The following is a 57,521-nucleotide window of genomic DNA, read 5'->3' on the forward strand; positions in this document are numbered from 1 at the left end:
GTCCTTTTTCTCATTGGGCTGGTGCTGTTATTGACAGGTATTTTTATGAAAGATGGGACAGCAAAAAGTTAGTCTATACACAAGAGGAGTGAAGAAAAATGTCATTAACTTTTGCCCATCCAGCAGCAGTTCTCCCTTTTTCGCGCGAAAGTAAATATGTTAATTTTCTGGCAATGGTGTTAGGAAGTATGTCACCAGATTTTGAATATTTTCTGCGTGGGATGCCTTATGGAACAATTGGCCATACATTCACTGGCTTTCTTGTTTTAAATTTGCCAGTAGTTGTGATTGTTTATTTTATTTATAAAATATGGATTCATCAGTCATTATATGATCATCTGCCAACAATTTTACGGGAAAAACCTCCCGAGAAAGCAAGGAGCAGCTCGCTTTTAAACGTGATCATATTCCTGTATTCTGCTCTATTTGGCATGCTGACACATGTAGCCTGGGATTCTTTCACCCATTTAGACGGCTTGATGGTGAGAAATCTATCTTTCCTTACCTATACTGTTGACCTGTTTGATCGTACGATTCCTGTTTTTAAGTTGCTCCAGCATGGCGGAACGATCGCTGGTATTCTGGCGATTCTGGCATATATCTATTTTCGAGCAGCAACAAACACAGCAGAAGGTGGTGCAAAACCAAGACAAAAGTGGATCTACTGGTGTCTTATCGCGATGCTTTCCACACTCTTCTTTTCTCTATGGTACCTGATTGATAGTCTGACTTTTGCTTCTTTCGGCATTATTGTTGTGAGAATAATAGATTCCGCTTTAATTAGTTTATTGGTTGTTTCTATTTATTTTAGAAGATTCGTGAAGGAGGAGCATAATGCAGGAGAAAATTAATGTTTGGTCATTTATTTTTTCATTCTTTTGTATATTTTTGTTCGCCATCTATTCATTCACTGGCTGGTTTAGTCATGCTCCATACGGCGTTCATCCTTTAGTGATCATTCTGGTTATGACAATAATTACCTTTCTGTTTGGTGTATTTGGTTTTTCAGGCGTCAGGGGCTGGAAGGGAATGACGAGAAGTGTTGTTACCATCGTTTAAACATTAGGTTTATCGATTATATTGGGAAGTGTTTTACTGATTGGCAGATTATTAAGTTAAAGGGGAGTTAAGAGATGAATTTAATACTAGAAACAAATAATAAACAGGCATATCTCCAGGAACTAGAGGTTATAGACTATTCTCACCCACTCATCGAGGCCAAACGACAGGAATTATTCACAGCGGAACAGACGGATCTAGAAAAAGTGAAGCTAGCTTTTGAGTTTGTCAGGGATCATATTTCTCATTCCTGGGATATTCAGGGGACAAAAGTGACTTGCAAAGCGTCCGATGTGCTTGAGCATAAAGAGGGTATTTGCTATGCCAAATCCAACTTATTGGCAGCACTGTTGAGAGCGGAAGGAATACCAACTGGTTTCTGTTATCAAAGGCTGATGATATTTGATACACCAGAAAAAGGTTATTGTCTCCATACACTAAATGGAGTTTTTCTACCTTCCTTAGAGCGATGGATAAGAGTTGATGCCCGTGGTAATAAACCTGGTGTGCAGGCAGAGTTTTCCATCAATGAAGAAAAATTAGCATTCACAGTTCAAGAAGAATATGAAGAGATCGATTACCCCACCATTTACACCAAACCGAATGACAAAACAATTGCTGTTCTAAAGGCGAATACAGATGCAATGGAAATGTATAAGAAACGACTGCCTGATTGGTTATAATTTTTTGATATGAGCTTTTAGGCAAAAGATTTATTTGGAGGAGTATCTATGAATACATTGTTTCAATACGAGATCGTGTCTAAAATATAGGGATCATTGCTGTTATCTTAAGCTTCTTGGAATCCTTATACAGCGACATACCAATAAAATCCTAAGTATATGAATAGTAAGAAGTTCAAAATTACTAAACTTAATCGCGTAGTTCCTTTTTTACAGAAAAAACCACAAATAACACCTAAAGCACTTACAAAAATAGACGTGAACACATTTATCCCATATGAGTGCTCAATAAAGTCAAAATTCCAAGTCTGAAAAAGATGCATAGCTATGTAGGCCGAAAACAAGAAACATAGAACGGAAACCCCAGTTAAAAATTTTCTCAATCTATCAACACCACCAGAAAGATATTATAAATGTAATTAAGATACAATATTAACTTAATTATACAGTAAAACCGCTTGCTGCACCATATGATAAGGAAGAAAGCAATTGAATGAACTTTTAAAACATCTTGTTAAAAAATGAATGATGGAAAAGATATTGAGTATAAAATAGGTTATGAAATTGTCAGAGGAAATTTTACAGCTGGTTTGGTGGGTGCGACCTTGAGTACAGAAAATGAATTTGATGTGATTATTACCTGTAGCGATAAAATAGTACTCCATAAGGTCATACCTGAAGCTATAAATCATTATTAAATAGCAGGCTTAAAATAACAGCGGAATGAGGGATGATCATGACATTTGAGGATTTGATAAAATTAAAAGATTATGAAATTTCATTTGAACAGATTTCTGAATCGAAAACGAAGGAAGTACAGTTAAGAATTATAGTAAACATAAGCAGTAATGCAACAGATTTGCTTATTTTCCCACATGCCGACAGCAAAGCAGAAACCCTGCAAATTGACTTTAAAAATTATATTACTTATTCCGTTATATACGATGATTATACTAACTGGAATGATGATGAAGTATTTCGGGGAGATTCATTTCGGATCTATGAGAAGTCTAAGTTTTTTGATTTTGTACAGAAAGAGTATAGGCTTCCAGACTATGAATTGACACATTACTCTTTAGCTTGTATTGAACATCATGTACATATCATTTCCAAATCCCCGCCAGTCATCAAAGTAATTGATCCAGATGAATAAAATTGTGAGACACAGTCCGTTTTCCTATCAAAACTCCTTGTAGGGATAGCAGATTTGATAGGTAGAGCCAGTTTTCCTATCAAAACTCCTTATAGGTATAGCAGATTTGATAGGTAGAGCCAGTTTTCCTATCAAAATTCCTTATAGGAATAGCAGATTTGATAGGTAGATGCGATTTTCCTATCAAAACTCCTTATGGGTATAGCAGATTTGATAGGTAGAGGCAGTTCTCCTATCAAATCTCCTTCTGGATAAGGCTGATTTGATAGGAAGAGCAAGATGTTTAGAGGTGAAAAAATTGGAGCATAAAAATATGGCAGCTTATTTAAATATAATAATTGGTACTGTGGGTACGGTGCTTATCCTCTGACAGTAATCAAAACCAATATGATTCAAACAGATTTAGCAGGCTTTACATTGATATTCATCGGTTTCATCCTGACAAATTTATATATATATCATTTGGAAAGAAAAGCTGGATACAGTACCAAGGTAATTTGGATAAGAGTGTTATTATCAATCATGTTATTTCTGGCAATTGCCATGTTCTTTGCTAATGGCAGTATGTAATTTTGCCATCCAGCTATTTAAATCCTTACTGAAAAAATCAAATATTCACAGGAGCAACAGGCGACATAACCAAAATCGTGCATCCAGTTGGACTGGTAGGCGCATGATCGCTATTCGGCGGATAGTAAATGTAAGAGCCAGCTTCATAGGCTGTTCCCATGTCTTCATATACCCCTTCCACAACGAAAACTTCCTCGCCTTCAGGATGGCGGTGCCGAGCATAGCCTTTCCCAGGTGCAAAACGGAGTAATGCTCGTACCTCGCCAGGTTCAGATCGCAGAATCGAGATTTCAACACCTTCATCTACAAGCTTCCACTCAATCGATTTTGCCTCAATACTACTCACATGATCCATCAAAATTATCTCCCTTCCAATTAGTATCTGGTACTAATTCAATTCGAGAAGAACCAGTAAATTCCTGCTCAAGTTTGTATATAAAGTGAAGAAACAGAGAATAGAATATAAAAAACATATTTCCTAAGTCTCAAGTCTTAAAAAAAATTGGACCATAGCTTTATAGAAAGATGGTGTTTTTAGAGATATGATTTTCTTGTAATACCAAAATATAGTATGTAGATGCCAAGGAGGAAAATCATGAAAAGAGAAATCCGCACTTCGGAAAAACTATTATTATCAGGCCTTATTCTAATTTTATTATTTATGATTGTGCAAGACTGGCTTCCATTAGGTACGTTAAATGATGTTCAAGCGATTCGGGAGGAACATTCATTGAATCGTTTACTTACGGTTACAGCAATTAATGCAGGCCAAATCCTACTCTTAATCGTACTGATCCTTCCTTTTCTGGGTAAAAAATATCCGGTCTGGATCAAATTATGGTTGTTAATCCATCAAGTATGTATTTTTGCAGGAGTCTTAATATCATGGTGGATTCCCTACTTTTTTGGTTATGGTGCGGAACAAATGGCAGAAAGTTATCAGCAGATGTTTGGAGATACGCACACTTTCCTGCCAGTGATGAATGGTTTTGCTCCAAATACATTGCATATCCTTTTTCACCTGACGCTATTATTCTGTATTATTACAACAATCTATCTTTCCTTTACATCTTCAAGAAAAACACATACAGGAGAGTTGCCTGCAATACAATAACTGCCCAAAAGCGGGAATTTTCAGAATTTATCGACAAAACACTTTACCACACTAGCGTAATAAACTACTTTATCCTATAATAGAGAAATGTTTGAAAAAATCTATCATAGGGGTTACTGACATGAAGAAAATTGCAATTATTGGAAGCAGTGGCGGGAATCTTTTTAATTTAGGCGGTAAAGATCCTGCCAAACTATTAAAGGAAATCGAAAAACAGGCAGCAAGTGCAGGAATTCAAATGGAAAGTGTCCAATTTATCGGTGCAGAGGAATCGATGGATTATGCCAAAGATGCGACAAAGGCGTCACTGTGGCGTTTGAATGCCGGCACATTTGTTGACGGGAAGAAAGCTAGTTTAGTAGAAATCAATCAGGAAGCACAGCAAATAGATGAAGAACTTGCGGAAAAAATTGAGCAAGGACAGATTGATGGTTTAATTGTGATGAGTGGGGATCCAGAGAATACCAACCGAAAAACTATTGAAGCTGCTGCAAGAAAAAAGGTACCGATTGTCGGAACAGGCGGCACATCCATGGCTATGATTGCTTCAAAGGGAGCCAACGTCATCTCGACTTCTGGTACTACTGGTACAACCAATCGTACTCGTGCGGTTTCCTTCATTACTGCATTAAGCAAGGAGTTTGGTCTGACTTACCGCCCGATTCTTGGGAGCGGCAATAATAAGGTAACCAAAGGAAATGGACTGAAAAACATTAATATTCGCGGTATAATGATGTCTGCTTTACCTGGCTTTATCGCAATGGCGCTGATTCTCGCATTAAGTAAAATACCGGGACTTGATGCCTTGAGCAGTGTTTTTGATGTGCTTATCGGTGCAGTGCCTGTCGTGATTGCGGTAATTGCAGCAAAACAGATCTCCGAATTGGACGAGGTTTCCATTGTTGCTGGTGTGATCGCTGGTGTCCTATCAGTTGATGGCGGCATTATCGGCGGCCTGATTGGCGGTATTTTGGCAGGATTGCTTGTACGCTTTTTATTTCAAAAATTTGTTGAATGGCGTTTTCCAATGACAACCGTTAACATCGCTGCAGGGGGTTTTGCAGGACTTATTGCTGGTTTATTAGTATTTTATCTGATTGCACCTGTTGCTTTGTTTATTGGAGATGGAATAAAAGAATTGATTGAGACAGCAGTCGCATTTAATCCAATTCTGGCTGGTGTGATCGCTGGTGTGCTGATCTGGCCGGCGATTATCGGCGGTGTCTATCATGCCGCTATTTTGCCGATTGTTTTATTGGAGATGGAGAAAACGGGCAATAGTTTTCTTGGTGCGATTGATATGGTTGGGCTCGTCATGGTTGCCGCTGGTATTAACCTTGCAAATATCGTGCGTCCTCGTGATAAAGGGGAAGCAGCAGTAGCTGGGCCAGGCTTTCTTATAAATATGGGATTTGGTACCTTTGTTGAATCAGCCTATCCGTTTATGTTCTCCAATAAATGGATCTTTGCAGGTGCGTTGCTGTCTGGCGGGGTAGGCGGTGCATTAGTCGGCATGTTCGATATCAGAGGAACCGCTTATGTGCCAACATTTACCGCTCCACTTTTAGCGAACAATGCCTTTGGTTTTGTTATCGCAATGCTCGTTCCTTGTATCTTAGCATTTATGATTACATTTGTCGTGAATTCCATGAACAGAGTAAAGAAATAAAGCAGAGAAGCGGATATTTATGTCCGCTTCTTTTTAATATTCAGCGAAAGAGCACTTTACGTTGTTCCAAGCAGGAATCGTCACTTTTTTGTTGAATTAATATTCTAATGAGTCTATCCATTCATTAAGATTAAAGAAGGGTATTTTTTTAAGGGGGAGAAAAATGGATACGGGTATAGTGAAAAGAGAATATAATAACCAAAGAACGGTAGGAGTTTGGCTTGTTTATATTGGGATCATTATTATTTTGGCGGCGGTTGTTGCTGGTGACTTATTTATTCAACCATATATAATGGGATTTGGCTATTTTATTGGATTTTTCCTGATCCTTGGGTTGCCTTTTGTTAATAACAGACTGGCATATGGCAAGAATTCCAAGTTTCAGGACAGAATGGATAATATTATGATTGCAGTCACCATCCTTCTTTGCACACTTTGCGGGTGGATTATCGGTATTGATAACTTACGATTATTGTGGCTATGTATCTTTTTGATCATCGGTCTTCACTTCCTTGGTTTTTATTTTTCTCAAGGAAAACTGATGATCATACTAGGAGCTATTTTAGTAGTAAACGCCCTGATTGGAATATTTTCAGCAAGTGTTCCATTTTTATTAATTGCAGTGATTGATGGTATGGTAAAAATCGGTTTTGGGATCAAGATGCTGGGAATGAAACCACAGCCTGTGAGTAATTACACTTGACGCGATTTTCGCTCAACAGACAGAACTAACTAGAGAAAGGACGGTTTAAGATGTTTGCCCAACTATTTTTAGGAATAGCCATGATTGTTCATGGGACTTGTCACTTATTAGATAAAAGGATTTTTCTCAGGAAAAATATTGAAAGCTATGTTAGTGATGTTCGCTCCTATCAAAAAGGAGCAGCATTATCTGCATTTTTATTAGGTTTCCTTTTCATAGTGATGGGTCTGGTTGAAAAACTAGCAAACATCCCAACAACTACTTTTATTATTATTTATATTATTTTAGCTGCCATTCCTTTGACAATCGCTATCGTGAATAATAAAAAGCATTCTGGTTATTATTGGCTTTAATAATCGAGAAAAAGAATTGGGGAGAGTCAACGTGATATTCTTTGATATTGATTCTACATTACTCGATCATGAAAGAGCAGAGAAAATGGCAGCGATAGAGTTTTTAAAGGTGAATAAGGAAGAATTAAAATTTAATGAAAGTGACTTTGTAAAATTATGGCTGGAATTATCTCTTCAATACTTTAATAAGTTTTTGGCAAGGGAACTATCCTTTCAGGAACAACGGAGAATGAGGATGAAAGAATTATTTGGTAATAACTTAAGTGATCGATTAGCTGATAGCAAATTCAATGATTATCTTAGTTTCTACAAGGAAAATTGGGTAGTGTATGAAGACGTTATCCCTTGTTTGGAAAAATTAAAAAAACAGGGTACTAGCCTTGGTATTATTAGTAATGGAGAGTATAAACAGCAAATGGAAAAATTAGAAACTGTAAATATTCATAAATATTTTGACCATGTTATAACCTCAAGCCAATTAGGGGTATCTAAGCCTGATATAACTATCTTTCAACAAGCATGTCATCAAGCAAATGTGAACATAAACGAATGTTATTACATAGGGGATAGAATGGAGACTGATGCCATTCCTAGTAAAAATGCCGGCATGAAAGGGATATGGATAAATAGGAATGACAGAACATCACATTTGGATGTCCATGTCATACACAGTCTTAATGAATTGGATGCAATAATAAATTGAGTCTTCTTCATTCACGAACTAGGTAATGAGGAAGATCTTATGTTTAACGAAGAGGCTTGGTAGTCATAATATTTCTGTTTAAAAAGAGTTAGTTATAATTATATTACGTAATCGCACTTATGATAGCTCTCGAATACAAAACTTACAACATGAGATGGATGTTCGGTTCGTTTAAAGAAAATAATGTAGTAGGATGCAGGAAAAGTGGATCTTCACTTTAATAACTGAGGTGTTTAATTATGAAAAGAAGCAGCCTTATAACAATGGCACTTATCCTATCTGTATTGCTGAACTTGGTAATGTTACAACAAGTAATCGGTGAAAAAGACGAAGCAAAACTGGCGCATTTTGAAGAAATTCATAATGGGTTAACGTATTCTCTAAGCTTTGGCGAGACACTTAAAGAGAACTATGATGAGTTAGCGCTCGATGAAAAAGTTGAATATTTAACAGCGATGCATTGGAGTTTGACATTATCAGCATGGACCCTGGAAGATGTGGAGCCTGGCGACAGGGGAAATGATAATATTGCAAAATTGCTAACTATTTATCGTGGTATATCTTCAGATTTAAAGGAAATGATTAGAAAGGATAATGCAAATAACGCTGTAATGAATCCGCTTACTATATGGTTAAAAGATATGAATTACCTCAAGGAAAACTTCGATCTTGTTCAACTGTCTAAAGCGAACGATAAAGGAGTAAATAGCTATTTGAGGGCCTTACTCCAGGAACTGGAATATGAGAATGAATCATTGGAGGAGTTCAGACATGCAATTGAAAATACTGAATCATAGCATAATCCTCCAACATTCTTGCTATCATGCCTCAAAGACTCCCCACGTAAATTATCTTTTTCATTTTTTAAATAAAAATGTAAAGCCTGCTTGACATATCATGAAATGTTAAGTAAACTTTACTTATCAACAAATGTAAAGTTTACTTAACATTAATCAAGGAGGCTTTATGAAAAACAGAATACGTGAATTGCGAAAACTGAAGAAGATTACGCAGGAGGAATTATCTAAACAAGTTGGGGTCTCACGTCAATCGATCATTGCAATTGAATCAGGAAAATTTAATCCATCCTTAGAGCTGGCGTACAATATTTCAAAAGCATTCCATTGCACGATTGAAGAAGTGTTTCTATTCGAAGAAGGGAGAATGTAATGATGGAGGTTTCTATCGGAGGGATCATAGGACTGTATGGGGGCATGCTTTTCGGGGTTTTGGGCTGGTGGTTTGGTCGGAAGAAAGCGAAAGAAAACAGAGGGCTGGATGAGCTTTACTACCATATCTGGCAAAAGGCAAGATCTTATGCATGGTATGTCACATTAGGAGCGATCTATGTTTTCTTTTCGTTAATCATGTTTGGGGTGGAATTAAGCACAGCAATGGTTTTAGGTATACTTCTTTTGGCTCACGTAGGGAGTTGGGGTATGATTGGGATCATTATGTCGGTCAACATGACCAGTACAGCTCCATTGCAGCCTTCTCGTGTGAAAATTGGCATATCTGTCATTGTCTTTACAATTGTCTCGATTTTGACGAATAACTGGTTGTTTTTGTTAGTAAGCATTCCACCTAATTTAATTGGACTTATTACTGCGCTTATACCTAATAGAAAATATTCCGAAGAGTGATTCTACAATAAAAGTTAATAAAATGACTCCCAGCTCATATTGGGAGTCATTTTACTAATTGAAAGAGAATAGCACTATTCATCTTCAAGATCCTCTATCAAATTCTTCATTTCATCGATCTCTTTTCGCTGTGCCTGAATAATTTCATCGGCAAGTTCCCGCACTCTCGGATCAGATATTTCCGCATGTTCACTTGTTAATATGGCAATCGAATGGTGAGGGATCATTGCTTCCATATAATCCGTATCATCTACCAGTGTCTGGCTGCGTAACAGGAACAGTGACAGAGCAAATACAACGACACTGCCTGTAACAATTCCAATATTGGCCTTGCGGTTTTTCAGCATATGACGCATAAAAATTAACATTATAATAGCCATGGTTGCACCCATCAGAATTGCCATATATACCCTTGTCTCACTGAAAAATACATGGTTCAGCTGAAAGGTACTCAAATACTTGAAGATGAACATGACGATGGTAGAGGTTACAACCATCCCTGCAAATTTGAGATAAGGCTTCATTACATTCACTCCTTCATCATATTGCCTTATGGTTTTTGATTCCCGGTAGATATGAAAATAAACTTCTCAGCAAATGAAGAACCATTATTACTAAGTAACAAGGAGGAGGTAAAAGTAAGATGAGTAATATCAACGGTTATGTTATTATATCCTTAAAAGTTGAAAGTAAGGACTTCCATGCCCATTCCAAACCAACAAGTCCTGAAAGAATAAGCTGCCGCTTTCTGTATTTCTGCGTGATAAGGGATGTAAAGTTTTATTTACTGGTTTGAATGTCGATTTAAGACAAATTTTCAGTTGGATTTTTAAAAGGGGGAGGAAATTGAAGTACCAGAAATTATTTCTTATCAGTTTTATAATTAATATTATAGCAGTAGTGCTTGTAACATTTTTTCTAGGGGATCATTTTCAAGTTAAAGAGACAATAAAACAAAATGAACAGCGCTTATTTAGAGAATTTGTGAATAATCAGGAAGCTCTCAAAATCAACTTAAGAAATGCACTGCAAGATACTGATGAAATCGATAAAATGGAACTGACAGAAGCATTAAATGTTAATTACGCTAATCTAATGCTGAGTGAGCAGATTTCTCTTCCAGATAAATTGGAATGGTTTTCATCCAGTTTATATGGCTATAATTATCAATTATTAGAGGATTTCAAGGATGAAGCACAGGAAAACTCCACTAGGGAAGAACTACAGACGATCATCGACACAATTAATACTTATCAAAAAGCACTCCAGTTTGATTATTACGATACTCCGGAAGAAATGAGACGCAAATTTGAATCAGCTACAGAGGATGTGATCATACCATTTTTCAATAATTCAAATCCATTCTAGTAAAACAATAGAAGACTTTGAAGGAACAACAAATGCTGGACCAATATAAAACAACTTTCTGACAACAAATAACTCAAAAAGCAGATTTACTCACATCCCCGCTTTCTTATTAGATTAATAGAATTCTAGAACGTAAAATTCTCTGCTTATTATTCTGATTTATCATTTGAGGAAACCGTAAAAACATATCTGGAGAAGAAGCTCTAACTCGGTTTTGCAAATGATATTAAACCATTTAATCGACTAGCATAGTCAGTCAGGGCTGCAAACTGTAAACACTCATTCACTTTTACCATATAAAACAATAAATGGAATAGTGTGTTAGAATATATGAGAAAATTAATAAAGTAATATAAAAAAGGTGGAATTGAAAATCCAAATGAAGAATTTATTAAAGATACAGTTGCTGTTCTTTCTGTTATCTTGTTTCCTGCTTGGCTGCTCTGCTGATGAAGCGGGATTAGAGGAAGTGGACGGGACCGACATAACTTACAGCGAGTTTTTCAAAAGCTATGATCGGCTTGATCAAAGAGAAAATATTACATACTATAAGCCTGTTCCCATAATGGAGTTGCAATCTTCCTTCCCGAATCATGTTGTAAATACCATAGATACCAATCGATTGCCGTTTGAAGTGGAAAAGGAAATCGCCTATCTGGTAACCTCTGAAAATGAGGAGGGAGATCTCCAAAGACAGGTGCAGTTAACTTATCATAGTAAGTCAGACCCAGGAGATTTTTTTATCATGACCATCACAGAAGTTGAACAAAATCCATTAACAGAAGTCGATATGACGGATAAATTGGATTATGCTGGAAACGAATTGAAGAAATACACGCTAACGGAAGGTTTACCTGTTTTCCAGCAAATCATCACAATGAATAGTTCCCTTGTTTATCGCTATTATGATTTTGATGAAGCCAATGAGAGGCTGAGTGTTGTGGCAGATTCTGCAAATGAGATTTATGCCTATCATGATGGGTTTGTTTATCATGCTGGTTATATGGTTGACAGTGAGGAAACTACTCATGAGCAAATGCTTGAGTTAACAAGGGATTATATCTTAGGGCATGATGATACATAGAGTTGTCCAGAAGCTACTTCAAGAAAGGAGTTAGGAGGGGAAAATGTATACTAGTGAATATTTTACTGAATTAGAAAAAAGTTACAAATTGCAAAAAGCAGTCCTGTACTGGTTATTGGGTTTTATATACGTAGCATTTATAGGGTTTCAGCTTGGCAGGATACAAGCAATTGCCGATTTTAATTATAATCTTCATGAAATCATGTATTTACCTTTTAGTATAGCGATATTTGCAGTTCCTGCTTTGTTTCTTATCTATATTCTCTCTTTAAGTAAATACTTAAGATTGAGAGGGAGGCAAAAGCCGAATTTAAGAACAATAGCAAAAACCTTCGTGATTATTGCTTCTATTGTGATCATCTTTTTTATTACTGAGCATCAATTCCAGGAAGTAACTACTGGTGGGAAATTCGAAGTGACGCAAAAACAAGAACTTGACGGAGAATATTATTTAATCATTCAGGACAAGAGAGTGAAGACTTCTTTTAATGTATTTCAATTAATTGAAGAAAATCAAGAGTATTTAATTAGCTTTTCATGGAATAAACGCTCACCATCCAAAGGGAAATTGGAGAGGATTGAGCACTTAGATAAAGTACCAGATGTTATCAAAATTAATCGTTGATAAAGGAATAAAGGAGCGGAAGTATATGAATCGAAAGATAGCGGTATTATTGGGGTCTTTATTCTTATTGTTAGCAGCTTGCGGTGTAGAAGACTCCAAAACATTTACTTTTTCTGAAGAGACAGAAGATTGGTCGGCAAATTTAAAAGTTACACAAACTAATGATGATTATGAAACGCAGGATTTGGTACTGGAGTATAAGGGGGTTGATGTTAATTCTGTTGGAAAGTTTACTTATCATGTCGATAGTGTTGGAAGCTTTGGAGAAAGTGGCGCTACTTTAAACGATCAGGGAGTACTCAAAGAAAGCAGTGAAGCAAATCCAACGAATGCAAAAGTTGATGAAAATACGCAGGTGGAAGTGAGAGTAAACTGGAATGGAAAAACGGAGACTTTTAATTTGGATCGGGTTACGATGGTAGAGGTTAAAACAAAAGGGTAGGTATGTAGGATAAATCTAGGAGCAATGGATTACGGTCTAAAGTTAGATGGTATTATCGGCTATGATATCATGAAGGCAGTAGGACTTATTATTGACTTTCAACAATTCAACATATCCGTAAAGTAAATAAGTCCTCTTACGAAGAAAATCGCCCTCGTGTTAGGTAAAAAAACGTAAATTCGTAAAAGGTGCCTGTTATAACTTTGAAAGAATGCATCTCTACCTTAGGTTTCCAATTATCTTTCAATCAACATTCTCATCAGAGTCCCAAGTGTATGAGAATAATAATTATAACTTCCAAGAGCATTTCTTCAATAACGATGAATGCTTTTTAATTTTTATAAAATAAAAAGGAAAATCATGCTAGAATTGTAAGGAGTAAAATTAAATATAGAGCATAATGCAAAAAGGATGTGAGAAAGTGAAACCCTCCTATTCAACTTATCATGCAAGCAATGCCAACATTGGCATTGATGCAGAGATTAATCGGCTAAAAGCACAAGCACTAATGGGGTGGGAGAAGGAATACAGATACTTAAAATGGCATGGTCTGGAAGATGGGAAGAAAGTTTTAGAAGTTGGGTATGGACCAGGTTTCGTTACCGAACAACTTGCTGATAACCTGCCAAATAGTGAGATAACCGCATTAGATGTAGACGAAAAGTTGCTGGAAAGTGCCAAACAACAAAACAAGCATAATAAAAAAGTCGAATTTATCAATGCTTCTGTATATGATACTGGCCTTCCTGATAATAGTTATGACTTTGTTATAGCGCGATTAATTTTCCTGCATTTACATGAACCAATAAAAGCGGCAGCAGAGATATTCAGGGTATTAAAACCTGGGGGGAAGTTAGTGATCATCGATATAGATGATGGTATCTTTGGTGCAATACAGCCGGGTATGGAAAACCTTCGCACTGTTATTGATAAGCTCATTCAGATGCAGAAAAAAGCCGGCGGAAATCGTGAAATTGGCCGAAGCTTACCGAGATTATTTCAAAGTGCCGGATTTACTGACATCGATCTAGAGGCAGTCTCTGTTCACAGTGATTTAGTTGGCAAGGAGGGATTTAACGAGCAATTTAATCCTAAAAGATTTGAGCACTTTTATAAAAATGGAACCTTATCTGAAGCCGACTTCCAAACTGTTAAAAATGCTTATGATCAATTACACAATCCGGATTCCTATGCAATGATGATTTTTCTTTTAGCATGTGGAACGAAACCTCATCGTTTTTGAAATAAGTTAATAAAAATAGGCTTTATGATAATTGGAGGTAGTTATGGAAAAAAGATTGCCGATTGTGATCGCAATTGCTGCGGTATCGGGTGGAGGAAAAACAACCATTACTTCTAAGCTAAAAGATAAGTTGCAAAACAGCCAAGCACTTTACTTTGATGACTACGATTTTGCTGGTCCTGAAGACATCATGGAATGGATTGATAATGGTGGGAATCCAGATGAATGGGATCTATCCCCCCTCATTCGAGACATAAAGAATATACGCAACGAACCGTTAGAGTATTTGATCTTGGATTTCCCATTTGCTTATTTACATACGAAAACCAGTGATTTTATTGACTATGCTGTTTTTATTGATACCCCACTGGACATAGCATTGGCACGGCGAATAAGACGAGACTTTAAAAGTAGCTCCACCGAAATCATTTTAAAAGATTTAGAAACCTATATTGTGAGAGGAAGACAGGGTTATCTGAATATGTTAGAAACGACCAAACCAAACTCTGACCTCGTTGTAGATGGAACATTACCGATTAATGAGATTGTAAATGTTATTACAAAGAACATTGCAAGAAAAGATAATTAGCTGATGAAGCAAATTTAATAAGTAAGCATAAGGGTAACTGTATGGACAAACGTTGAGTTGTAGTAATAGTTTTGCTTTCTTTTACTATAATATTTGGAATTTCTATCAGCATCTCTCAAACGGCGGAAAGCTTATTATTGATATTTTTTTGCAAACAGATTTAACAAAGGACAAAGTATCAACAAGAACGTGTGAAACTAGTAAAAGTGATATGATCATATTAGAATCTAAGTTGGTCAAAGTTGACTATATTAACCAGTATACTATTTCTCACCACCGCTATGTAAAGCGGCGAAATGGTAACTTAATTCAGACAGAATTAGAACAATTTCCACTTCGTTGGTATGGAATTGAAGAGTTTAAAATGCTCCTAGAACAAATTGGGTTTGAAGATATAGTAATATCAGCAGATTATCAATATGGGAAATATCCAACAGAACCAAATCAAACTATTACATTCGAAGCTGTAGCTAATAAGAAGTAACATTATTCTCTAGTACACTATATTAAGTGCTAGTGTTGGCAGAGTATATCTTTTACAGTATTACTGATGATGATTTTTGGGGTAAGACAAGGGTGAGACCGCACAGAAAAATTAAATTTAGCTACGGACTTTAATAGTTATTAAGTTGTAACTGGAAAGGTGGTACATATATTGTTTCGTATTAGAGATATGGAGAGAAAGGAAGTTAGCTTTTTAACAGATATGTTGTATGAATCCATTCATATTCCTGAAAATAAACCGTCAAAAAACGAATTATTGAGCTCGCACCATATCAAAAAATATTATCAAAACTGGGGAAGACATGGAGATAAGGCTCTGATTGCAGAAAATTCGGAAGGTCAACGAGCAGGAGCTGTTTGGTACAGGTTATTTGACAGTGGTAACAAAGGCTATGGTTATGTGGATTCACAAACTCCAGAATTGGGCATTGCTGTTACTAGAGAAGTTAGAGGCAGGGGATTAGGTACTTTGTTAATGGAAAGTATGATTGAACATGCCAGAAAAGAGGGTTTTAAGTCGATATCATTGAGTGTAGACCAGGAAAACAACTGTGCCATTCACGTTTATAAGAAATTAGGTTTTGAGGATTATGGCTTTGACGGAACATCTAAGACGATGATTTTGAAGTTGTAACAGTAGACTGAATTAAAAATGTGTAAGATTTAAGATAGATTTCAGAGCGGCAACGCATTGTTTAATTCGAATTATCTGTCTTTAGTAGAATGATAGCAATGAGAATTGTAAATGGGAGTTTTTATCACAGCGCTAACCGTCTGTAATTCCCTAAACGAAAAGTATCGAGTAACACGAGGATGGTAAGTGGGAGATAACAGACGCTAAGCATCCTGATAAGTTTTGCTATTGACCAGTGGGGGATATAAACCCCCACTGATCAAAGTCTCACTTTATGGAGTTAGTTTTTATAGGACACGGACATGGAGAACATTCCCTGGATCCACCAAAAAGTATACTTTTTTCTGACCCGGCTTTAACTGAAAAAGGGATAATTCAAGCCAACTCCCTTATAAAATAATTACCAAAACTCAGTTAATCTGTAGCATAAGCAATACACCCTTCCACAAACTTCAGTACCTCATCAGGAATCGGATATAACCCCGTTTCCTCGGCCGGAAGTTTTCTTACTTCCCAGAATTTATCGATCAACTCTGCATCTCCTTGAAAAGTAATATTGGATAATTCAGTTAACTTGGTGGCGATTTGAATGACTTCTTCTGATTGGGGCTTAATATTGTGTTCGATACACCATTCTATTTGCCGCAGTATTGAAATGTATTGTTGTGTAGTGTCATCATTGTCACTGAGATTGGGAATCGACTCTTGTAAGATCGCCAATTCACTTTTTTGAAAATAGTCAGTCCATTTTTTAGCGCTTTTTTGTGAATTTTGAACAAGTTCGGAAACGCGCTCCCATGATAGGGAACCTTCCAAATCAATCAAATTAATTAAGGAACTAGTGTTAGAGATACTAGTTTGAAGTGTCGAGATTTGCTCTTGCAGGTAATTATAATGGGAAATGAGAATTTGTTTATAAGATAATTTAGCCAAAACACTGCGAATATCTTCTAATGGAAGAGAAAGTGATTTTAGAATTATTATTTTTTCTAATGTAAATAAATCCTCCTCTGAATAATAGCGCTTTCCACTCGCATCTTTAAAGCTTGGTGGAAGGAGATCAATCTGATCATAATATCGCAGTGTGCGAATAGATATGTTTCGCTGTTTGGCAACTTCCCCAGTAGTCCATCGTTTCATTTTTATTCCCTCCTGAAAAAATGTTTGCAGGTGACGTAACGTAATCTAATATGATTGGATTATATCATATAATGGAAGAGGGATAACGTATGGAAATCAATCATATGAACTGGAAAGAGCAGGATCGTTGGGGGATAAAGGAACTTATTTTATTGCTATTACTTGAATTTGTGTTTGTCATTGGTGTTATTAAACTGGTTGTTCAACCTATCTATGCTGACTGGTTTGATGACGATCTGTATGCAGGAACATTAATGGGCTTAACGATCGCCATAACGTTACTATTAGGCGTTTATTTTATTGCGATCAGACCAAAAGGACTTTCATGGAGTGAAGTAGGGCTAAGACCATTCAGGGCAAACGATTGGAAATTGATTTTTATATCCTCAGTTGCCGTAATGGTTGGTGGCGTCATTCTTATTGTGCTTACTAGTTTTATAGGGAATACCTGGGAGAACAGCAAAACAGATGCCATTCAACAGAACGTGAGTGTCATCACGGTTCTTATCGCCTTTATCTCAGCTGCTGTTATTTCACCAATATATGAGGAAATCTTTTATCGAGGCTTCCTGTACCGCTGGTTCCGTACACGGTTAGGATTCACAGGCGCTATTTTACTCAGCTCGTTAATTTTTACCATCGTTCACATTCCAACTTACAATGTCATGCCAGTCAATTTCTTTAGTGCTGTTATTTTTGCTTATGCATATGAGCGGACTAATTCGATCATACCATCGATCATTATTCATGGTTTAACCAATGGTGTTATGGTACTTTTAACCATTTTGTGATAAATATAGAGTATATAAATGATTACAGAATTGGGAGGTGGGTATTTTGCATGATAATACAAAACTACCTTTGTTCATTATAACTGGTGCCAGCGGAACGGGGAAAACCACAGCAGTTCCAGCTATTCGCAAGCTTATGCCAGCCTTTGACGTGATTGATATTGATGTAATATACAAAGATGTTGGGGACTGGCAAAAACTGAAAAATATCTGGTTAACTGTTGCAAGTGAGATAGCAAAAAGTGGTCGAATGACTATTCTGTGCGGTACCATAATGCCGTGGGATGTAGAAAAGTGTGATAATTATAGCTGTTTTAGCAATATTTATTACATAAACTTGCATTGTGATGATAAAACAAGAGAAAATCGGTTAAAAGAGAGAGGCTGGAGCATGGAACTAATTCATGAACATAAGGAGTTTGCGAAATGGTTAACAGAAAATGCAGACAAGGCTTATTATCCAGCTATGCCTACCATTAATACTACTGAAAATAGCCCGGAGGAAGTGGCACTTAAGATAAAAGAGTGGATCTTAGACTATACAAAATAACTGGGCAGATATGCTGATTCCCAAATAAGAAAACAAATGGATTTCCTCAGAGGGGAAGTGATAAGATGAATACGTTCTATTACACCAGCCCGATACTGGGTTTTCTTCGACAGCACATCAGAAATGAAGAGAATGGCAAAATAGTAACTGTTCAAACGAAAATAAGATTTCGGCCAAGTTACAAGTTTTATCGCAGCTCAGAATTATTGTATAGAGCAACGATTAGAAATACAGCAATTCCAAAAAAATTTCAGTTTGACATTACTGATCCCCATGAAAATCATCTAGCAACCATTCGTAACATTCCTATTACGAAAAAAAGCACCGTATTCAGCGAATACTCTCTCGCGATGAAAAATGATGTCTTACATATAAAATTTGCTATGGCGCATAAGTCTTTTACAATTCAAGATTCTGACCAAAGAGTAATTGTTCAAGGCAGTTTGGTATCCTCGCTTTTAAGCAAGCTGATAAATTATAAGAAGTACAAAGTCGACATACATGAAAATATAATTCCGAATGAACTGTGGATGGCCATTGTGACAGGGATTTTTGCGCTTGAATAAGCGGAGGCTTTTAAAAAAAAGAATCACCATAAAAAATAAACATAGAAAAAAAAGTCCTCCTCTTATTCAGAAGGACTTTCTATTTTTTTAGTGCTTGCAGATGCTTCGCTTGTCTCGTGTTCTGCATCTCCATGTCCAGGTCCATACAGATTTAATATCACCACACCTGCCAGAATCAATATTATCCCTGCAACACTTGCCATGTTAATTTTTTCTTTCCAGATTAAAACAGAAATAATCGTTGTTGCGACAATCCCGATCCCTGACCAGATCGCATACGCAGTATTTAAAGGAATGGTTTTCAGTGACAGTGACAAGAAGAAAAAACAGGCAATGAACGCAACGATAACTCCAATTGTAGGATAAAGTTTGGAAAATCCTTCCGATGCTTTTAGCAAAGAAGATCCAATCAGTTCGCCGATGATGGCTAATAATAAATATAGATATGACATGCATGCTCCTGAATTGTGTTCATCAAATATCTGTATTTTCTCCTCTTTTTATATTTTCTGCAAGTAAAATCCACTGATAGCAAAATGGATTCTCTTTAACTTCGATAAAATCGCTATTTATATTTTAGTTAAACCGATTCGAATTTAAAAAAACCATTAACACAAAAAGGAAAATAGTGTTAAAATCAAAGTGACGTTGCAACAATAATAGATTGGTATGCGTAATTAAAAGGGCTTATCTATGGCTATCTGTTTTCTTACATATCATTTTCTCCTATCTAGTGGTGGGGAATATGCTGGAGTTCGGGTTATTACAAACTTTACACTTCATTACTTGATACTAGTCTTCGTCTTTATAAATTGGATCATTTTTGAAGTTAAGAAAAGCTACACCTGCAAGTTCATCTTTTTATGGATGATTTATCCAATACTTTATTGTGTTATTTCCTGCTTAAGAGGATTGTTTGATGGATATTATCCGTATTTCTTTTTTAATCCGAATGGGGAAATTCCAGCAGGTGTGGGCAGTTATACGAATGTCGCATTGTTTATCGCTGCATTTTTAATCGTTTACCTCATCCTAAGCTCCTTATTAATCCTATTGAACAGATTATTTCTCCATAAAAAAATGAACTCTTCATCTGAACATGATGTAAGGGATACAAAATTGCTCTAATTAAAAAGAGGTGGTTATCATGGACAGACTAACACTTTTAGGCGGAACATTAATAATTTCAGGGACTATCTTATTCGGAATGGTTCATCTCGCGATCGCACTATATGTTCCGAGTGTGCAGGGATGGGAAACGTCAGAAATATTTCAGCAAGCAAGGAATAATATTCTATTAAATGTCCCTTATTTCTTAAGTATTATTTTTATTGTTGGGGGATTTCTACTTGTCCTAAGAAAAGAGCTTAAAGTGTTTATCAATTTTTTAACAGGTGGAAAGTAATGTTTTAGATCATGGGCACATCCAAAGATTTATTCCCTGGTCTCCAACTGTGCCTATGTTTCAATTCAAGAAAAATGGTTGCGCTTCCAATGAAAATATTGTATATTATTTAGAGAAAACGATTGCGCTATTTTAATAAGAAAATGGAGCGATATTTTTTTAGATAATAATGCAAACGCTTGCACAAAATTGCATTATTGTTGCATGTAAGTTGCACTATCAATTTAAAGGAGGGAGCATGATGATAAACAAAAAAGGAAAGAAGCCTGTCATTTTGATGATGATAGCCATAATGTTTTTCAGTTTGTTTACAAGTATAGCACCTATTGGTTCAGTAAAAGCAGCAGAAGAGGTTGAACTAGATCAAATAGCAGAAAATGAAATAAGGATTCATTATGATATCGGTGATTATAATTTCTCTGATATTGGTGCATGGTTATGGGGAGATGTAACAAACCCTTCCGATGAAGTAAGTGATTGGCCAAATGGTACTTGGTTTGAAGAGGGTGGAACAGATCAATATGGCGCATATATTGATGTGGCAGTAAATGAAAATGCCCAAAATATCGGATTGAAAATTAATAATCGTGCAGGAGAAGGTCTAACGGATGATATTTCTATTGATATATTGTCTGAACAAATGAATGAGGTATGGCTTACAACCGATGGACAAGTATATTATTATGAGCCAAAGGAATTCGAAGAGAATATAATTCGAGTACACTTCCAAACAGATTCGGAATCCTACCAACCGTGGGGCGTCTGGTCATGGGGAGATGTAGCAACAGAATTAACAGACTGGCCTGCTGATGCCCATCCTTTCTCTGATGAACAAGTTGGAAAGCATGGGGCATATGTCGACATTCCTTTAAAAGAAAATCCTGGTTCTATTGGATTTACACTTGTGGAACGAATTGAAAACGGACAGCAGACGAAGGATTTAAGTTTTACTGATCTGGAAAATCATCGTCAAATTTTCTTGAAAGATGGTGAGGAAACAGTATATACCAACCCGTATTATGTTGCGACGAAGGCAGAAGAAGAGTTGCCTGAAGAACATGAGGGGGAAGCAGAGATTAGTGTCGAAGGATCCGTGAATCGCAGTTTTACGTATAACGATCATGCGGTACTATCTGTGAATATTACTAATCATTCAGAACTTAATATTCAATCCATTTATGCAGATACGACGGCATTGGGCGGAAAAGAACGCTTGCCAATTTCACCGGAATTAAATGAAATGACTCTATCAGTACGTCATGATATAGAACCAGGAAACAAAACGATTCCAGTTACTGTAGTTGATGAACAAGGTGGGACTTATTCGACCAATGTGACGGCAACTGTCGCACCTAGAGAAGTGAGTGAAACAACGACAGATTGGGACGAATCGATTATTTATTTTATGCTGACAGACCGTTTCTATGATGGTGACCCATCAAACAATGACCCGTATGGATTAAATTATAGTAGTTATGATAACCAGCGAGGAACCTATCAAGGCGGCGATTTTAAAGGTGTTATGGAAAAACTAGACTATCTTGATCAATTAGGTGTAAACACGATCTGGATTACACCAATCGTAGAAAATATTGGTTATGATGTGAATTATAATGCAGCAGAAGGTTCATATTTTGCTTATCACGGTTATTGGGCAGAAGATTTTGAAAAACTGAACCCGCATTTAGGTACGTTAGAGGAATTTCATCAGTTAATTGATGCAGCTGCTGAAAGAGATATAAAAATAATGGCAGATGTTGTCTTAAATCATGGTGGTTACGGTTTGAATCAGTCGGAAACCAATCCACCAGCTGGATATCCAACAGCAGAAGAGCGCGGACGTTTTGACGGGATGTTTAGAGAGCAAGCAGGATCTAATGATGAAACGATGTCATTGTCCGGCCTGCCAGATTTTGAAACAGAAGTAGCCGAAGTGCGTAATCAATTAGTAGAATGGCAAAAAAATTGGATCGAAAAATCAACTACAAAAAATGGGAATTCATTAGCTTATTATCGTGTCGATACGGTAAAACATGTAGATGATACTACTTGGCAACATTTCCGTAACGAATTAACAAAAGCAAAGCCGGATTTCCAATTAATTGGAGAAGCTTGGGGAGCTGGAAAGTCTGATGATCAAGGGTACCTGAAGTCTGGTATGATGAATTCCTTATTAGACTTTGAGTTTAAGGCAACCGCAACAAGTTTTGTCAATGGTAACCTGGAAGGAGCGAACCAGGCATTAATCGATAGAAACACCACCATCGATAATACCGCCTTACTTGGTCAATTTTTAGGCAGTCACGATGAGGATGGCTTTTTGCACAGTCTTAATGGTGATGAAGGGAAATATAAAGTTGCAGCTACGTTGCAAATGACAGCCAAAGGGCAGCCTGTCATCTATTATGGGGAAGAGTTAGGGCAAAGTGGGGCAAATAACTGGCCATTATATGACAATCGTTATAATTTTGCTTGGGATCAAGCAGAAAATAATGATATGTTCACACATTATCAGAAAAACTTAGATTTTCGTAAAAAATTTTCAGATATTTTTGCAAAAGGTCTAAGAAAAACCGTGGCAGGTTCTGATCAAGATCATTTCTTGTTAGTGGAACGAAATTTTCAAAATGATAGGGTATATATCGGATTAAATGTAGCTGATACAAAACAAACTATTAGCGTGAAAGTGGATAATCAAGCGGCTGTCATTACAGATCATTATGCGAATAAAACATACCAAGCAACTGAAAATGAAGTGGGTGAATATGTTATTGCCATCGAATTACCGGCTAAAACGGATGGTGGTACCGGGCTATTAACAATTTCAGAAGGCTCTATTTTATCAGGAGAGAGTAGTGATGATGTGCCTAGCACGCCAGAAGCAGGAGAAATTCCAGAAGGCCATCTGCGTGTCCATTTCCCTGCAAATAATAATATGGATGAATTAGGATTATGGATATGGGAGGATGTGGCAACCCCTTCAGAGACTGTTGGTGCTTGGCCAAGCGCAGCATTAAACTTTAAAGAAGAAAATAAAACCGATTATGGACATTATGTTGATGTGGAATTAACGGAAAACGCAAAAATGGTAGGGATGTTACTTTTAAATCATGCAACTGGCGAAAATTTATCTGGTGATTTATTTGCTGACATCCTAGCACCTGAAATGAACCAAGTTTGGATCACAGAAGATTATAAGACTTATCCTTATCGGCCTTTAAGTAATAAAGACGGAAAGATAAGAGTGAATTTCTATCAGGAAGAGGCATCTTATAATAATTTTGGTCTTTGGGCATGGGGAGACGTGAGACAACCAACTGCGAATTGGCCAGATGGTGCTCATTATTTATCAGACAATCGTCTTGGTTTGAAAGGATCGTACTTTGATCTTCCATTAGTTGAGAATCCAAGCCAAATTAACTTCTTATTTTTAAACAAAGAAACAAATTGGCAGTCAGGAGATTTATCTTTTTCTGCATTTGACAAACATACACAAGTTTTTGTTCGAGAAGGGGATGACCAAGTGTATACGAATCCATACTTTGTCAAAGAAGAAGGACTAGTAAAAGGAGAAATTATCTCAAATAAAAAGATCGAACTCGGTTACACTTCAGTAGCAGGGCTAACGGATGAAACGCTTCTTGAAGAGATTGCAGTGACAGATAACGAAGGCAAAACATTAACACTGGATTCTGTTACCATTTCTGAAGAGGATCAAATAGTAATGCTGCATGGTACATTCGATTTAGACAAAGCACCTTTTACTATTACCCATAATGGCAGGAAAGCAACTGCTTCCATTGGTTGGCGATTAAAAGATGAAATGTATGGTTATGAAGGAAAATTGGGGCTTGAAGTACATGATGCTTCAAACGCTGCATTAAGATTATGGTCACCAAGTGCTGACAATGTTTCGGTAGTTTTATATGACAAAAATGATCCAAACAAGATAATTAAAGAAGATATAGAAATGATAAGAGGGGATAAAGGAGTATGGCAAGTTGATCTAAATCAAGAAACCACAGGCTTAAATAATCTATTAGGCTATTATTATCATTTTGCCATTGAACGTGAAGGGGAAACAGTTCTTGCATTAGATCCATATGCAAAATCAATGGCAGAATGGACGAATGATAATCCGGAAAATAAGGTTGGAAAGGCAGCTATCGTTGATCCAAGTCAAATTGGGCCAGAGCTGGATTATGCAAAGATTGATAATTTTGAAAAACCTGAAGATGCTATAATCTATGAGGTGCATGTTCGAGATTTCACTTCTGACCCATCAATTGACGAAGAATTAGAGGCACAATTCGGGACATTTTCCTCTTTTGTGGAAAAGCTAGATTATATAGAAGATTTAGGTGTTACCCATATTCAATTACTACCAGTTATGAGTTATTATTTTGCAAATGAAATGAATAATGAGGAACGTTTGCTAGACTACTCTTCTACTGATACTAATTATAACTGGGGCTATGATCCACAGAGTTATTTCTCATTAACAGGGATGTATTCGGAAGATCCAACCGACCCTGCGAAGCGAATTGAGGAATTTAAAAATTTAATCCAAGAAATTCACCGTCGTGACATGGGAGTAATTTTAGACGTTGTTTACAACCACACGGCACAAACTCATATTTTTGAAGACTTAGAACCAAATTACTATCACTTTATGAATGCAGATGGAACACCGCGTGAAAGCTTTGGTGGTGGACGACTAGGCACAACTCATAAAATGGCTAGACGTATCTTGGTAGATTCTATTAAATATTGGGTGGACGAATTTAAGGTCGATGGATTTCGTTTTGATATGATGGGAGACCATGATGCCGAAAGTATTCAAATGGCATATGATGAAGCGAAAAAATTGAATCCAAACATTGTGATGATAGGAGAAGGCTGGCGAACTTTTGCAGGAGATGAGAATTATCCAGATGTACAACCAGCAGATCAGGACTGGATGCAAGAGACAGACAGTGTTGCTTCTTTCTCAGATGAATTTCGTAATGAATTAAAGTCTGGTTTTGGCAGTGAAGGACAGCCACGTTTTATTACAGGTGGGGCAAGAGATATTCAAACTATCTTCAACAATATAACTGCAGACCCTGGTAATTTTAAGGCGGATGACCCGGGAGATGTTGTATCATATATTTCAGCACATGATAATTTAACCTTACATGATGTGATTTCACAATCGATTAAAAAAGATCCAAAAGATCATAAAGAAGAAATTCACAAACGAATTCGCTTAGGAAATTTGATGGTCTTAACATCACAAGGGACTTCATTTATCCATGCTGGTCAGGAATATGGTCGTACCAAGCAATTCAGACATGAGGATTATAAGGGGGAAGCAGCAGAAGCACCATATAAATCAACATTCTTAACAGATGGAAATGGGAATCCTTTTGAGTATCCATATTTCATTCATGATTCCTATGATTCTACTGATGCTATTAATATGTTTGATTGGGAAAAAGCAACAAACGAAGCAGCTTTTCCAGTAGAAACTACAACGAGAACTTATACAAAAGGATTGATAGAGTTAAGACGCTCAACTGATGCATTCCATCTTGCAACAAAACAAGATATCGAAGCAAAAGTGAAATTATTAGATATTCCAGAAATTAAGAAAGAAGATCTTGTTATTGCTTATCAGTCAGAAGATTCTCAGTCGAAAGAAGAATATTTTGTATTTATAAATGCGGATAATCAAACAAGAACACTATCATTAAAGGAAAATCTTACAAACGGAGAAGTAGTTGTAGCAGGAGAAAAAGCAGGTATTCAAGCCATTTCTGATCCCCAGGGGGTTAAGCTGACTAAAGAATCAATTGAAATTGCACCATTATCCTCTGTTGTCATTCGATTACATGATGAGACAGACGAGAATAATACAGACACAGACCAGCCTGACAATGATGATAGTAATTCTAATAATGATAGTAATACTGATAATGATAGTAATTCTGATGCTTCGGATCCAGATTCAGAAAATGAAGAGCAAGAAGATACACCTTCTGCAAATGTTGGAACTGTCGTTGTAGACCGGGAGGCAATAGAAGTAAACGAAGACACAGACGAAGATGGGAAAGCCGTTTCGACGGTAACTTTACAACCAGAAAAAATATTGAAGCAAATTGAAAGAAGTTCCAACCTGGAGCGAGTAAAGATTAAGCTTGATCAGCCTTCAGCATCTCGATCTGTTACTTTTTCTATTACTGCCCAAATAATCCATGCTATTAAACAAAAGAATGAAAATGCTACTATTCACTTGGAAAGTAATCAAGCAATCTATAAACTTCCAATTCAGGCTTTAGGCGAGCTAGAGGAGAATACAGAAGTGGAAGTGTTAATGGAAGTATTACCAGATGAAGAGGTGGCGGAACTTTTCCAAGATCATTTATCCAATGTACAAGGTCCAGTAGTACGGTTTGAGGTAAATATTAAAAATGGAAACGATGTAAGTTCCTTTGATCAATATGTAGAACGTTCTGTGAAGCTGCAAGATCATACTATTGATCCTGACAAATCAACAGCTGTTTTAATAAAAGGTAAAGATGATATTAGTTTTGTTCCATCCTATTTTACTGACAATACAGTAGTAATTAAAAGTCGATCTAATTCACTGTATACCGTAATTGAAAAGGAAACAGAATTACATGATATCGAAAATCACTGGGCAAAAGATTCCATTCAAACTTTAGCCAACAAATGGATTGTTAATGGTTATTCTGATCAAACCTATAAACCAGACAAAGAAATAAGCCGTGCGGAGTTTGCTCGATTAATAGCTGTCAGTCTGGCAATAGAGCCGAACAAAACCGATTCCTCTCCATTTACAGATGTTGATGGTGACGAATGGTTTGCTGACAGTGTGCATGCCTTAGAAGAAGCGAATCTCCTTACAGGCTATACAGATGGAAGTTTTCGCCCGGATCAATCGATTAGCCGTGCAGAAATAGCTAGTATATTAAGTCGTGTAGCAGATTATATTGATGTTGATTTAGAAAGAAAAAATCATTCTCTTGCTGATTTACAGGATGTGAATCAAATTCCTGAGTGGGCTGCAGAGGAAATCGAAAATGTGTTACAATTAGAGATTATGCAAGGTTATAATAACGCTTTCACACCGAATGATGATGCGACAAGAGCGGAAATGGCTGTTGCGTTATATAACTTGTTACAGAGAGTAAAATTTATTAATTAAAATCATAAAGAGACCATTATCAACATTCATTAAACTTGGATGTTGGTTTTGGTCTTTTTTGCTGTTTTATTCCTGAGAACGATGATTTTGATCGGCAACGGTAAAGGAATCGGACGCGAAACATCCTTTGTCAGGAGGCGTTTCGGAACCTTACATTCTGTTATAATTAATGTCAGATGGGAAAAGCAAGAATCGATTTAAATTAATGTACTGCTTGGCGACTGAATAGTGCATTTTTTATAAATGGAAGTAAAATGCTTACAATTAAAGTGGGGACTTGAATCGTAAAAGAATTATTTCTCTAAAAAAGATTTAGAAAGTATTGCGGCAATGGTGGCTGGAGGTCTGCGAATATCAAAAAAGGCGGGATATGATGGAAGTTAGTCTTTGGATGTATATAACAGTTTATATCGCTCAATTAATCGGAGTATCCTTAGCATTAGCTGTTTTTCCTTCTCTATATTTTAAAAGCAGAAAAAATGGAATTTTGCTCCTTGTCATTATAATTATTGCAATCCTCTATTCGTTAATACAGGGATTTAGTGCATCAGCCGCTATGGGCACAGGGATGTTGATTATAAGCATATGTCTATTAGCAGCTGCTTATATTAATGTTCAAAGACAAAAAGAAAAGAATTATACTCATTAGCGTGTAATATTGTTTTGGGGAAAACAGGGAAGTGACATTATATAAGGCATTCTTGAGTAAAGCCAGGAATGTCTTTTTTCTCACTATCCAAAGGAAAATAATGTTATGATTGCAAGAAGAAAAAACTTATTTACATAGCGCAGGAGGAATGGATATGAACCAAATATTCACAATAGACTGTGGCGAAATCCTATTAAGAGAATTTAGAATAGAAGATGCAGATGCAATTTATGAATTGACTTCACAACCAGAAGTATATAAGTTTTTACCAGATTGGCGGTCAACAAGAGAACAGAGAGTAAATTGGATTACCAATTATGAAATACCAGATAATAAGGCATTTCTAGCATCTGTCCCAAACGTTGGGGAAAGATGGCTAAAGTTAGGAATCGTGCTAAAAGATACAGATGAATTAATCGGTTTCTGCAATACCGGGATAAAAGAGGACCTGAGCAGACCAAATCGCGAAGTAGCTTATGCAATTTCTAAGCATTACAGAAATAAAGGCTACACCACACAAGCAGTTAAAGGACTGATCACATACCTTTTTGAAAACACGGATGTCGAACAACTGAATGCTGTCGTGCTGCCATACAATACAGCTTCGAATAAAGTAATAAGAAAATGCGGTTTTCGTCTAAGTGGAGATATTTTGATAGAAGATCAGCAATACTATCATTACATACTAACGAAGAAAGAATATCTAACGAAAATTTAGAAAATGGCTTTCGATTCTCATACGATAAGTGTCCGTAAAACAGGAAATCATTTTGGAGGTAACCATATGCTGATAAAAGCAACACTGCCAGAAGCGAAAGATGCTGCCTTTCTTGCATCACTGCTCTGGCCTGGCCAATCATTAGAGGAATTTGTACAGGAGATGAAAGATTTTATAGAAAATGCGGATTCAGCAATTTTTCTGGTCTATAGTGAAAGGGAAGCAATCGGATTCGCTCATTGTGAATTGCGAAATGATTATGTGGAAGGGACAAATTCCAGTCCCGTAGGATATTTAGAAGGAATTTATGTGAAAGAGAATTACCGCCAACAAGGCATTGCCAGAAGGCTAGTTCAGGCATGTGAAAATTGGGCAAAAGGAAAAGGCTGTCAGGAATTCGCCAGCGACTGTGAGTTAAATAATAAAGACAGTCTTGGAATGCATCTGAAATTGGGATTTGAGGAAGCGAATCGGATTATATGTTTTAAAAAGAAAATATAACAGTAAAGTAATTCTATAAAAGAGGAGTGCTATTTGTACTCTATTGTAACTTTTACCAAACCTATTCGACTAATAAAGTACATAAAGATAGAGATCACCAATAAAGGGGGAATTTCCATTGATACCGATTATCTTGTCCATTATATTACTAATTGCCCTTGCTTTTTCGATATCTGTTGTGTTTAAGAAAAGAAAAAAGGCTGGCATAACAGGGATCAAAAGTGCATTAACTCCCATATGCCTCTATCTCATAGCGGTGACAAATTTATTGGCTTACTGGTTTGATTTTATGGGATTGATAAATTGGACAATCATTGTAATTTTACTGATTTTAGGAGCGTATTTTATGAAATATATGCCAGCTTCGGAACAATGAAACTATCTGCATGAGAGTGTAATGCTGACTCGTGTTATCGAAGTTAAAAAATTTTATAAAAAAACGAGTGATTGAGTTTGGATAAATGTGATTCGTGGTAATGATTACTAAGTAGAACGAACCGGTTTACAGAAGATAGTGCAACAAGATTAAGCGGCTTTTTATGTGTTATATTAGTAGCCTTCTTCTTGTAAAAAAATCCTGATAATTTTCATAAAAAAATGAACCCCTAATCGGCTTCGTTTATGTTACTATAGCCATAGTGGGAGAGTGGAAATGCATAGATATTTTTAGCATTTTTTCTCCACAATATTTACAGAAGAAAGGTAGTGTTTTAATTGAAGAGAAACCGCACATTTTTAGTTGGGATGTTAGCAGCAATATTGCTTACAATGGTTGCATGTAACTCATCTGACGAGTCCGAATCAACGCAGGCCAGCCCATCACAGGATAATAGCCAAACTGCCGATTCTTCTGATGTTGAAACGGAGATTAACACAATCGAAACAGCGACTCTTAGCGAAGATATTACTAAAGAAGAGAACGCTTCTACAAAATATAGAGAGGGTAAAAAAGAAGAATATCAGGAAAAATTAAAGGAAACAAAAAAGGAAATGGATGAACTCCAAAACAATCCAGAGGCTGATTCCACTACTGCTTTAAAAGAAGTACAAGGAAATCGCTACGAGGTTTGGGATGATATGCTTAATGAAATTTACGCAATTTTAGAAAAGCAGCTTCCTGCAGAAGAAATGGAACAGCTCAGAGAAGATCAGCGTGAATGGCTTGATTTACGTGAAGACACGGCAAAAGGAGCTTCTTTAGACTATGAAGGCGGGACGATGGAACAATTAGAATATGTTACTGTCCTTGCTAATTTAACAGAAGATAGATGTTTTGAATTAGTGGAAGATTATATGTTGTAACTCTTATTACGAGAAGGATCGTCATTTGACGGTCCTTTTTTTTCAGCTATATATTCATCTTGCTCTATGTTATACTGAAAGAAAAATAGGGTGGACAGATTCAATGACTCAGAAATGATTTTTATCGAAAAACGGTTTCTTCCAGGCGATAAACTGCCGAATGAAAATGATTTATCAGAGGAACTCCACATCAGCAGAACAACTCTTCGTGAAGCAATCCGGATATTGGTTACGAACGGCATTCTGGAAATTAGACGGGGAAAAGGTACATATATAAAAGAAGATATTGATGAAGATAATATGGAATCATATGATTCGCTGACAAGTGCGAAGATGAATGCAAGAGATTTATATGAAATGCGCCTGATTTTCGAACCAGAAGCAGCTTATTATGCGACAATTCGGGCAAGCGATGCAGAGATCAAACGTATATTGGATTATGGAAAACAAATAGAAGAGAAGATCAAACAGAACGAAGACAGAACAGGAGTGGAACGTAACTTCCATAAATCGATCGTAAAAGCAACCCATAATGAATTTATGGAAAAGCTTATGCCAGTCCTGTACCAGGCAATTGATAAGGGTGTCATTTTATCAACGAAAAAAGAAATGGCAGTGCAGGACACAATCAATGATCATAAAATGATAATGGAATTCATGGAAAGCCGCAACCCAGAAGGAGCCAAAAGCGCCATGAAAATCCATATACTACATGCCATGAAGGACTTAGGCATTGAATAGTAATTAGAAAAAGACATCTGGAGAAGTTCCAGTATGTCTTTTTTTAATATAAGACGAAAAGTGATGTGATCAAGGCAGAGTTTTCGTTGTTATAGAGAAAAATAAGAGGAAAAGCAACTGAGCAAAGGCGGAGATTTCCAGGTAAAACAAAGAATAAGAGGAAAAGTGTCCGAGCGAAGCCGGAGATTTCCAGGTAAAACAAAGAATAAGAGGAAAAGCGTCCGAGCAAAGGTGGGGATTTCCAGGTAAAACAAAGAATAAGAGGAAAAGCGTCCGAGCAAAGGTGGAGATTTCCAGGTAAAACAAAGAATAAGAGGAAAAGCGTCCGAGCGAAGGCGAAGATTTCCTTGAAGACAAAGCAGATAAGCAAGTCTTCTTACAAACTGGGCAATCACCCAGTTTTTTACTGATCAATTTGTCCAACAAGTATATTGACAGCAGACAACTTCCATTTTAAAATATGAATACATAGAAAAAATGGGGGTTGGGAATATGAGAAGTGATACGATTAAAATTGGGGTAGATCGCGCACCACACCGTAGCCTTTTGTATGCTACAGGAAAAGTTAAAGCAAAGGACCTTGGGAAACCATTTATTGGAATTTGTAACTCTTATATTGATATTATTCCAGGTCACGTTCATTTACAGGAATTTGCGAAAGTGGTAAAAGAAGCGATTATTGAAGCTGGCGGTATTCCGTTTGAATTCAACACTATTGGTGTAGATGACGGGATTGCGATGGGGCATATTGGTATGCGTTATTCTTTGCCAAGTCGTGAACTAATCGCTGACAGTGCAGAAACAGTAATTAATGCCCACTGGTTTGATGGGGTTTTCTATATTCCAAACTGTGACAAAATTACACCAGGTATGCTAATGGCCGCTGCTCGTACAAATGTACCGAGTGTCTTCGTTTCAGGTGGGCCGATGGAAGCTGGGATGAGCTCCAGTGGAAAACAGCTTTCCTTAACATCTGTTTTCGAAGGTGTTGGCGCATATAAAGCTGGTAAAATGACAGAAGAAGAATTTAATGACATTGAAGCAAATGCTTGTCCGACATGTGGATCATGTTCCGGAATGTTTACAGCTAATTCCATGAACTGTTTAATGGAAATGCTGGGTGTAGCTCTTCCTGGGAATGGTTCGATTGTTGCAACAAGTCCAAAACGTAAAGAATTGATTTATGAAGCAGCAAAACATCTAATCCGTATGGTGGAAGAAGATGTAAAACCTCGCGATATTATTACAAAAGAAGCAATTGATGATGCATTCGCACTGGATATGGCGATGGGTGGATCAACCAATACAGTTCTGCATACATTGGCAATTGCCAGTGAAGCAGGCATTGAATATAACGTGGAAGACATTAATAAGGTAGCTGCACGTGTCCCTTATCTTGCCAAAATTATGCCAGCATCTGATTACTCCATGGATGATATCAACAAAGCTGGCGGGGTAAGTTCCATTATCAATGAATTGACGAAAATCCCTGGTGCCATCCATCCAGATCGTTTAACCATTACTGGTCAAACAATGGGTGAACTTGTAAAAGATTATGAAATTACTAATAATAACGTGATTCGTTCCAAAGATGATCCATACAGCCCTGTTGGCGGTTTATCGATTTTATTTGGGAATATTGCCCCAGAGGGTGCGGTAATCAAAGTAGGAGCAGTTGATCCTTCAATTACTGAATTCACAGGGGAAGCCATTGTATTTGAATCACAAGAAGAAGCACAAAAAGCAATCGATGATGGCATAGTACGAGAAGGACATGTTGTCATTATCCGTTATGAAGGGCCAAAAGGTGGTCCAGGAATGCCGGAAATGTTAGCACCAACTTCTGCTATTATGGGACGCGGTTTAGGAAAAACAGTTGCCCTTTTAACAGATGGACGTTTCTCAGGTGCATCCCGTGGTATCTCCATTGGACATATCTCTCCTGAAGCAGCAGAAGGAGGCCCAATTGCATTGATTGAAAACGGAGATATCATTGAGATCGATTTACCAAACCGAACAATGAATGCAAAAATTTCGGATGAAGTGTTAGCAGAACGCCGTAAATCATTAAAACCATTTGAGCCAAAGATCAAAACTGGCTGGTTAGGAAGATATTCCAAACTTGTAACAAACGCATCCAAAGGCGGAATTATGAGTATCTAATATATATGAGCATATCAATTTTTAATTGATATGCTCTTTTTCCATTATATGACGTTTATTAATCGCCTTATTTGGTAATTGATTAATAAAGGTGGTGTATCTCATGTCAGATAACAAAGAACAAAACTATTACCTCAAAAAATACTGGAAAGCATGGGTTGGTTTCTCGTCCATTTTTTTACTATTAATTTTGCTGCATGAATTTGTAATTGAATTTGGGGGGTTAAGGTATTTTATATTAATAATTCCTTTAGTTGTCCCTGCTATTTTTTATTATTATGCACTTTTTAGAGAAAAGGGAAATTAATCCATTTATTTTGCTTAAACCTTCCTTTCCTCTATTTCAACTTCCTTTTTTCCGCAACAAAATCTGTGCGACAATAGCCAAGACTGGCAGCTCGATCAATGGACCAATAATCAGCGCAAGAGCAATCAATGGCTGATCTGGGAAAGCAGTAACGGCAATCGCCAGAGAAACTGGAGAATTCCGTGCGATTATTGTCATATGTAAGCTGACAGTATCCTCCCACTTCAATTTAAAGACTCTTCCAATAATTTGCGCTACAAAAAAGTTGATGACAAAAAACAGCAATAATGGAACAAGCATGAATACAATAACTTCCAGGTTCGCAAAAAGATAAGAGCCCTGTGACGCAAACATAGCAATAATTGCGAAACATAAGAATACGATCTGGGAGGAAGCAAAAAAGGGAATTATCTTTTTCTTAAAAAAGTTCTGCTTCCTCTTAAATATATAACGTGTAAGGCTTGCCATTAAAAATGGAAGAAATAAAACGATAACAACACTCTCAATAAGGCTAGCCAGTCCTACAGTCTCCATTGTACCTGCGAAAATAAATAAATAGACAGGTAATAACATCACTTGCAGGAGTAAATTGACAGGAAGGACAGATGTGGCAAGCGGCAAATTCCCTTTGGCAATCGAGGTGAAAACTAAATACCAGTCTGTACATGGTGTCACAAGCAGCATAATAAAACCGAGCCATAAAGCGGGATGGTCGGACAGGAAGATGGCTCCCAATCCCCAAGCTAAGAGTGGTGTCCAGATAAAATTAATGATGGTGCTTGTACTGAAAAATCTAATATTTGTGAATGCATTTTTGATATTTTTTAATGGAATGGTTAAAAAAATCCCATAAAGCATGATCAATAAAAATGGAAGAATAAAAGAATCTGCGTTCTGATTCATCCAGTGAAACTGGCCTAGAAATAGTCCTATCCCAACAGAAATAAGTATAATAATTGTCTGCATCTTCTCCACAAGTTTCATCGTAAACCCCTTCACTCTATGTCCGAATTACTGTTTACTTCTTATTATAACTTAAATATTTTCCTTTAGCATGATGACTCCTTTTCTGCTTCCCCTTAATTCTTGTATTATTAGCTGAGAAAAATGGGTATGTGATAAGAAGAAGCAGAAAAATGAATAGTTAGTAACTTGAAGGAGTGGACATATGAATTTAGAAGAAGTTTTTAAAAATCAAAAGCCAGAAAAGCAAGCATCCAATTGGGAAACAACAGAAGGCAGTCATGGAATGGTTGCCTGTGCGATAAAAGAAGCAGCCGAAGCAGGCGAACAAGTATTAAGAGATGGCGGAACAGCTATTGACGCAGTAATCGCCATGCAGTTTGCTCTAATCCCGACAGAAGCGATGAACACAAGCATCGGAGCTGGCGGGTTCATTGTTTATTATGATAATGAAAAGAAAGAGACAAAGGTAATCAATGGCCATACAAAGGCGCCATCAGGAGCTAGGCCGGATTTATTTCATGATGAAAACGGGGAAATCATGCCATTTGATGAGCGTTCGACAAGCCCGCTATCCGTTGGGGTACCTGGTATTATGAGGGCAATGGAACTGGCACACAAACATTATGGTACGTTGTCACTGGAACGGCTGATTGAACCTGCTATTAAACTGGCAGAGGAAGACTTTGAGCTTAATCGGTTATGGGACCGGACACTGGAAATATTTGAAGACAGATTAGGGGAGGAAGCCAGAAAACTTTTCGTGCCAAACGGAGAACGTCTGAGAGAAGGAGATAAACTGAAGCAGAAAGACCTTGCAAAAGCATTAAAAATCATCCGTGATCAAGGCTTTCAAACAGTATATGAAGGCGAGATTGCCGATGCGATTGTTTCCACAATAGAGAAACAGGGCGGAATTTTAACAAAAGAAGATCTCAAAAACTATCAGGCTTCGATTGATGAACCATTCTGGGGCAGCTACAAAGATCTGGACCTCGCATTTCCGGGACCTCCGAATGGCGGCGGCTTTGCCGTCTCCCAGCTGTTAAAACTGCTGGAGCCAATAGATATTACCAAATACGGCCTATATTCTTGGCAAAAATATCATATCCTTGCAGAAATGATGCGTATCGTGCTCGCCGATCAGCAGACCCATCTAGGGGATCCAAATGTTGTGGATATCCCTATGGAAGGACTGTTTCATCCAGATTATTTAGAGGAAAGACGTAAAATCTTCTCATTTGATCATAGAAAAGAAGACATAAAAGGCGGAGACCCTTGGAAGTACCAGCAAGGAGAAAAATCGAATCGTATGGCGAAAAGAGATGACAGTAAAAAAGGGATGGATACCACTCACTTTACAGCAGTAGACCGCTGGGGCAATATTGCGGCATGTACCTCCTCGATTGAGCGGATTTTCGGTTCAGGCATTATGGTTGAAGGCTATGGATTTATGATGAATAATGACCTGACCGATTTTAACCCAGAGCCTGGGACAGTAAATGAACTGGATGCCAACAAATTTGCGGTCAGCTCTAAATCGCCGACCATTGTCTTCCAGGACGGAAAGCCATTCTTCACCTTAGGCTCACCAGGTGCATCGACAATTGTTGGTTCCGTTGTGCAAGTTCTTCTGCATGTGCTGGAATTCAAAATGGACTTAAGAGAAGCCATTGCGGAAACTAGAATCTTCAATAACCCGGATGTATCAATGGAATGGGAAGATGGAATCAATGAAGTCGCAATGGAAAAATTAGAAAAACTCGGTTATGAACTGGATCGCAGCTTCCAAACCCAGACAGCAGATGACCGAATTGGAGATGTACAGGCTATCCTGATTGATCCAAAGACAGGAAAATTTTACGGAGCAGCTGATTCACCTCGGCCAGGACAGGCTAGAGGGGTGGAAGAGGATAAATAAACTAGTGAGGGCTAGCATATAGTCCTCTTTTTTTGTCATAGTTTCAGAAAGTGTTCTGGAAATTTTAAAATGTTTCTGTTTGAAAACATCATGGAATAATTAGGATTTAATGTTAAAATAATTATGTTAATGGAAAGCCAATAGCCGGGGAGATATGATGATGAAAAAAATGATACTAATTCTATTAGTATGCATTGTAATGGTAGCATTTTGGTTCTACACTCCGAAAAAGATTAACAGAACTATTAATGGTTTAGCTTATCAGTTGGGCAATGAAGAGAAAATAGAGAGGGTGGAAATTATAATCACTGGAGAACAAAGATATACGTTAACAGGTAAAAGGAGATTCTTCGGAACGTTGGATATTAAAGGAGAGGAAATCCCTGTTCCACAAAATGAGCGAGAAATAACTCTGAACTTTGAGTTAGGTAATTATTCTCCTATCTATTATTTTTATTCGACTAGAGTGAATGGTGATTATACACCACAAATACATAATTATGGTACGATTTATACGAATAAAGATTTAAGTCAGCTGACGATTATGAAATTAAAACATGAAGGTGACAATGGCTGGTGGAATGGCAGTGAAGGGTTGATGGTAACAGCACCTGCCCAAACTAGGAAGGAAGCCATGGAATTGTCTGATAAACTTATCAAAAGATATCAATTGCGTGAAGGAGAATTTAGGTACATACCCGAGAGTTAGGGAGGGATACCTTGCTTTCCTGCAAAAATATAAATGTATGGAGAGGTTTTTATATGAAGGAACAGAAAAGATTTCCTGATTTAGAGACAGAACGGCTGACTTTACGTAATGTCAGCAATAAAGATATCGATTTTATTTTCCAGTTATTTAGCAATCAAAAAGTATGCGAATATCTTTATGATGAAGAGCTTTATACTGAACGAAAAGAAGCAATCGAATTTGTTGAATGGAACTCAAATCCGGAAGAAAAAGGTTATAACCGATGGGTATTGACAGCAAAGAATGATCACTACAGGCAAATTGGTACTTGTGGTTACGATTATTGGGATAGAACGAATAATATTGCAGAAATAGGCTATGATCTGTGGCATGAATATTGGGGTCAAGGATATATGAGGGAGGCATTGATAGTTGCCATTGAGAGCGGATTTAATAATATGGGACTGAATAGAATTAATGCATATGTTGCTTTAGAAAATACTAAATCTATTAAACTGTTGGAAAGAATCGGGTTCACGAACGAAGGTATATATCGGGATAAGCATTTGTTTAGAGGCAAGTATTATGATCATTATTCTTTTTCATTGTTAAAAAGAGAATGGAACCAGCTTTAAGAAGTGGGGAACAAAAGTCCATGTCTATGGAAAAGTTACCATAATAGAAGAAAAAGAAGTAATGGGAAAATTAATGAAGCAAACTGTTGATTTCGATTAAGTAAATCTTATAAGATTCCAGCAGAAAGTATAATTTTAAAGAAATAGTAGTATGGTGCTAGAGGATATTTATGTTGCAAATAAGGAGAATGAGAATGTTTACAACATTAGAAACAGATAGACTAATATTAAGAGAAATTACCAAATCAGATGCAGAAGGGATATTTTCCTGTTTCTCCAACGAAAGTGTCATAAGATATTATGGTCAGGATAGATTAGAAACTATTGAACAAGCAGAGTCATTCGTTGATTTCTTTGCAAAAAACTTCAAGGAAAAACGAGGCATACGCTGGGGGATGGAAAGAAAAGGTGAGAAAGGATTAATAGGTACAATTGGATTTAATGGCTGGTCCCCGAAGCACAAAAGAGCGGAAATAGGTTATGAAATACATCCTGACCACTGGAGAAAAGGTTATACTTTGGAAGCGGTATTAAGAGTAACTGAATACGGGTTTGAGACATTAGAACTTAATCGCATAGGAGCAGTTGTATTTATCAACAATCAAGCATCGAATAATCTATTAACCAAAGCTGGATTTCAGAAAGAAGGTATACTCAGAGATTATATGTGTCAAAATGGTGAATCCCATGATACTTATGTATATTCTATTTTAAGAAAATAGAATTGCAATAGAAGGAGCTGAGTATGGTGAAACAGGTATGGGAGAATTTCCAAAAAATAAAGGATTGCTTTTTAGAGATGACCGAATTGGAGATGTACAGGCAATTTTGATTGATCCTGAGACAGGGAAATTATACGGAGCCGCTGATTCACCTCGGCCAGGACAGGCTAGAGGGGTGGAAGAGGAAGATTGAGAAAATACTTTGCTATATTTTTCAATCCAGGTTTAATAATAGTATAATAGAGTAAGCAATAGAGAGTTCCAGGGTGGTAGTCACTCCCTCCTTCGAGGAAGAAAGGGGGTGATGCTTATGACTGTTTTCGAAAGTCTGGTTATTATGATTAGCTTTGCTAGTCTTGTCGTAATCATTCTGAAAAATGGAAATAAGTAAAGACCACCCAAATTAAGCTAAAAACTTAATTAAGGTGGCATAACTAAAAGGCATTTAGTGACTGCCACTTAATGGGCAATCTATTGCATAGGCTGGAAGATGTTACAGCATCTTTCAGTCTTTTTATATTTTATAAACTTTCTAAGTACATTATACCAAATTAATTAGAAAAATAAACCTTTTTGTAGAATGAGTTTTAGCTATAGTCCAGTACATCTACGCAAGTTTTCTCAAATGAAATGATTTAAAATATTTAAACGCACAAAATGAGACCAAAATTTGACCATGGAAGGTTATTCTCGCTATGATAGAGTGGACAAATATGCTAAGGGGAGATGAACCAATGTATAGATTAATAGGTACATCATTACTGCTATTATTGTTGCTTACAGCCTGCTCTCAAGAGGAACAATCACCATCAGTTGAGGAACAGCCGAACAACTCAGGTGAACAAAGTCAGGAAGGTCAGGCAGATAATGCTGATCAACAGAATGTAATTGCAGAGAATTTGAATGTTCCATGGTCCATCGAAAAAGTTGATGATACGTTTTACCTAACCGAAAGACCGGGAAATATCGTGGAAATAGAAAATGGACAGCTAGAGAGGCAAATGGTTGAGCTGAAAAAAGAAATTGCAACCGCTGCAGAAGCGGGTCTTCTGGGTTTTGTACTGGATCCTGAATTTACAGAAACAAATCAAGCATATGCTTATTATACGTATAAAGATGATTCCGGCCAATTTAACCGAATTGTGACACTTCGTTTAGATGATAATACTTGGACTGAGGAAAATGTCCTTTTGGATAAAATCCCGAGCGGTGCCTATCATCATGGTGGCAGGTTGAAAATTGGTCCTGATAACAAATTATATGCAACAGCGGGTGATGCATCTGAACCAAATATTGCCCAGAAAATAGAATCACTTGGCGGGAAAATATTGCGGCTGAATCTCGATGGTTCCATCCCTGAGGATAATCCTTTTGAAGGGTCCTATGTATACAGTTTAGGGCACCGTAATCCACAGGGTTTAACTTGGTCTGAAGATGGAACGTTATATGCAAGTGAGCATGGTAATAGTGCAAATGATGAGATAAATCTGATAGAGGCCGGAAAGAATTATGGCTGGCCAATTGTTGAGGGAGTCGAGCAACAAGAGGAATTGGTCTCTCCATTATTTACTTCAGGGGCAGATACAACATGGGCACCATCAGGAATCAGCTATCATGATGGCAATTTATATGTTGCAGCATTAAGAGGATCGGCTTTATTACAATTCAACCTGGAAACAGGAGAGCAGCGTCAGATTATTTCAGATCTAGGCAGAATACGTGATGTAATGATTGAGGGGAATGAACTGTACCTGATTACAAATAATACGGATGGACGGGGTAATCCGGAAAATGCTGATGATATGTTATATCAGATCCAGTTATCAGAGATGAACTGAAGAGGCCGACTAAAATAGTATAAGAGCAGAATGTAAGCTTTACCCTCGCCAATTTGCTATAATGACTACACTACAGATAGGAGAGTGAGCAATGGAAGAGAACGTTTTTGAACAATTGGCAAAAAGATATGATACAGAAGAAAGAAAAGAGTTAGCGAAAATTATCGTTAACGAAGTAAGAACAAAATTACAGAACAGCAAATCATGTTCCCTGTTAGATTATGGGTGTGGAACAGGTCTTGTCAGTTTAGAATTAGCAGATTTAGTTGATTCTCTCCTGCTAGTCGATTCATCAGAACAAATGCTTGAGGTAGCAAAAGCAAAAATTGCACGCCAAAAAATTAACAATGCAGACGTACTTTATGCAGATTTTACCCAAGAAGCCCCTGAAATCAAGTCAGACATCATTATCATGTCACTAGTCCTTCTTCATATCCCTGACACTAATAAAATTTTGCAGATGTTGTATAGTATTCTTAATAACGGCGGCAAGCTGATCATTATTGATTTTGATAAAAATGATAAAATAAGTCACCCGAAAGTTCACAACGGCTTTTCTCAAGAAGAACTGACAAAGAGCCTAGCTGAAGCTGGTTTCCAATCAACAGAAATAAAAACATTTCATCATGGCAAACAGATCTTTATGAAGCAAGATGCTTCCATGTTTATTGCCAACAGCGTAAAAGGTTGAGACATGAAGTGAAGTTTTACATCATTAGAGATAGGTTATTCCTGTCTCTAATTTTCTTTTAATACCAGAAAATGTTAAAGCAGTATGAGCTGGTGTATTGTTAGGGCTTGGAATTCTCTTTAGTAGGTGCTGTTCATTTTCTTCTAGTAATTGCAGGATTAGTGTATCTGTTCCAATAAATTGAAGGAGGGATGTTCATGATGGGTTTACTAAATGCAGGAAGCCTGATTCTCGGTTTGACAGCCTGGATACTTCCTATTATGAATCTGATTTTGTATAAAAATCATCAGAATAAAAATTGGATTGCTTTTTCAATTATCAGTTTAATTGCGTGTGCAGTCTCGCTTTTATTTCAGATTATTTACAATCATCATCTGGTCAAGATAGAAGACTGGTCAGCGTTGATGGATACAACAGGTGCGGTGGTATTTGTCTCGGCTGTTCTTCTTGTCATTACACTTATATTGAATACGATATCCTTTATCATCTATCGTGGCAGAGAACAGGTATAATAATGAAACATTTTTAAAAGAAATACGTAGATAGATTTGTAGATTTTCTTAAAATACATATGGAAGGAGAACCAGATAAATGGCTTATTTCGAGAATTTTGATTTAACCGATTTTTGGGATGATGATGAATATGCAAAGGAGAATTACATTTCCGCTCCTCCTGATGATGAAATGATAAAACAAATAGAAACCCAATTAGGATATAAGCTGCCATCGTCATACATATGGTTAATGAAACAGCATAATGGAGGAGTTCCGCATAAAACTTGCTATCCTACCTCTGTTCCGACAACCTGGGCAGAAGACCATATTGCGATAACAGGTATTTACGGAATCGGTTTTGAAAAAAGCTATTCGTTAGGTGGAGATACTGGAAGTGAATTTTGGCTGGAAGAATGGGAATATCCCAACATCGGGGTAGCGATAGCAGATACACCTACAGCAGGACATAATATGATTTTTCTTGATTACAGGGAATGTGGTCCAGAAGGTGAGCCTTGTGTTGTGCAAATTGACCAGGAAAATGACTATGAGATCACATGGGTAGCGAAGGATTTTGAAAGTTTCATCAGAGGGTTGGTACATGAGGATGAATTTGAATAAGTAAGGAGTTTTAGTGTGAGAAAACGATGGATCTTCTGGTGGGTTGTTAATGGCTTCTGGCTGGTTCTTTTTGCTGCAGGTACAGCTTTCGTTTGGATGCGAGAAGTTGACGGAGCTGATGTTATTCAGACACCAGAAGTAAAATTAGCTTCCTTTATTGTTTTATTGATAGCAGCAATTTTTCCGATAATGATTCAAATTATATGGCTAATCGCTAATCTCGTAACAGGCAGTAACAAAAAAAGTGAATATGCAACAATAAAACAGTGAAGTTAGCAGTATTTAGAAGTCATATTGATCTTTTGTTCAACATGGCTTCTTTTATTTTTTAAGTTGAAATGGAAGACAATGATTTACAAACAATATTCTATTTTTATACTTCCATTTGGTAATTTATGCTAAATTATTAAATGATAGATTATCTTATTTGCGGGGTGAGCAGCTATGAGAAATGAAAAGGAAATGACGGAATTGATCATAGACTTTGCACAAAAAAATGAGAATATTCGTGCCGTCTATATGAATGGTTCACGAACAAATCCCAATGTGCCAAAAGATATGTTCCAGGATTATGATATTGTTTATGTCGTCACAGAAACAGCAGCTTTTATTAATGATAAATCATGGATTCACACATTTGGAGATTTAATCATGATGAAGGAACCTGATAAAGATAATTTTGGCAGGGAAACAGGTGATAATTCCGATAGGTCCTATGGTTTTCTAATGTTTTTACAGATGGAAATCGGATCGATCTGCGTTTGCAGACAAAAGAAGTCATGCTGGAAGAATACGAAATAGATAAGCTTACACTACCATTACTCGATAAGGATGGTATTTTACCAGCAATTCCTCCTCCTACTGAAACAGATTACTATGTGCAAAAACCTTCTAAAGTTGAATATGATAGTTACACAAACAATTTCTGGTGTTGTCTGTAAAACGTAGGAAAAGGTATATGGCGTGATGAATTGCCTTATGCAAAGTTAATGTTTGAATATACAACAAGAGATGCATTGGATAAAATGATCTCCTGGTGGGTCGGGATCCAGCAGGATTTTCAAGTTTCAACAGGAAAGTTAGGAAAATACTTTAAGAATTATCTGCCGGACTCATACTGGAAGATGTATAAAAGAACCTATGCAGATGCGGATTATAGTAATATGTGGGAATCAATTTTTATTGCTTGCGAATTGTTTAGAATCTTAGCTCAGGATGTCGCTGAACATTTTAATTTTTCCTATCCAATGAATGATGATAAAAACATGATCAGATACCTTCAGCATGTTAAAAACTTACCATCAGATGCACAGGAAATCTTTTGAAATAATAATTAGTTGAGCTTGGGAGGAGAAAGTTCAGGTGAATATTACCATAACCAAAGTTTCTTATGATGACAAGTTAGTTCTCTCTAATATAATTCAATTGTATCGCTATGATAGCAGTGAGTTTGACGGACATGCATTAAATTCACACGGTCTGTATATGTATAAATATCTTGACAATCAATGGACAGATGATTACCGCTATCCAGCTATAATTAAAGTAGATGGCGAAATTGCCGGATTCGTGTTAATTATCCTTGATGTTCCCAAAGATTTCACCAAGTTAAGTAAGACAAATAAGACAAATGTTATAAGTGATTTTTTCATTCTAAGAAAGTTTAGGCGAAAAGGAATTGGCAAACAAGTCGCTTTTTCTATATTTGATCAGTTTAAAGGTGATTGGGAAGTAAAACAGACACTAACAAATAAACCTGCTTATGAGTTTTGGAAGAAGGTTATTGGCGATTATACTAATGGATTTTCTTACCATGAAGAGGTGTTGAAAAACGAACAGTGGACGGGACCTGTATTTAATTTCAAAAGTGGGGAGGAGTGAGAACTGATGCAAGAAATGCGATTGAAACTAGAAAGATACATAAACAACTATCTGGAATTGTGGGACTTTTCTGGAGTCATCCAAGTCAGAAAAAAAGAGGAAATTCTGTTTGAAAAGGCATATGGTTATTCATGTATCGAATTTGGGTTAAAAAATACCATGCATTCACGTTTTTCCATCGCCTCCCTGTCCAAACAGTTTACTGCCTTCGCAATTATGCACCTCTATGATAAAAAACTGCTGGACATTGATAAACCTGCAAATTTATACTTGCCAGACGATATGAAAATTCACGCGTCTATCACAATACATCATCTATTATCCCATACATCGGGTTTATACAATTTTTATAATTTTGAAAATGACTTTTTCTCAGGATACAACAGGATGGATTATTCAAAAAAAGACTTCTTTCATCGTTATATCAATAAACATCCTGCAAAACGCCCTGGAAAAGAATTTGATTATAATAACTCAAACTATAATCTGTTGGCATGGGTTATAGAAAATGTCTCCGGGGACGATTATGAGAATTACCTTCGAAGCAACCTGTTTCAGCCTCTGGAAATGAAGAGCAGCGATGTGGATGATGGCAGCAGAATTATTAGAAAAAGAGCATACAACTATGTCAAAGATTTTGCTAATACTGTCAAGAGTCCTTATCACAACGAGAAATTCAGCATCGGTGCAGGAGCCATTGTGACAAACTGTGAGGACTTATCCAAATGGTACAGCTGTTTACGTGATCGAAAAATCCTCTCACAAAAATCCTACACCAGATTTTTTCACGAAAACAAAAACAATTATTGCTACGGTTTGGAACATCACCACATGTATGGTACAGACAGATATTCTCATGGCGGGGATCATCTTGGAATATGTACATATATGCAGAGCTATTATGAGGAGGACATCTGTATTATCATTCTCTCCAATAATGAAGCGATCGATCAATACAAATTGGGGAATGCCATTTCAGATATTTTACATTATAAGGATGTTGAAATGCCGAAAAAACATCAGGAATTTCCTCTAAGTGAAAGAGAGCTTCAAACATTTTGCGGTACGTATTTGGAAAACAAGATCCAAGTGAAATGGATGAAAGGCAAACTTTATTTTACTAGATTTTCAGGCAATCTTCATATTGAGATTTACCCGATAGATAAAGGAAAATTTGTACGAAGACATTCTGATCAAGTAAATCCGTATCATATTTCTGAGAATGAAGACGGGAAGAAGACTTTCTTTGGGTATGTAAAGAAGTGAAATTTTGGGAAGAGGATAAAATCATAAACTCCCTTTGGAAAATATTATTATTATTTAAACACTTTCTCATCTCCTCACAAACCAAAGGATATTTATGGTAAAATCATCACGAGGAGGTATGGAAGTGCTGTTAATCTATATTTTATTATTTTTTATTTCCGGTTATTTATTTGTTCTACAACTGATAAAAGCAATCAGGGGAGACGATAATCACCATCAATATGGGCTTGTAAAACATTCAGCAGCTATATTTTTTGTTCTGTGGTCAACTTTTATGGTTATCAGTTTCTTGGCATTCACAGAATAGCTAATTTATTTCAAGGAGGTGATAATGTAAAGGACTGAACCATTTCTTATTTTCCGTATCCAATTTAGAGCAGTCCATTGAGTTTTATGAAAAAGTTTTTGATGCGACATTACTAGTAAAAGGAAGAACTACAGCTTACTTTGATTTAAACGGTATGTGGCTTGCACTAAACCTAGAAAAAGATATCCCTCGAAATGAAATTCATCAATCCTACACCCATATTGCCTTTTCTATTGAAGAAGCGGACTTTGAAGTTATGTATCAGAGATTAGTAGACTTAAATGTGAACATACTGGAAGGCCGGCCAAGAGACAGAAGGGACCGAAAATCGATTTATTTCACAGATCCTGATGGTCACAAGTTTGAGTTTCATACAGGAACGTTACAGGAGAGACTGGATTATTATAAGCAGGAAAAAAGACATATGGAATTTTATGATTAAAGAAATTTCAATAGTATTTACTTTATAATCGATTGTTTCTTTTCTGTTTTAATCCTAAAGAAAAGGGGTTCTGTCATGTATGCTTCCTTTACCCTCCGTTTAAAAGCTTTTATGATTGATTATATACTTATTTTCTTGTACTTAATTGTCATTTTCATCTTCAGTGTCTTTCTTTTTCCATCTGTGCAGCAATTATTCACAGGCTCTCTCGTCACAGCCCAATTTTATGGTTTCTTATTGGTCACTTTTCCTGTATCACTCTACTTTATTATCAGCGATTCAAATATAGGGAAGCAGTCCTTCGGCAAAAGAAAAGCAGGTATACGCGTTGTTAAGAAAAATGGTGAATCATTATCGGTGGTGCATGCAATTATACGCACAATCATAAAATTCTTACCTTGGGAGTTGTCGCATTTCCTTGTTTACCGACTGATGTATTTAGGTGACGCTGAAGTGCCTATTGCCTATTATCTGGTTGGTGTGCTTATCTATGCCCTTTTGTTTGCATATATCCTGACAGCTGTTTTTCTGAAAAAGAAACAATCTTTATATGACATATTGGTGAAAACGTATGTGGTGAAAGAGTCCAAATCTGAGATATAAGGCAGCATTAAATCAATGAAGCAATAGGAGGATTTAACTTATGGAAAATATAATGATAAATATCATCATTTTTATCGTAATTTTATTTATTCTTTATATTATTATCGAAACAGCAGTAAGAAGAGGTATTAACAGTTCAGTAATTGGACAATATCTTGAAAAGGAACATGGGATTAAAGAAAGAACATCCCTTTACGATAGAGATTTGGATGATGAATGATGAATGGACTAGAAGAAGAATGTAAAACTGTTGGTCTAAAATCCTTAGCTTAAATAAGGATTCTGGTTCGTTAGATTATTCGTTATTAAATAAGTTTCAGAGCTATTTTTATTTATCGGAGAGGAGAGAGCAGCTGTGTTCACGGGTTTATTGGACATTATTGGGATGATTTATTTATGGACATGGTTATTTGGCCATTTGTCTTTGTTTCTTCAGTGGTTTATGCTATTTCAACTTCTATAAAAGATGAGGAGCCGTCAATCAAACATGTGATGTTAGCATCAATATCCCTGCTTATTATTCTGGCTGGAACTTCTCCACTGATGTATGAGTAATTGTTCAGTGCGAAAGGTAGATGATGTTTGAAGGTGATTGATTGAAAGCGAGGTGCTTCATTTTTGATTGGAGTGTTTTTAGATCGTGATGGAACAATTGGCGGAGACGGTGGGGGAGTTCATCCACTGGAGTTTACTCTTTATGAGAATGCAGGTAAAGCTATCAATCTTCTTAATGTAAATAAATTCAAAGTTTTTCTTTTCACTAACCAGAGTTGGATAGGAAAGGGCAAATTTACTGAACAAACCTTTCTTGATGGCTGTAAAAAGATGGAGAAAGAATTGGAAAATGACAATGCTCTTTTAGATGGCATCTATTATTGTCCTCATAAACCAGAAGATAACTGTAAGTGCCGTAAACCGCAAACGTATCTATTGGAAAAAGCAAAAGTTGATAATAACTTAAACTTATATGAGTGTTATATTATTGGAGACAGATTAAGCGATATGATTTCAGCTGAAGGTGCAGGCGCTAAAAAGATATTAGTGAAAACCGGAAGAGGGTTGGGAGCTTTGAATGAGCTGTCCTTCCATAACAATTTAAAACTTGACTATGTTGCTGATGATGTTCTAACTGCGGTGGAATGGATAGTGAAGAATGTAAATACGGAAAAGTAAATCTACTTCACAAACTCTATTTGTGCTAATATGTTGCGGTAAAATTCAGGAGGAAAAAATGAAGAAATGTGTTAATTATAAATTGTGGACAGTTTGTATGATTCAAAATGGTGATAAAATCTTACTGCTTGACAGACAACATGATGATTTTAAAGGGTTTATTCCACCTGGTGGAAAAGTTGAATTCCCTGAGAGTATAGTGGATAGTGCCATTCGAGAGGTAAAAGAAGAAACAGGTTTAGAAGTGAGTAATCTTATTTAAAAAGGCCTTTATGAATATGTTAATCCCGCAGTAAATGATAGATTCATGATTTTCAACTACATTACGAAGGATTTTAAAGGGGAGTTACTTAAAGATGCACCAGAAGGAAAAGCTTATTGGATAAGCATAGAAGAAGCATATAACCTTCCCATGCAGCATTCCATCAAAAGAAGATTGCCATTATTCTTTCAAGAAGGAACATTTGAAATTCAAGTCGAATGGAATCAAGACGAAAACAAAGAAGGTAAAGTTACGATTAGAAACACATGAGCTGGAGGTATAAATATGACAAGATTAACGTTCCATAAAAATTACAAGAATAATGAGCAACTGAGAAACAGCTTTAATGAACTTGCCACATTAGTTTTTGGTTTGAATTTTGAAGACTGGTATAAAATGGGGTATTGGAATGAACGTTATCTTCCTTTTTCTTATGCTGATGGAACAAAAATCATTTCTAATGTTTCCGTTAATCTCTTGGACTTTGTGATAGATGGTGAGAAAAAAAGTGCCATACAAATTGGTACAGTGATGACGCATCCAGATTATCGAAATCAAGGGCTTGCCGCAAGTTTGATGAATAAAGTGTTAGAAGAATTTGAGAATGATTATGACTATATGTATCTTTTTGCGAATAAGCAGGTAGTAGATTTTTATCCTAAATTCGGTTTCGAATCAGTAGAACAGCAACTATTTTCAATGACATATACACCGAATCACTTGGAACCCGCCCACATGGTTAAACTTGATCCCGGCAAGATTAATGATCTCCACTTTATTTATAAAATGGCCTCCGAAAGATTACCTGTCTCCAATTTATTTGGAACATTGAGTTCACAAGGGATTCTCATGTTCCATTGTATGTACGTTTTTAGTAAGGATATTTATTACATAGCGGAGGATGAAGCGATCGTTATTTATAAAATTGAGGGTGCGCAACTACACATTTATGATATCGTGAGCCAAAAGGACATCAGGATTGACAATATTCTAGCAACAATCAGCCAAGGAGATACGGATAAAATTATCTTTCACTATACACCCAGTTATACAGGTATTGAGATACAAGCTAATGTTTATAATGATGGCGAGGTTTTATTCGTCAAATCAAGCAATGAGAACATTTTTCCCGTAAATATGAAACATCCTGTTACTTCTCAAGCATAAACTTCTTCTCCAAAAGGCATATTTTTAGTGATTGAATGAAATGGTTTAGGAGGGGGAAAATGATTTACTTTTCTGGAACACCTTTGATAGAAACCGAACGCTTGATTCTTAGAAAACTAGAAATGTCTGATGTTCAAAAGGTTTATGACCATTGGCTTTCCGATGAACGAGTATCTGACAACAGAGTAAGCGCGCCGCACCAGAATATTTCTGAAACTGTCGAAAGGATGGCTGAAATTGTCGGTAACTATGCTAAAAAAGATTTTTGCTGGTGGGGTATAGAGCTTAAAACCGACTATGATTTGATTGGAGAAATTGATTTATATAATTTTGACAAAGACACAGAAAATTGTGAGGTAAGTTATTCTCTTGGATACAATTGGTGGAATCAAGGATATGGGACGGAAGCATTAAAAGCTGTCGTGGAGTTTTCCTTCAGGTATATGAATGTCCATAAAATATCCGCTGCTCATAATATTGATAATCCGGCCTCAGGGAAGGTGATGCGAAAAGCTGGTATGGAAAAAGAAGTGATAATCAAGCATATGATTCGCAATGCTAAGAAAGAGTATAAGGATTGTGCTGTTTATGGGATTCTTCAAACCGATTACTTAAGAGAAAATGTTAATGCCCCAACTTCTATTCTAAAATTAGAGATGGATATAACTATTAATTTGGAGGAGGACAACTAATGAGCGAACAAGAAAACAAATCTGGATGGGACGCCATTGATCAAGTGATGACAAATGTTTACGGAGATCAGGAGCCCAAGCATTTTGGCACATTGATTTCCTATCAGCTTGGAGGAAATGATCCGTTAGACGGAATCAGTGTCTACACAGCCAAAGCACCAATTGAACATTGGCATTTTGTCACATATGGATTTTCAGAGTTATATGAAAAAGAGACACAAGATCCGGAAATCAGCGGATTTGGATTTGAGTTAACATTTAGACTTGTGAAAACAGAGGAGGAATCAGAGCCGCCATATTGGGCGATGAACCTTTTGCAAAACCTTGCAAGATACATATTTGGAAGTGGCAATATTTTTAAAAATGGAGATTATATGGATGCCAATGGTCCGATATGCCTTGAGTCGGATACAGAGTTAACAGCACTTGCCTTCACCTGTGACCCTGAACTTCCAGGGATAGATACACCAAATGGAAAGGTTGAATTTATCCAGGTTGTTGGAATAACAGCGGACGAGCTGGAAGCAATGCAGATATGGAATACGCTTGGTGTGTTAAAAGTTTGTGAGAGTCATATGCCATCCTATGTTACAGATCTGTCACGTTCCTCCTTTTTGCAGGACCCTAAAGTAAAAGAGGCGGTTCAAAAAGGAAGTGAAACAGAAGGATCCAACACTGGATTTCTTTTTAATGAACAAATATCATGGCAGCCTGGTGTGAAAAAACTTTTCAAGAATAAGCCAGCTTCTGTCACAATTGGAGCGAAACAAGCAGATACAATCGGAAAAGTTCTTAAAGGACGTGCAGTGAAAAAAGAACCGCTTCGGCTTGTAAGCAATGAAGCAACTGTTGTCTTTTCTTTCGGAGACCAGCCTGAGATAATTGAAAAAGACGATAGAATAGAAATCATCTTAAATCAAGAATCAGCAAATGAATTAGCAGAACAACTGCAGCCTTCTGTCAAATCAATTTCTATCTCTTCACTGAAATCGGTCATGTTTGAAATCGTGAAGACAGATGTTAAAGATGCAGAGGGCAATGTGGTGGAAACAATAGGATAATATCACTTTGCCTGATTTTCCTATCAAAACTAAGCATGCGCTCTTCGTTTTGATAGGTAGATCAGTTTTTCCTATCAAAACTAAGCATGCGTCTCATCGTTTTGATAGTTAGACCATCTTTTCCTATCAAAACTAAGCCAGTGGCTCATCGTTTTGATAGGTAGACCATCTTTTCCTATCAAAACTAAGCGTGCGGTTCACCGTTATAATAGTTAGACGAGCTTTACCTATCAAAACTAAGCGTGCGGTTCATCGTTATGATAGTTAGATCAGCTTATCCTATCAAAACTAAGTGTGCGGTTCATCATTTTGATAGTTAGATCAGCTTATCCTATCAAAACTAAGCGTGCGATTCGTAGTTATGATAGTTAGACCATTCTATCCTATCAAAAATATCCATGCTGCCCTGCATTATGATAGGTAAAAAATTAAACCCAGGAAACAGAAAGAGAGCAACGCTGAATTATCAGCATTGCTCTTCATTAGGTTTTATTTTTTCCGAACAGGAAGCCAAACTTCACTATAAGCGTAATCCTTCTTTTCTGGATCCATTTTTGTAAAAGAAAAAGCAGGGGCATTAATGACTTCATAATCAGAAGATGGCAGCCATTCAGAATAAGTTCTTGCCATTGTCTCTTGTAATGTGGATGGAAAAGGTCCTTCGTTTGGGAATATTGCCCATGTACAGGCACTAACTGGCACGCTATCTAACTGATCACTTACTTGGTCTTTTGTCGTCAACACCCCAATCAAGTGTGTTAAATCACCTTCTTCTTTCATAAAGTTCTCATCCGCATCATAGGAAGCATTCACAATTTCGTATGGCTCTATATTCTGAAGGGAATGCATTTCTGCTTTTTGTTCCTCTGTAATGCTCTTGGCAAGCTTCACGATTTCATTATTCACACCTTCAAACTGCATTGGTACACGTTTACTGACCCCAACTAAATGAAATGCTGGTTTTTCTTCTATTCTAAATTCCATTGTCTTTCCTCCTTTAACAGTGATCACAAATGAAAGTTTGGGAAACGATTTGCTTATCCCTGTTTTGATGACCTCTGAAGGCAGAAAGCCGCTCCATTTCTTAAAGGCGCGGGAGAAGCCGTCCACTGATTGATAACCATATTGAAATGCCACATCTGTCACTCTTTCTCCACGCAATAAATCTTTATTTGCTTCCGACAATTTTCTGTTTTTTATATATTCACTAAGGGTTAATCCTGACAGGTAAAAAAATATTTTTCGAAAATGATAGTCTGAAACTCCGGCATATTCAGAAATTTCTTCAAGCGATAATTCCTCGGTTAAATGCTCTTCAATATAGTCAATAACAAGGTTTAGTTCCTTTAACACGCGATCCCTCCTTTCATGACTTTATCTTAGCACAGCCGGTTCAAGAATACTCGACATTTTTAATATAAGATATATCGACTATGCGGTATAACTTCAGGTTATATCAATATTATTTTTCGGTATTTCTCTTCCCCATATTTTTCCCCTACAATTTAAGTATCAAAACCCAATTTCAATTTGTCTAATTTGTTTTTATCAGGTGCATACAAATACATTTCCCGTTTAAGAGGAGTATCTTTCAATGGCACAAATACCACACCTCGATAATCAATTTTTTCAACCATGATGGACGGGAGATAAGATATGCCCTGGCCTTGAGCTATAAATCCAATGATCGCATGATATCAGGTAGGGGCCTTGCATCCTTTTCCATTAATCGTCTGATTTTTTGATATAAGGGGGTTGTATTTGGCGGCAGCAATTGTGTGTATTGAAAACAGTCTGTGATCGAAACATGATCCAGTTCTGCCAGTTGGTGATTGACTGGTACGGCTGCATAAAAATTGTCACTAAAAAGAAAGGTGGAATACAGTCCTTTTTGATGTGGATGATCCTGAATGATTGCTGCATCAATCTCCCTTGATTTTAGTAATGGTAATAAGTCAATTGTATCATCTTTAAGTTGGGTCAGTTTGATCTGAAAGAGATTTTGGTCTTTGATGTAATCAGCAAAATAATAAGAAGCGAGAAGCGGGTCACTTCCCATTCTTACGACTTGATCATTCATATGTTTTTTTAGTTGATATTTTAGCTGGTAAATAATTGGTTCAATATCGTTATATAATTGCTGGCCTTTGTCTGTTAAGCTGATTCCTTTGGACATACGAACAAAGAGCGGGAATCCTAATGTTTCTTCTAATTTTTTCATCTGTTTACTTACGGCAGGCTGAGAAACAAATAGTTTATTTGCAGCACTGGATATACTTTTTTCCTTTGCTACAAGTAGAAAATATTCCAACTTTTGCAGGTTCATCTATTTTCACATCCTTATTCATTTTAGGAGGAATTGTAATGTTACGATACTATATTCTGTTAAGTTTATCTATTATTCTCGAGATTTTTGGGGCTTCTTTTATGAAAATATCATAAGGATTTACCCAATTAGGCGCAACTATCATTGTTATTGCTTCCTACAGCATAGCATTGGCGTTGTACATCTTGCTAACAAAACAACAGGAGCTAGGCATTGTGAACGCATTATGGGCAGGAGGAGGAACTGTCTTAGTTTCGATCTCAGGAATTTTCTTATTTCAGGAGTCCATCTCATTGCTTAAATTAATCGGTATTTTATGTATTGTCTTGGGAGTCGTGGGATTAAACATACCTAAACAGGAAAACAAACCAGGAAAGGCGGTATCATAAATGGGCTATCTTTTTCTGACAATCAGCTTAGTTTTTGCTGTGATTGGTAATATGTCCGTCAAATTATCACAAGGATTCCAAAGGCGATTGCCAAGTGTCGGCGTATTTCTTTTCTACGGCTTTTGTATCTATTTTCTAACGTTGAGCATTCAGCATATAGAAGTAAGTGTAGCTTATGCTATCTGGTCTGGTGTAACAATTATGGCGACAACAGTTATCGGTATTCTGTTTTTTAATGAAAAGATAAATATGCGTAAACTCTCATCAATTGTCATCATCTTAGTTGGAGTATTGGTTCTTCATCTGCAAAGCTAAAACCGGCACCTTCTGACGCGGGTTATGGTAAAATTTATATACAATGATTAGCAGATAATTTGTGGAGGGATCTTATGGAGATTGAAAAAATATACGGTGATTTGCCCGTATTGGAAACAGACCGGCTCATTCTTAGAAAAGTTACTTTAGAAGATGTAGAAGATATGTTTTATTATGCTTCTAATGATGATGTATCAAAATATGTTACATGGGATACCCACAAAACAATTGCCGATGCAAAGGGTTTTGTGGAATTTATTTTGCAGAGATATGAAAACAAGCAAGTTGCTCCATGGGGAATTGAGTATAAAGACAATGGAAAATTCATTGGGACGGTTGATTTTGTCTGGTGGGAACCACTGCAGCGAACAGCCGAAATAGGCTATGTTATCTCTAAGGATTACTGGGGACAAGGAATAACCACAGAAGCAGCAAGAGAAATAATACAATTCGGTTTCGAAAATATGGACTTAGTTCGCATCCAGGCAAGATGCCTGACAGAAAACATTGGTTCAGGAAGAGTAATGGAAAAAGCGGGAATGACTTTTGAAGGTGTTTTACGAAAAGCTTTAGTCATGAAAGGAGAACATCATGATATCAAGATGTATTCAATCTTGAGGGAAGAGTTGTAGTAAGCTGGTAAATCTGCAGATATTAACATGACAGTTTATTAGATTTCACTAATACGCCGAAATTGCTAAAAGGATGATTTTACTTTTTACGGAATGAGAAAATACAAGGACTAATAAGGAGGATATAATGAAGCATAACATGGGGTTATATGAAACTCCTTTTAATTCAATAAAAACAGGTAAAAAAATTGTGGAAGTAAGGTTAAATGATGAGATAAGAAGAAAAGTCAGAATAGGAGATAACATAACATTCACAAAACTTTCCGGCAGTAAAGAGACATTAACGGTTGAAGTGACTGAATTAAGGGAATTTCCCACCTTCAGAGAAATGTATAAAAGTATCCCTGCAAAAGATTTCGATGCAGTTGGTGGTTCGATTGATGAAATGGTGCAACAGACTTATCAGATATATTCTCCGGAGCAAGAAAAGGAATGGGGCACACTAGCCATTAATATAAGGGTAATTAGTTTATCACAGCACTAACCGTCTGTAATTACCCTAAACGAAAAGTTGCGGGTAACACGAAAATGGTAAATAAGGGGTAACAGACGCTAAGCATTCTGATAAGTTCCGCTAATGATCAATAGGGGATATAAAAACCCCCCACTGATCAAAGTCTCACTTTATTTTAAAATGGAGGTACTCCAATGATCAGTTGGTCTACTTTATTTCATCCTATTGCCCTGGATCTTTTAATCATTCCAGTTGCTGTTGTGCTAGGAATTGTATTAGCACTAATCACCAAAAAAGTCTTGATAGGATTTCTCTCTACAATTTTTTCCTTTATTTTGTTCAACATCTGGTTTTGGGGATATTTCTATAAATCAGGGAGTTATGGTGTGAAATTATCATTAAATGATATGATCATTTATTTCATGTTTGCTGGAATAACTCTCATTATTTCCAAAGCTTTACTTTATCGAAAGAGTATCAAAAGCAAGAACAGCTAAGGATCGAAATTTTTAAATCACCTCCCATAATTGGAATATTGTGTTATTATATAAGTGTAAAAATCTTACGAAAAAGCAGGGAGAATAATGATAAAAAGCAAAGTGTTCTTTATTAGTTCTTTGACAATATTCCTGATATGCATGTGTTTATATTTTCCTTTTCCTAATAACACAATATCAAAAGCTACTGCTTCATTTATGACATTTCCTGTCTCCAATCAAGAAGGTGTGGTGATTTTAGGTCTTATCGGATCTATTCTATTCTTTATTGCCTTGAATTTACTTTGGCGAAGTTTAAATAAATTTCGCTTTCCTGCTTTAATTGCGGCTGTCCTCATCTATACTTTTTTACCAAGTTTTCTAATTGATCTCTACCAGGGAACGATCGCAAATGGCATTTATGCAGTGGCTTATGATGGGGATGGAACATGTCGCTTTGACAATGTGAGTGAAGAGACAGCTGATATGGAATGTGATCTGTTGCTTCATAATCGAAGCGATGAAACAATATCGTTTCACCTGGGTATAATCGATTCGTCTATTAGTTACAGGGAAGAAAACATAGACTCACCATTAAAGAACCTGAACGAGAGTCCTTACCAAATTACGATTGAAGCTAATCAAAAAAAATCCGTGCATTTACAAGAATTGCTTGATATATCCGGACTTTCTATAGGTTTTGATGGAGCAGAGTGGAATTATATTAATCTTAAGTTAATTGATGATGGTAACAACTCAAGAATTTTGTAAATAGGAGTGATAAGATGGTGAAGTTATCAAATATGGCAGCATTCTATGCCATATTAGGATGTATGGGAATTGCAGCATACTCACTATATTCCAACCTGAATCACACATGGTTAATCGCACCACCGACGTACATTTTGCTTTTGATCAGTCTTGTTGCACTTATTTTTGGATTTGTAGGCTGGCAGGATAAGAGGAATTGGCAGACAAAGACAAGAAGCTGGTTCACCGTTATTCTCTCGTCCCTTACAACAATTGCTCTTTTCCTCGCTGTTTCCTTCACTGCCTTCTTTTCGATTGGTGAAAGTAAACAGATCTCGTCGGTACGTTCACCAGATAATCAATATACCATTGATTTCTATCAAATTGACCCAGGGGCCACAGGATCAGTTGGAGTCAGAGGAGAAATTAATGGACCACTATGGTTTAAAAAACATATTTATTATCAAGATGAGATAGAGCAAGTGGATGTGGAGTGGGAAAATAACCACACGGTATCAATCAATGATCATGTACTTGATTTAAACAGTGGAGATACACTTGGCTATTAG

At 36.7% G+C, this 57,521-nt stretch carries 70 protein-coding genes and 3 pseudogenes; 65 read left to right on the forward strand and 8 right to left on the reverse strand.

Going from position 1 to position 57,521, the window contains the following annotated elements:
• Positions 1-98: 98 nt before the first annotated feature.
• The 5 genes from F9U64_RS10410 to F9U64_RS10430 all read left to right on the forward strand — a co-directional run bounded on the left by F9U64_RS10410 (position 99) and on the right by F9U64_RS10430 (position 3,465).
• Positions 99-851 (forward strand): DUF4184 family protein, encoded by a 753-nt coding sequence (locus F9U64_RS10410; RefSeq protein WP_153403136.1) that lies wholly within the window; start codon positions 99-101, stop codon positions 849-851.
• Entirely contained in the window at positions 835-1,059 is a 225-nt protein-coding gene (locus F9U64_RS10415; RefSeq protein ID WP_153403138.1) for a hypothetical protein, read from the forward strand. The genes F9U64_RS10410 and F9U64_RS10415 overlap by 17 nt, the downstream gene beginning before the upstream one ends.
• Positions 1,060-1,133: 74 nt before the next feature.
• Positions 1,134-1,742 carry a transglutaminase-like domain-containing protein gene (locus tag F9U64_RS10420; protein WP_153403140.1) on the forward strand — a complete coding sequence of 203 codons (609 nt, stop codon included), beginning with the start codon at positions 1,134-1,136 and terminating at the stop codon, positions 1,740-1,742.
• A gap of 736 nt (positions 1,743-2,478) precedes the next feature.
• On the forward strand, positions 2,479-2,895 hold the full coding sequence (locus F9U64_RS10425) for a hypothetical protein (protein ID WP_194287335.1): 417 nt from the start codon (positions 2,479-2,481) through the stop codon (positions 2,893-2,895).
• A 417-nt stretch (positions 2,896-3,312) separates the two neighbouring features.
• The gene (locus tag F9U64_RS10430) at positions 3,313-3,465 is read left to right on the forward strand and encodes a hypothetical protein (RefSeq protein WP_153403142.1); all 153 of its coding nucleotides are present in this window, start codon (positions 3,313-3,315) and stop codon (positions 3,463-3,465) included.
• Between the two features lie 37 nt (positions 3,466-3,502).
• Here F9U64_RS10430 and F9U64_RS10435 read toward each other — a convergent pair whose 3' ends face one another.
• Entirely contained in the window at positions 3,503-3,820 is a 318-nt protein-coding gene (locus F9U64_RS10435; RefSeq protein ID WP_153403144.1) for a cupin domain-containing protein, read from the reverse strand.
• Between the two features lie 240 nt (positions 3,821-4,060).
• On the opposite strand from F9U64_RS10435, the gene F9U64_RS10440 reads away from it, so the two are divergent.
• From F9U64_RS10440 to F9U64_RS10475, 8 genes are all read left to right on the forward strand, one after another.
• Positions 4,061-4,579, forward strand: coding sequence for a hypothetical protein (locus F9U64_RS10440; protein WP_153403145.1), 519 nt, complete (start codon positions 4,061-4,063; stop codon positions 4,577-4,579).
• A 121-nt stretch (positions 4,580-4,700) separates the two neighbouring features.
• Entirely contained in the window at positions 4,701-6,248 is a 1,548-nt protein-coding gene (locus F9U64_RS10445; RefSeq protein ID WP_153403147.1) for a PTS sugar transporter, read from the forward strand.
• A gap of 163 nt (positions 6,249-6,411) precedes the next feature.
• Entirely contained in the window at positions 6,412-6,951 is a 540-nt protein-coding gene (locus F9U64_RS10450) for a DUF6609 family protein (RefSeq protein WP_153403149.1), read from the forward strand.
• A 50-nt stretch (positions 6,952-7,001) separates the two neighbouring features.
• Positions 7,002-7,304: a hypothetical protein gene (locus F9U64_RS10455; protein WP_153403151.1), complete on the forward strand. Its 303-nt coding sequence runs from the start codon at positions 7,002-7,004 to the stop codon at positions 7,302-7,304.
• Between the two features lie 31 nt (positions 7,305-7,335).
• The gene (locus F9U64_RS10460; protein ID WP_153403153.1) at positions 7,336-8,007 is read left to right on the forward strand and encodes an HAD family hydrolase; all 672 of its coding nucleotides are present in this window, start codon (positions 7,336-7,338) and stop codon (positions 8,005-8,007) included.
• Positions 8,008-8,246: 239 nt separating this feature from the next.
• Complete coding sequence (locus tag F9U64_RS10465; protein WP_153403155.1) at positions 8,247-8,804, forward strand: hypothetical protein; 558 nt, start codon at positions 8,247-8,249, stop codon at positions 8,802-8,804.
• A 169-nt stretch (positions 8,805-8,973) separates the two neighbouring features.
• On the forward strand, positions 8,974-9,177 hold the full coding sequence (locus F9U64_RS10470) for a helix-turn-helix transcriptional regulator (protein WP_153403157.1): 204 nt from the start codon (positions 8,974-8,976) through the stop codon (positions 9,175-9,177).
• Positions 9,177-9,650, forward strand: a complete 474-nt coding sequence (locus tag F9U64_RS10475) for a hypothetical protein (protein WP_228275665.1) — start codon at positions 9,177-9,179, stop codon at positions 9,648-9,650. The genes F9U64_RS10470 and F9U64_RS10475 overlap by 1 nt, the downstream gene beginning before the upstream one ends.
• 74 nt (positions 9,651-9,724) lie before the next feature.
• Here F9U64_RS10475 and F9U64_RS10480 read toward each other — a convergent pair whose 3' ends face one another.
• The gene (locus F9U64_RS10480) at positions 9,725-10,174 is read right to left on the reverse strand and encodes a DUF305 domain-containing protein (protein WP_153403160.1); all 450 of its coding nucleotides are present in this window, start codon (positions 10,172-10,174) and stop codon (positions 9,725-9,727) included.
• A gap of 322 nt (positions 10,175-10,496) precedes the next feature.
• On the opposite strand from F9U64_RS10480, the gene F9U64_RS10485 reads away from it, so the two are divergent.
• From F9U64_RS10485 to F9U64_RS10520, 8 genes are all read left to right on the forward strand, one after another.
• On the forward strand, positions 10,497-11,018 hold the full coding sequence (locus F9U64_RS10485) for a hypothetical protein (RefSeq protein WP_153403162.1): 522 nt from the start codon (positions 10,497-10,499) through the stop codon (positions 11,016-11,018).
• Between the two features lie 379 nt (positions 11,019-11,397).
• Positions 11,398-12,102, forward strand: a complete 705-nt coding sequence (locus F9U64_RS10490) for a hypothetical protein (protein ID WP_153403164.1) — start codon at positions 11,398-11,400, stop codon at positions 12,100-12,102.
• A gap of 43 nt (positions 12,103-12,145) precedes the next feature.
• A complete protein-coding gene (locus tag F9U64_RS10495; RefSeq protein WP_153403166.1) occupies positions 12,146-12,727 on the forward strand; it encodes a hypothetical protein in 582 nt (193 codons plus the stop codon).
• Between the two features lie 25 nt (positions 12,728-12,752).
• Positions 12,753-13,169: a hypothetical protein gene (locus F9U64_RS10500; RefSeq protein ID WP_153403169.1), complete on the forward strand. Its 417-nt coding sequence runs from the start codon at positions 12,753-12,755 to the stop codon at positions 13,167-13,169.
• Between the two features lie 421 nt (positions 13,170-13,590).
• Positions 13,591-14,412 carry a methyltransferase domain-containing protein gene (locus F9U64_RS10505; protein ID WP_153403171.1) on the forward strand — a complete coding sequence of 274 codons (822 nt, stop codon included), beginning with the start codon at positions 13,591-13,593 and terminating at the stop codon, positions 14,410-14,412.
• 43 nt (positions 14,413-14,455) lie between these two features.
• Positions 14,456-15,001, forward strand: coding sequence for a nucleoside/nucleotide kinase family protein (locus F9U64_RS10510; RefSeq protein WP_153403173.1), 546 nt, complete (start codon positions 14,456-14,458; stop codon positions 14,999-15,001).
• A 52-nt stretch (positions 15,002-15,053) separates the two neighbouring features.
• Positions 15,054-15,485, forward strand: a complete 432-nt coding sequence (locus F9U64_RS10515; protein ID WP_153403175.1) for a hypothetical protein — start codon at positions 15,054-15,056, stop codon at positions 15,483-15,485.
• Between the two features lie 171 nt (positions 15,486-15,656).
• Positions 15,657-16,139, forward strand: a complete 483-nt coding sequence (locus F9U64_RS10520) for a GNAT family N-acetyltransferase (protein ID WP_228275666.1) — start codon at positions 15,657-15,659, stop codon at positions 16,137-16,139.
• Between the two features lie 414 nt (positions 16,140-16,553).
• Here the strand turns inward: F9U64_RS10520 and F9U64_RS10525 are convergent, their stop codons facing one another.
• On the reverse strand, positions 16,554-17,279 hold the full coding sequence (locus F9U64_RS10525; protein ID WP_153403177.1) for a MerR family transcriptional regulator: 726 nt from the start codon (positions 17,277-17,279) through the stop codon (positions 16,554-16,556).
• Positions 17,280-17,368: 89 nt separating this feature from the next.
• Here F9U64_RS10525 and F9U64_RS10530 point away from each other — a divergent pair, with 89 nt between their 5' ends.
• The 3 genes from F9U64_RS10530 to F9U64_RS10540 all read left to right on the forward strand — a co-directional run bounded on the left by F9U64_RS10530 (position 17,369) and on the right by F9U64_RS10540 (position 19,186).
• Positions 17,369-18,070 carry a CPBP family intramembrane glutamic endopeptidase gene (locus F9U64_RS10530; protein ID WP_153403180.1) on the forward strand — a complete coding sequence of 234 codons (702 nt, stop codon included), beginning with the start codon at positions 17,369-17,371 and terminating at the stop codon, positions 18,068-18,070.
• Between the two features lie 46 nt (positions 18,071-18,116).
• Positions 18,117-18,620 (forward strand): AAA family ATPase, encoded by a 504-nt coding sequence (locus F9U64_RS10535; RefSeq protein ID WP_153403182.1) that lies wholly within the window; start codon positions 18,117-18,119, stop codon positions 18,618-18,620.
• Between the two features lie 65 nt (positions 18,621-18,685).
• Entirely contained in the window at positions 18,686-19,186 is a 501-nt protein-coding gene (locus F9U64_RS10540; protein WP_153403184.1) for a hypothetical protein, read from the forward strand.
• Positions 19,187-19,248: 62 nt separating this feature from the next.
• Here F9U64_RS10540 and F9U64_RS10545 read toward each other — a convergent pair whose 3' ends face one another.
• Entirely contained in the window at positions 19,249-19,638 is a 390-nt protein-coding gene (locus F9U64_RS10545) for a DMT family transporter (protein WP_153403186.1), read from the reverse strand.
• Positions 19,639-19,879: 241 nt separating this feature from the next.
• Here F9U64_RS10545 and F9U64_RS23575 point away from each other — a divergent pair, with 241 nt between their 5' ends.
• The 11 genes from F9U64_RS23575 to F9U64_RS10595 all read left to right on the forward strand — a co-directional run bounded on the left by F9U64_RS23575 (position 19,880) and on the right by F9U64_RS10595 (position 34,182).
• Positions 19,880-20,314: a Pr6Pr family membrane protein gene (locus F9U64_RS23575; protein WP_194287336.1), complete on the forward strand. Its 435-nt coding sequence runs from the start codon at positions 19,880-19,882 to the stop codon at positions 20,312-20,314.
• 19 nt (positions 20,315-20,333) lie between these two features.
• Positions 20,334-20,591 (forward strand): hypothetical protein, encoded by a 258-nt coding sequence (locus F9U64_RS10550; RefSeq protein ID WP_153403188.1) that lies wholly within the window; start codon positions 20,334-20,336, stop codon positions 20,589-20,591.
• Between the two features lie 241 nt (positions 20,592-20,832).
• A complete protein-coding gene (locus F9U64_RS10555; protein ID WP_153403190.1) occupies positions 20,833-27,801 on the forward strand; it encodes a pullulanase in 6,969 nt (2,322 codons plus the stop codon).
• A gap of 373 nt (positions 27,802-28,174) precedes the next feature.
• Positions 28,175-28,450: a hypothetical protein gene (locus tag F9U64_RS10560; RefSeq protein WP_153403191.1), complete on the forward strand. Its 276-nt coding sequence runs from the start codon at positions 28,175-28,177 to the stop codon at positions 28,448-28,450.
• A 154-nt stretch (positions 28,451-28,604) separates the two neighbouring features.
• A complete protein-coding gene (locus F9U64_RS10565; RefSeq protein WP_153403193.1) occupies positions 28,605-29,168 on the forward strand; it encodes a GNAT family N-acetyltransferase in 564 nt (187 codons plus the stop codon).
• A gap of 66 nt (positions 29,169-29,234) precedes the next feature.
• Entirely contained in the window at positions 29,235-29,669 is a 435-nt protein-coding gene (gene aac(6'), locus F9U64_RS10570) for an aminoglycoside 6'-N-acetyltransferase (RefSeq protein WP_153403195.1), read from the forward strand.
• A gap of 118 nt (positions 29,670-29,787) precedes the next feature.
• Positions 29,788-30,045: a hypothetical protein gene (locus tag F9U64_RS10575; RefSeq protein WP_194287337.1), complete on the forward strand. Its 258-nt coding sequence runs from the start codon at positions 29,788-29,790 to the stop codon at positions 30,043-30,045.
• Positions 30,046-30,383: 338 nt separating this feature from the next.
• The gene (locus F9U64_RS10580) at positions 30,384-30,971 is read left to right on the forward strand and encodes a lysozyme inhibitor LprI family protein (protein WP_228275667.1); all 588 of its coding nucleotides are present in this window, start codon (positions 30,384-30,386) and stop codon (positions 30,969-30,971) included.
• A gap of 90 nt (positions 30,972-31,061) precedes the next feature.
• Positions 31,062-31,712: a FadR/GntR family transcriptional regulator gene (locus tag F9U64_RS10585; protein ID WP_228275668.1), complete on the forward strand. Its 651-nt coding sequence runs from the start codon at positions 31,062-31,064 to the stop codon at positions 31,710-31,712.
• A gap of 492 nt (positions 31,713-32,204) precedes the next feature.
• Positions 32,205-33,875, forward strand: a complete 1,671-nt coding sequence (gene ilvD, locus F9U64_RS10590) for a dihydroxy-acid dehydratase (RefSeq protein WP_153403197.1) — start codon at positions 32,205-32,207, stop codon at positions 33,873-33,875.
• Between the two features lie 103 nt (positions 33,876-33,978).
• Positions 33,979-34,182, forward strand: coding sequence for a hypothetical protein (locus tag F9U64_RS10595; RefSeq protein ID WP_153403199.1), 204 nt, complete (start codon positions 33,979-33,981; stop codon positions 34,180-34,182).
• Positions 34,183-34,218: 36 nt separating this feature from the next.
• Here F9U64_RS10595 and F9U64_RS10600 read toward each other — a convergent pair whose 3' ends face one another.
• Positions 34,219-35,166, reverse strand: a complete 948-nt coding sequence (locus tag F9U64_RS10600; RefSeq protein WP_153403201.1) for an arsenic resistance protein — start codon at positions 35,164-35,166, stop codon at positions 34,219-34,221.
• Positions 35,167-35,350: 184 nt separating this feature from the next.
• Here F9U64_RS10600 and ggt point away from each other — a divergent pair, with 184 nt between their 5' ends.
• From ggt to F9U64_RS10715, 23 genes and pseudogenes are all read left to right on the forward strand, one after another.
• Complete coding sequence (ggt, locus tag F9U64_RS10605; protein WP_153403203.1) at positions 35,351-37,066, forward strand: gamma-glutamyltransferase; 1,716 nt, start codon at positions 35,351-35,353, stop codon at positions 37,064-37,066.
• A 160-nt stretch (positions 37,067-37,226) separates the two neighbouring features.
• Complete coding sequence (locus F9U64_RS10610; RefSeq protein WP_153403204.1) at positions 37,227-37,775, forward strand: hypothetical protein; 549 nt, start codon at positions 37,227-37,229, stop codon at positions 37,773-37,775.
• A 53-nt stretch (positions 37,776-37,828) separates the two neighbouring features.
• Entirely contained in the window at positions 37,829-38,389 is a 561-nt protein-coding gene (locus tag F9U64_RS10615) for a GNAT family N-acetyltransferase (RefSeq protein WP_153403206.1), read from the forward strand.
• Between the two features lie 194 nt (positions 38,390-38,583).
• Positions 38,584-39,111: a GNAT family N-acetyltransferase gene (locus F9U64_RS10620; RefSeq protein WP_153403208.1), complete on the forward strand. Its 528-nt coding sequence runs from the start codon at positions 38,584-38,586 to the stop codon at positions 39,109-39,111.
• Between the two features lie 37 nt (positions 39,112-39,148).
• Positions 39,149-39,304, forward strand: coding sequence for a hypothetical protein (locus F9U64_RS10625; RefSeq protein ID WP_153403210.1), 156 nt, complete (start codon positions 39,149-39,151; stop codon positions 39,302-39,304).
• A 541-nt stretch (positions 39,305-39,845) separates the two neighbouring features.
• Positions 39,846-40,949 carry a PQQ-dependent sugar dehydrogenase gene (locus F9U64_RS10630; RefSeq protein WP_153403212.1) on the forward strand — a complete coding sequence of 368 codons (1,104 nt, stop codon included), beginning with the start codon at positions 39,846-39,848 and terminating at the stop codon, positions 40,947-40,949.
• 91 nt (positions 40,950-41,040) lie between these two features.
• Positions 41,041-41,640, forward strand: a complete 600-nt coding sequence (locus F9U64_RS10635; protein WP_153403213.1) for a class I SAM-dependent DNA methyltransferase — start codon at positions 41,041-41,043, stop codon at positions 41,638-41,640.
• Between the two features lie 197 nt (positions 41,641-41,837).
• The gene (locus tag F9U64_RS10640; RefSeq protein WP_153403215.1) at positions 41,838-42,152 is read left to right on the forward strand and encodes a hypothetical protein; all 315 of its coding nucleotides are present in this window, start codon (positions 41,838-41,840) and stop codon (positions 42,150-42,152) included.
• 79 nt (positions 42,153-42,231) lie between these two features.
• Positions 42,232-42,756 (forward strand): SMI1/KNR4 family protein, encoded by a 525-nt coding sequence (locus F9U64_RS10645; RefSeq protein ID WP_153403217.1) that lies wholly within the window; start codon positions 42,232-42,234, stop codon positions 42,754-42,756.
• 15 nt (positions 42,757-42,771) lie between these two features.
• Positions 42,772-43,026, forward strand: coding sequence for a DUF3923 family protein (locus F9U64_RS10650; protein WP_153403219.1), 255 nt, complete (start codon positions 42,772-42,774; stop codon positions 43,024-43,026).
• 174 nt (positions 43,027-43,200) lie between these two features.
• Positions 43,201-44,081: pseudogene (locus tag F9U64_RS10655) on the forward strand (aminoglycoside 6-adenylyltransferase).
• A 37-nt stretch (positions 44,082-44,118) separates the two neighbouring features.
• Entirely contained in the window at positions 44,119-44,637 is a 519-nt protein-coding gene (locus F9U64_RS10660) for a GNAT family N-acetyltransferase (RefSeq protein WP_153403221.1), read from the forward strand.
• Between the two features lie 6 nt (positions 44,638-44,643).
• Positions 44,644-45,903, forward strand: coding sequence for a serine hydrolase domain-containing protein (locus F9U64_RS10665; protein ID WP_153403222.1), 1,260 nt, complete (start codon positions 44,644-44,646; stop codon positions 45,901-45,903).
• Between the two features lie 124 nt (positions 45,904-46,027).
• On the forward strand, positions 46,028-46,210 hold the full coding sequence (locus tag F9U64_RS10670; protein ID WP_153403224.1) for a hypothetical protein: 183 nt from the start codon (positions 46,028-46,030) through the stop codon (positions 46,208-46,210).
• Between the two features lie 34 nt (positions 46,211-46,244).
• Positions 46,245-46,652, forward strand: a complete 408-nt coding sequence (gene fosM, locus F9U64_RS10675) for a FosM family fosfomycin resistance protein (RefSeq protein ID WP_153403226.1) — start codon at positions 46,245-46,247, stop codon at positions 46,650-46,652.
• Between the two features lie 75 nt (positions 46,653-46,727).
• Entirely contained in the window at positions 46,728-47,255 is a 528-nt protein-coding gene (locus F9U64_RS10680) for an RDD family protein (RefSeq protein ID WP_153403228.1), read from the forward strand.
• A 40-nt stretch (positions 47,256-47,295) separates the two neighbouring features.
• Positions 47,296-47,475, forward strand: coding sequence for a hypothetical protein (locus tag F9U64_RS10685; protein WP_153403230.1), 180 nt, complete (start codon positions 47,296-47,298; stop codon positions 47,473-47,475).
• Between the two features lie 176 nt (positions 47,476-47,651).
• A complete protein-coding gene (locus F9U64_RS10690) occupies positions 47,652-47,810 on the forward strand; it encodes a hypothetical protein (protein ID WP_153403232.1) in 159 nt (52 codons plus the stop codon).
• Positions 47,811-47,882: 72 nt separating this feature from the next.
• Positions 47,883-48,428, forward strand: coding sequence for a D-glycero-alpha-D-manno-heptose-1,7-bisphosphate 7-phosphatase (locus tag F9U64_RS10695; protein WP_228275678.1), 546 nt, complete (start codon positions 47,883-47,885; stop codon positions 48,426-48,428).
• A gap of 58 nt (positions 48,429-48,486) precedes the next feature.
• Positions 48,487-48,960, forward strand: a pseudogene (locus tag F9U64_RS10700) (NUDIX domain-containing protein).
• A gap of 15 nt (positions 48,961-48,975) precedes the next feature.
• Entirely contained in the window at positions 48,976-49,857 is an 882-nt protein-coding gene (locus F9U64_RS10705; protein ID WP_153403236.1) for a GNAT family N-acetyltransferase, read from the forward strand.
• A gap of 59 nt (positions 49,858-49,916) precedes the next feature.
• Positions 49,917-50,549 carry a GNAT family N-acetyltransferase gene (locus F9U64_RS10710; RefSeq protein ID WP_153403238.1) on the forward strand — a complete coding sequence of 211 codons (633 nt, stop codon included), beginning with the start codon at positions 49,917-49,919 and terminating at the stop codon, positions 50,547-50,549.
• On the forward strand, positions 50,549-51,610 hold the full coding sequence (locus F9U64_RS10715) for a suppressor of fused domain protein (protein ID WP_153403240.1): 1,062 nt from the start codon (positions 50,549-50,551) through the stop codon (positions 51,608-51,610). Before F9U64_RS10710 ends, F9U64_RS10715 begins: the two co-directional genes overlap by 1 nt.
• 489 nt (positions 51,611-52,099) lie before the next feature.
• On the opposite strand, the gene F9U64_RS10720 is transcribed toward F9U64_RS10715, so the two are convergent.
• From F9U64_RS10720 to F9U64_RS10730, 3 genes are all read right to left on the reverse strand, one after another.
• Positions 52,100-52,963 carry an AraC family transcriptional regulator gene (locus F9U64_RS10720; protein WP_153403242.1) on the reverse strand — a complete coding sequence of 288 codons (864 nt, stop codon included), beginning with the start codon at positions 52,961-52,963 and terminating at the stop codon, positions 52,100-52,102.
• Between the two features lie 152 nt (positions 52,964-53,115).
• On the reverse strand, positions 53,116-53,247 hold the full coding sequence (locus F9U64_RS23580; RefSeq protein ID WP_407647314.1) for a hypothetical protein: 132 nt from the start codon (positions 53,245-53,247) through the stop codon (positions 53,116-53,118).
• Between the two features lie 35 nt (positions 53,248-53,282).
• Positions 53,283-53,936 carry a LysR family transcriptional regulator gene (locus F9U64_RS10730; protein WP_153403244.1) on the reverse strand — a complete coding sequence of 218 codons (654 nt, stop codon included), beginning with the start codon at positions 53,934-53,936 and terminating at the stop codon, positions 53,283-53,285.
• Between the two features lie 128 nt (positions 53,937-54,064).
• Between F9U64_RS10730 and F9U64_RS10735 the strand changes: the two are divergent.
• The 7 genes and pseudogenes from F9U64_RS10735 to F9U64_RS10765 all read left to right on the forward strand — a co-directional run.
• A pseudogene (locus tag F9U64_RS10735) lies at positions 54,065-54,325 on the forward strand (DMT family transporter); the annotation flags it as partial.
• Positions 54,326-54,640, forward strand: coding sequence for a DMT family transporter (locus F9U64_RS10740; RefSeq protein ID WP_153403246.1), 315 nt, complete (start codon positions 54,326-54,328; stop codon positions 54,638-54,640).
• Positions 54,641-54,714: 74 nt separating this feature from the next.
• On the forward strand, positions 54,715-55,272 hold the full coding sequence (locus F9U64_RS10745; RefSeq protein ID WP_153403248.1) for a GNAT family N-acetyltransferase: 558 nt from the start codon (positions 54,715-54,717) through the stop codon (positions 55,270-55,272).
• A gap of 127 nt (positions 55,273-55,399) precedes the next feature.
• Entirely contained in the window at positions 55,400-55,756 is a 357-nt protein-coding gene (locus F9U64_RS10750) for an ASCH domain-containing protein (protein WP_153403250.1), read from the forward strand.
• 164 nt (positions 55,757-55,920) lie between these two features.
• Positions 55,921-56,223, forward strand: a complete 303-nt coding sequence (locus tag F9U64_RS10755) for a hypothetical protein (RefSeq protein ID WP_153403252.1) — start codon at positions 55,921-55,923, stop codon at positions 56,221-56,223.
• An 87-nt stretch (positions 56,224-56,310) separates the two neighbouring features.
• A complete protein-coding gene (locus F9U64_RS10760) occupies positions 56,311-56,973 on the forward strand; it encodes a hypothetical protein (RefSeq protein ID WP_153403254.1) in 663 nt (220 codons plus the stop codon).
• Positions 56,974-56,987: 14 nt separating this feature from the next.
• Entirely contained in the window at positions 56,988-57,521 is a 534-nt protein-coding gene (locus F9U64_RS10765; protein ID WP_153403256.1) for a DUF5412 family protein, read from the forward strand.

The sequence above is a fragment of the Gracilibacillus oryzae genome (assembly GCF_009498735.1).
Taxonomy (GTDB): domain Bacteria; phylum Bacillota; class Bacilli; order Bacillales; family Amphibacillaceae; genus Gracilibacillus; species Gracilibacillus oryzae.

Excerpts from the sequence above, each read along its gene's own strand:
- F9U64_RS10410 (WP_153403136.1), top strand. The coding sequence starts at position 99 with ATGTCATTAACTTTTGCCCATCCAGCAGCAGTTCTCCCTTTTTCGCGC.
- F9U64_RS10415 (WP_153403138.1), top strand. The coding sequence starts at position 835 with ATGCAGGAGAAAATTAATGTTTGGTCATTTATTTTTTCATTCTTTTGT.
- F9U64_RS10420 (WP_153403140.1), top strand. The coding sequence starts at position 1,134 with ATGAATTTAATACTAGAAACAAATAATAAACAGGCATATCTCCAGGAA.
- F9U64_RS10425 (WP_194287335.1), top strand. The coding sequence starts at position 2,479 with ATGACATTTGAGGATTTGATAAAATTAAAAGATTATGAAATTTCATTT.
- F9U64_RS10435 (WP_153403144.1), bottom strand. The coding sequence starts at position 3,820 with ATGGATCATGTGAGTAGTATTGAGGCAAAATCGATTGAGTGGAAGCTT.
- F9U64_RS10440 (WP_153403145.1), top strand. The coding sequence starts at position 4,061 with ATGAAAAGAGAAATCCGCACTTCGGAAAAACTATTATTATCAGGCCTT.
- F9U64_RS10445 (WP_153403147.1), top strand. The coding sequence starts at position 4,701 with ATGAAGAAAATTGCAATTATTGGAAGCAGTGGCGGGAATCTTTTTAAT.
- F9U64_RS10450 (WP_153403149.1), top strand. The coding sequence starts at position 6,412 with ATGGATACGGGTATAGTGAAAAGAGAATATAATAACCAAAGAACGGTA.
- F9U64_RS10455 (WP_153403151.1), top strand. The coding sequence starts at position 7,002 with ATGTTTGCCCAACTATTTTTAGGAATAGCCATGATTGTTCATGGGACT.
- F9U64_RS10465 (WP_153403155.1), top strand. The coding sequence starts at position 8,247 with ATGAAAAGAAGCAGCCTTATAACAATGGCACTTATCCTATCTGTATTG.
- F9U64_RS10470 (WP_153403157.1), top strand. The coding sequence starts at position 8,974 with ATGAAAAACAGAATACGTGAATTGCGAAAACTGAAGAAGATTACGCAG.
- F9U64_RS10475 (WP_228275665.1), top strand. The coding sequence starts at position 9,177 with ATGATGGAGGTTTCTATCGGAGGGATCATAGGACTGTATGGGGGCATG.
- F9U64_RS10480 (WP_153403160.1), bottom strand. The coding sequence starts at position 10,174 with ATGAAGCCTTATCTCAAATTTGCAGGGATGGTTGTAACCTCTACCATC.
- F9U64_RS10490 (WP_153403164.1), top strand. The coding sequence starts at position 11,398 with ATGAAGAATTTATTAAAGATACAGTTGCTGTTCTTTCTGTTATCTTGT.
- F9U64_RS10495 (WP_153403166.1), top strand. The coding sequence starts at position 12,146 with ATGTATACTAGTGAATATTTTACTGAATTAGAAAAAAGTTACAAATTG.
- F9U64_RS10500 (WP_153403169.1), top strand. The coding sequence starts at position 12,753 with ATGAATCGAAAGATAGCGGTATTATTGGGGTCTTTATTCTTATTGTTA.
- F9U64_RS10510 (WP_153403173.1), top strand. The coding sequence starts at position 14,456 with ATGGAAAAAAGATTGCCGATTGTGATCGCAATTGCTGCGGTATCGGGT.
- F9U64_RS10525 (WP_153403177.1), bottom strand. The coding sequence starts at position 17,279 with ATGAAACGATGGACTACTGGGGAAGTTGCCAAACAGCGAAACATATCT.
- F9U64_RS10530 (WP_153403180.1), top strand. The coding sequence starts at position 17,369 with ATGGAAATCAATCATATGAACTGGAAAGAGCAGGATCGTTGGGGGATA.
- F9U64_RS10540 (WP_153403184.1), top strand. The coding sequence starts at position 18,686 with ATGAATACGTTCTATTACACCAGCCCGATACTGGGTTTTCTTCGACAG.
- F9U64_RS10545 (WP_153403186.1), bottom strand. The coding sequence starts at position 19,638 with ATGTCATATCTATATTTATTATTAGCCATCATCGGCGAACTGATTGGA.
- F9U64_RS23575 (WP_194287336.1), top strand. The coding sequence starts at position 19,880 with ATGGCTATCTGTTTTCTTACATATCATTTTCTCCTATCTAGTGGTGGG.
- F9U64_RS10550 (WP_153403188.1), top strand. The coding sequence starts at position 20,334 with ATGGACAGACTAACACTTTTAGGCGGAACATTAATAATTTCAGGGACT.
- F9U64_RS10555 (WP_153403190.1), top strand. The coding sequence starts at position 20,833 with ATGATAAACAAAAAAGGAAAGAAGCCTGTCATTTTGATGATGATAGCC.
- F9U64_RS10560 (WP_153403191.1), top strand. The coding sequence starts at position 28,175 with ATGGAAGTTAGTCTTTGGATGTATATAACAGTTTATATCGCTCAATTA.
- F9U64_RS10565 (WP_153403193.1), top strand. The coding sequence starts at position 28,605 with ATGAACCAAATATTCACAATAGACTGTGGCGAAATCCTATTAAGAGAA.
- ilvD (WP_153403197.1), top strand. The coding sequence starts at position 32,205 with ATGAGAAGTGATACGATTAAAATTGGGGTAGATCGCGCACCACACCGT.
- F9U64_RS10595 (WP_153403199.1), top strand. The coding sequence starts at position 33,979 with ATGTCAGATAACAAAGAACAAAACTATTACCTCAAAAAATACTGGAAA.
- F9U64_RS10600 (WP_153403201.1), bottom strand. The coding sequence starts at position 35,166 with ATGAAACTTGTGGAGAAGATGCAGACAATTATTATACTTATTTCTGTT.
- ggt (WP_153403203.1), top strand. The coding sequence starts at position 35,351 with ATGAATTTAGAAGAAGTTTTTAAAAATCAAAAGCCAGAAAAGCAAGCA.
- F9U64_RS10610 (WP_153403204.1), top strand. The coding sequence starts at position 37,227 with ATGAAAAAAATGATACTAATTCTATTAGTATGCATTGTAATGGTAGCA.
- F9U64_RS10615 (WP_153403206.1), top strand. The coding sequence starts at position 37,829 with ATGAAGGAACAGAAAAGATTTCCTGATTTAGAGACAGAACGGCTGACT.
- F9U64_RS10620 (WP_153403208.1), top strand. The coding sequence starts at position 38,584 with ATGTTTACAACATTAGAAACAGATAGACTAATATTAAGAGAAATTACC.
- F9U64_RS10625 (WP_153403210.1), top strand. The coding sequence starts at position 39,149 with ATGGGAGAATTTCCAAAAAATAAAGGATTGCTTTTTAGAGATGACCGA.
- F9U64_RS10630 (WP_153403212.1), top strand. The coding sequence starts at position 39,846 with ATGTATAGATTAATAGGTACATCATTACTGCTATTATTGTTGCTTACA.
- F9U64_RS10635 (WP_153403213.1), top strand. The coding sequence starts at position 41,041 with ATGGAAGAGAACGTTTTTGAACAATTGGCAAAAAGATATGATACAGAA.
- F9U64_RS10640 (WP_153403215.1), top strand. The coding sequence starts at position 41,838 with ATGATGGGTTTACTAAATGCAGGAAGCCTGATTCTCGGTTTGACAGCC.
- F9U64_RS10645 (WP_153403217.1), top strand. The coding sequence starts at position 42,232 with ATGGCTTATTTCGAGAATTTTGATTTAACCGATTTTTGGGATGATGAT.
- F9U64_RS10665 (WP_153403222.1), top strand. The coding sequence starts at position 44,644 with ATGCAAGAAATGCGATTGAAACTAGAAAGATACATAAACAACTATCTG.
- F9U64_RS10680 (WP_153403228.1), top strand. The coding sequence starts at position 46,728 with ATGTATGCTTCCTTTACCCTCCGTTTAAAAGCTTTTATGATTGATTAT.
- F9U64_RS10685 (WP_153403230.1), top strand. The coding sequence starts at position 47,296 with ATGGAAAATATAATGATAAATATCATCATTTTTATCGTAATTTTATTT.
- F9U64_RS10690 (WP_153403232.1), top strand. The coding sequence starts at position 47,652 with ATGGACATGGTTATTTGGCCATTTGTCTTTGTTTCTTCAGTGGTTTAT.
- F9U64_RS10705 (WP_153403236.1), top strand. The coding sequence starts at position 48,976 with ATGACAAGATTAACGTTCCATAAAAATTACAAGAATAATGAGCAACTG.
- F9U64_RS10710 (WP_153403238.1), top strand. The coding sequence starts at position 49,917 with ATGATTTACTTTTCTGGAACACCTTTGATAGAAACCGAACGCTTGATT.
- F9U64_RS10715 (WP_153403240.1), top strand. The coding sequence starts at position 50,549 with ATGAGCGAACAAGAAAACAAATCTGGATGGGACGCCATTGATCAAGTG.
- F9U64_RS23580 (WP_407647314.1), bottom strand. The coding sequence starts at position 53,247 with ATGGTTGAAAAAATTGATTATCGAGGTGTGGTATTTGTGCCATTGAAA.
- F9U64_RS10730 (WP_153403244.1), bottom strand. The coding sequence starts at position 53,936 with ATGAACCTGCAAAAGTTGGAATATTTTCTACTTGTAGCAAAGGAAAAA.
- F9U64_RS10740 (WP_153403246.1), top strand. The coding sequence starts at position 54,326 with ATGGGCTATCTTTTTCTGACAATCAGCTTAGTTTTTGCTGTGATTGGT.
- F9U64_RS10745 (WP_153403248.1), top strand. The coding sequence starts at position 54,715 with ATGGAGATTGAAAAAATATACGGTGATTTGCCCGTATTGGAAACAGAC.
- F9U64_RS10750 (WP_153403250.1), top strand. The coding sequence starts at position 55,400 with ATGAAGCATAACATGGGGTTATATGAAACTCCTTTTAATTCAATAAAA.
- F9U64_RS10755 (WP_153403252.1), top strand. The coding sequence starts at position 55,921 with ATGATCAGTTGGTCTACTTTATTTCATCCTATTGCCCTGGATCTTTTA.
- F9U64_RS10760 (WP_153403254.1), top strand. The coding sequence starts at position 56,311 with ATGATAAAAAGCAAAGTGTTCTTTATTAGTTCTTTGACAATATTCCTG.
- F9U64_RS10765 (WP_153403256.1), top strand. The coding sequence starts at position 56,988 with ATGGTGAAGTTATCAAATATGGCAGCATTCTATGCCATATTAGGATGT.